The sequence below is a fragment of the Marivivens donghaensis genome (assembly GCF_011806565.1).
Classification (GTDB): Bacteria; Pseudomonadota; Alphaproteobacteria; order Rhodobacterales; family Rhodobacteraceae; genus Marivivens; species Marivivens donghaensis_A.
Map to the genome: position 1 here is coordinate 1 of NZ_JAATOP010000014.1, position 57,671 is coordinate 57,671.

The following is a 57,671-nucleotide window of genomic DNA, read 5'->3' on the forward strand; positions in this document are numbered from 1 at the left end:
TGCTCGCCCCAGAACCCCTCCGGATCCGAAACAGACGCCTCGTACATCGACGCATAAGTGTCGGCGTCAATGTGGGCGGCAGAGCTAAAGGATTCGGCGGGCGGGTATGTTTTGACGGATTCGTCGGTCATGTGGTCCTCCGGTTGCATCAAGCTGCGGCCCGACTCCTCAATCGGATCGCATTTGATGCGAAGGTAGACGAACGAAATGTCAAAAAAGAAGTAACTTGCTACGCTAACAGCATTTTTTTGTAAACGTTTTGACTATGCGTTCTGAAAACATGTAAATCGCTTTTCAGAACGCCGCAAAAATCCCAAGATTTAAACAGCTTCGCCGCACCGCCGCATACGGGAGGGATCGGATGCCTGTGGAAAAACACTTGCGAGAATCCGGAAGTGAAGGCAGTAATATACGGAAAAACGGTAACTAACGCCGAAAACCGTAACAAACGGTCCGCAGTCGAGAGGCACATGAGCAAGGATACAGGCATAAACCTTCGTATCGATGAAGTCGTCGGACAACATGCAGCAATGCTGTCCGAGCGGTTGCAGATGCACCGCGCCCAACTGTATCCGCCCAACGCACGCAAGGAACTTCGCAAGTTCACCAGCGGCGAGGTGGCGGATCTTCTGGGCGTGAAAGACGCCTATCTGCGCAAGATCAGCCTCGAAGGCAAAGGCCCCGAGCCCGAGATCCGCTCCAATGGACGCCGATTCTACAGCCCCGATGATATCGTGGCGCTGCGCGAATATCTCGAAAAAGGCGCCAAGGTCCCCGGCACTTACCTGCCCGGCCGTCAGGGTGACGACCATTTGCAGGTGATCTGCGTGATCAACTTCAAGGGCGGCTCGGGTAAAACGACCACTTCGGCGCACCTTGCGCAGAAGATGGCGCTCGACGGGTACCGCGTTCTGGCTGTGGATATCGACCCGCAGGCCTCTTTCAGTGCGCTGCACGGCTTCCAGCCCGAATTCGACCTTCTGGACGGCGGCACGCTCTATGATGCGATCCGTTATGACGATCCCAAGCCCCTGCGCGAGGTGATCCAGAAGACCTATTTCCGCAATCTCGACATCATTCCGGGCAACCTCGACCTCATGGAGTTCGAGCACGACACCCCCCGTGCGCTGGCACAACGGGACGGTAACCTTTTCTTCACTAGAGTAGGCGACGCGCTTTCCGAAGTGGAAGAGGATTACGACGTGGTGATTGTAGACTGCCCGCCCCAGCTGGGCTTCTTGACGATGAGCGCACTGTCCGCCGCAACAGCGGTTCTGGTGACGGTGCACCCGCAGATGCTCGACGTGATGTCGATGTGTCAGTTCCTGCTGATGACCTCCAACCTCTTGGGCGTTGTGGCCGAAGCGGGCGGGGATATGTCCTACGACTGGCTGCGCTATGTCGTGACCCGCTACGAGCCGGGTGACGGGCCGCAGAACCAGATGGTCAGTTTCATGCGCTCCATGTTCGGAGAGCACGTCCTGAACCACCCGATGCTGAAATCCACCGCGATTTCGGACGCGGGCCTGACGAAACAGACCCTTTGGGAGATCGAGAAAACCCAGTTCACCCGTTCGACCTACGAGCGGGCGATCGAGTCCATCACCAACGTATGCGACGAGATCGAAGCACTGGTGCAGCAAGGATGGGGACGGACCAATGGCGCGTAAGGGCATTCTGAACGGACTGATGGACCAGACCCCTGCCCCGTCGCAGGAATTATCGCGCGTCGATCCCGCAAAACCCCGTTACTCCAAGGGCGCCATCGGTGCCGTGAGCCAGTCGATTGCCGATCTGAAGGCGCGTTCCATCGTGCAGGTCGATCCGCGCATGATCGACGACGCGGGCATGAAGGACCGTCTGGAGCGCAACGACCTCGAAGACCTGATCCGCAGCCTCCAGACCTATGGTCAGCAGGTTCCGGTGCTCTTGCGTCCGAACCCCAACGATCCCGAGCGGTATCAGGTGGTCTACGGCCGTCGCCGTGTGGCGGCGATGAAGCTGCTCCAGATGCCGGTCAGCGCGATGGTCCGCGTTCTCAACGACCGCGAGCTGGTGATTGCGCAGGGTCAGGAAAACTCCACCCGCAAAGAGCTGTCGTTCATCGAACGCGCCAACTTCGCCCGCCAGATGCGGGACGCAGGCTACGAGCGCAAGGTGATCTGCGACGCGCTCAACATGGATAAATCGCTGATCTCGCGGATGCTGACCGTAGCGGACACCATTCCGCTCGATCTGATCGAAGCGATTGGCGCGGCGCCGTCTATCGGGCGTGATCGCTGGCTGTCGCTGGCGGACAAACTGAAGGGCCGCGACATGACGATGGCGGCGCTAGGCGACACCTCGGACGCGCGTTTCGAAGCGGTTTTCACCGCGCTGAACCCGCCGAAGGCCCCTGCCCCGCTTCCCGAAACCGTGAAGTCGGACGGCGCGGAAATCGCGCGGATTTCGCGCAAGCGCAACGCGACTGTCATCACGTTGCCAAAGGACGGTTTTGACGAATGGTTGGCCAGCCATCTGGCCATCATGCACCGTGACTGGAAGAACCAGAACGGTAATTAATCGAGCAGTATCAATAACTTAGGAGGCACGACAACAGCAGGACAAAAACAAAAAGGCCCCCCGAGGCGACACCCCAGAAGGCCAATTTGGTTCTAGCACCTCCAAACTAGGCATTGAGTTGACAGCTGTCAACAGGCGTCGATTTCGGGCGGACGAAAAAGTTTTGCTTCGTGAAACGCGATGACAGTACATGCCACGACGCCTTTCGGGCGGCGACCGGTGACGGCTGGTCTGATTGAACGGGCTTCGCTCCGTCAACAGGCTGCCAGCCTGCCGACCGTCCACAAATGGGAAGTGTTCAATGCCCTCTGCGAGGCCCGCGCCCGCTTCGGGGTGACAGACCGCGATCTTGCGGTCCTGAACGCTCTCCTGACCTTCCACAAACCGACCCAGATCACCGACGGCGACCGCACCGTGGTGTTCCCGTCAAACGCCACCTTGTCACAGCGCGCCCACGGAATGCCGGAAAGCACGCTGCGCCGTCATGTGGCCGCGCTGGTAAACGCCGGTCTGATCCTGCGCAACGACAGTCCGAACGGCAAACGCTACGCAACCCGCACCCGTGGCGGTGACATGGTCCGTGCGTTCGGCTTCGATCTGCGACCCCTCCTCGTCCGCGCCCGCGAAATTCTGGAAGCCGCCGAGGAAGTCCGCGAAGAACGCGAAACGCTCCGCATCGCCCGTGATGACGTGGCGATCCTGCGCCGTGATGCCTCCAAGCTGATCGCCTACGGTGCCGAAGCCCATCCCGACGACCGTTGGGACACGCCCCGCACCGCGCTCGCTGAGTTGGGCAAAATGCTGCGCCGGAAGCTCGACCTCTCCGCGCTCACCGATCTGCGTCAGCGAATGGAAAAGCTGGTGGAAAAACTCCACGGTTTGCTGGGAATGTCTGTGGATTGCGCGACCGAAACGAGCGCCTCTGACAGCCAAAATGAGCGGCACTATACAGAGTCAGATAAAACCTCTTATGAATCTGAACAGCCCGCGAAACCCGAAACCACCGTGCCGCTTGGCCTTGTGCTCAAAGCCTGCCCAGAAGTGCTGATTTACAGCGACAGGCAGGTAAACACTTGGCGGGATCTGGTCGCAGCGATGGCCTATGTGAGGGCGATGATGGGGATCACCAAGGAAACGTGGGATCATGCGATCACCTGTATGGGGGCCGAGAAAGCGGCGATTACATGCGCTGCGATCCTTCAACGCATGAACGAGGTTCAATCACCTGGCGGCTACATGCGGTCCCTTGCGCTCAAAGCGATGGACGGGAGCTATTCCCCTGCCCCGATGGTCATGTCGCTCTTGCGGCGACAGGCTGCGGTGTAACCAGACTTTACTTTGACCCAGTGATATGGCCCTTGGCCCCATGGAAAACCCGTTGATCAAAATCGACCGCGTCACCTGCCGTTTTGGCGAGCGTATCGCGCTGAACAATCTGACTTTCACGACGAGTGAGAAGCGGATCGGCGTCGTGGGTCGCAATGGCTCGGGCAAGTCCACGCTGGCCCGCGTGCTGAGCGGTCTGATTGCGCCGAATGAGGGCAAAGCTGTGATCGCGGGCGTCGATGTTTTGAACGACCGCAAGGACGCGATCGCATCGGTTGGTATCCTGTTTCAGAACCCCGACCACCAGATCATTTTTCCCACAGTGATCGAAGAGCTGTCGTTCGGCCTGCGCCAGATGGGACGCGATGCAAAAACTGCGAACCGTTTGGCCGAAGAGATGCTGGCGAGATTCGACCGTTCTGAGTGGGCGCCGCGTTCCGTTTCGACCCTAAGCCAAGGGCAAAGGCACCTCGTCTGCCTCATAGCTGTTCTGGCCATGGAGCCTAAGGTGATTATTCTCGACGAGCCGTTCAGCGGGCTGGATATTCCGACCGTTCGGGCGCTGGAAAAGTATCTAAACCAGCTCGATCAGACTCTGATCCACATCACCCACGAGCCGCGCCACATCGCCGATTACGACCGCGTTCTATGGATCGAGCGCGGAGAGCTGCGCGGCGACGGCACCCCTGCAAGCCTCATGCCGGAATATATTGCTGCGATGGAGGCCGACGATGCTGACGCTCTGCGTTGAGACCCCTACTCCGCTGCATCGCGTTCCGGCCGGTTTCAAGCTCGGCTTCATGCTTGTTTCGGCGTGGCTGATCTACGCGCTGGACTCGGTCTGGCTGGTTCTCGCCGCGTTTTTCGTCGTGTTGACAGCTGTCAACTTTCTCGGCCCTGTCATCCGCCGCGAGATGGTTCGGGCCATCAAACCGCTCTGGATCATGTTCGTGATCTTCGGTGGCTGGATCGCAATAACGGTTTCGCCGCTGCCCGCGCTGATCCTTGTGTTGCGTCTGGTCACGCTTCTGATGATTGCGAACCTCGTGACGCTGACCACGCCGCTCGACCAGATGATCGACGTGCTGATGACGGTGCTGAGACCGTTCGAAAAGCTTGGTCTGAAAACCGCCCCCATTGCTCTCGCGATTGCCTTGGTGATCCGGTTCGTCCCCGTTCTGGGCGAGCGTACAACGACCCTGCTTCAAGCATGGAAAGCCCGTTCGACCAAGCGTCCGTTCTGGCGCATCGTGGCGCCCCTGACGATCTCTGCCATGGATGACGCGGAGCATGTGTCCGAAGCTCTCAGAGCGCGTGGAGGACTAGCGGGAAAATAAACTTCCTGTTAAATCGCTGCCCAACGGTTGAGGGGCAAAACATGACCAGAGAAAAGAACATCGCGTTCATTGCACTGTTTGCGGCGCTTATCGCTGCATTGGGGCTGATCCCCGCGATCAACATGCCTTGGGGCGTTCCGGTTACGGCGCAGAGCCTCGGCGTCATGCTCGCCGGTGCAGTCCTCGGCGCGAAGCGCGGCTTCCTCTCGGTCCTTCTGTTCGTCGGCCTTGTCGCGCTTGGTCTGCCACTGCTGGCTGGTGGTCGCGGCGGTCTTGGCGTCTTTGCTTCGCCGACCGCTGGCTTCGTGATCGGCTTCCCGATTGCGGCATTCTTCACCGGCCTCGTGATGGAGAAACTCAGCGACATGGACGTGCGACTGTCCGCGGGTATCGGCGCTTTCGCTGGCGGTGTCGTCGCGCTCTACATCTGCGGGATCTTCGGGTTCTGGGCGATCATGAACTTCTCCATGGGCAACGAGCGCAGCATCGCTGACGCGACCTTCGTGATGTCCGTCTACATTCCCGGCGACCTGATCAAAGTCATCGCGACCGCACTGGTCACTCACGCGATCTACCGCGCACGTCCGCACTACGTTCTGACGCGTGCATGAGTATCTTTGCTGAACGTCGGTCGGTTCGGGCCTATCTGGATCGACCCGTTGAGCACGCGCAGGTCGCTGATCTGCTGACCAAGGCACGGATGGCTCCCAGCGGAGCCAACCTGCAACCCGGACGGTTCATCGCTCTGACGGGCGAGCCGTTCCATGCGCTCCAAGGCGCACTGGCCGACGCGATTTCAGCGGGCCGCCCGATGGTTTCAGAGTACAGCTATTTCCCGCAGCCGATGCCCGCAGATCTGAAAGCGCGGCAGCGTGCGGCGGGTTACGCGCTCTATCAGGCGCTCGGCATCGACAAGCGTAATCTGGACGGACGCAAGGCGCAGTTCGACAAGAACTACCGCTTTTTCGATGCGCCGGTCGGGATCGTCGTCACGATGCGCCGCGACTTCGGCAAGGGCTGCTGGATGGATCTGGGCATGGCGCTTCAGACGTTTCTGCTGGCGGCGCACGACGCGGGTCTTGGCGCTTGCGGGATCGGTGCGCTGGCGAACTACGGCGATGTGGTGAGCGAAGCGCTAGAGCTGCCGGAGCACGAGGTCGTTGTTTGCGGGATCGCTCTGGGGCATCCCGATAAGGACGCGCCGGTGAACCAGTTCCGGACCGAGCGTGACGCGCTGGATGTGTTTGCGGAGTTCCGCGGCTTTAGTTGACAGCTGTCAACTTTATCGCCGAGCCGATCCCGCCAGCCGCAGCAATCGCCGCGATGCCCGTTTCCTGATCCTGCAAATCGTGGAACAGCCGCACGGCGAGGATCGTGCCCGACGCGCCGATGGGATGCCCTCGGGCCAATGCGCCGCCATTCGGGTTCACAGCTTCAGGCGCGATCAGCGCACCTTCGACGCAAGCGATGGCTTGGGCGGCGTAGGCTTCCATGATCTCGTAGCGGTCCGCTTGGCCGAGTGCATTGATTGCCGCAATAGGCGCGAGGCCGGGCTGCACGGGATCACCGCCGACCGATTTGTAACCATCGATGCGCAGGGCGCGGGCGGTAGCTTGATTGGTGACAACGACAAAGGCCGCAGCGTCGGCGGTGACGGCTGTGGTCGCAGTGGTGACCGATCCCGTGATGACAGGCGCACGGGCAACGACGCGGGGCGCCAGCTTGCGGGTGAACGGATCGTCTAGGTCGGGGCCGAGCGGAACGACCTCACCACGCAGGTGATCGCGTGCCGCCATCGCTTTGGCGTGGCTGTCGATGGCCCAGACGTCCTGACGCTCGCGGCTGATGCCGAGGCTATCGGCGGCCACGGTCAGGTCGGGATCACGGTCGGCCCACGGCGTGAACGGCGGGCGGTCATAGGGAATCGGCGGGCCCTCACCGTTTTGCGCGTAGCGCAGCGGGCGGCGGGAATGGCTCTCGACACCGCCAGCGATGACAACGCGCGCTTGGCCAGAGTTCACCATTGCAGCCGCAAGGCCGATGGCATCCAGACCGCCCGCACATTGACGGTCGATCGAGAGGCCCGCGATCCGCTCGGGAAGACCGGCGGCGAGCGCGCAAAGGCGGGCAGGGTTACCTCCGCCGCCGATGGCGTTGGAGACGATCACCTCGTCGACGTCATGGCCCGTCAGACCCGCGTCCTCCAGCACCGCGCTGATCACCGGCGCGGCGAGGTCATGGAGCGAGAAGGCCGAGAGGGCGCCACCCTTGGGCGCGACGATGGTGCGGCGGGCGGCTGTGATAAATGCGGTCATGCAAGCGACTGTAGCAGCGCGCGCAGCCGGACGTAATCCGGTTTGCCGGAGGGCAGGGTGGGGAAGCTCTCCAGCCGGAACGCGCGGCGGATATCGAGGTCATCGGGCGAGGCCGTGCCGGAGTAGAGCGCCACGGGAATATTCCCGCGCACTGGATCGGGCAAGGGCAGCACCGCAACGCTTTCCACGCCTTTGGTTGACAGAAGCTTTTCTTCGATCAGTTCGGGATAGACGCTCTGGTCCGCGACCTGAAACATCCGGTCGACGCGCCCGACGATGTGGATGCTGCTGTCGATGATGGTCCCCAGTTCGCCCACGGTCATCCAGTCGCCATCGCGGATCGTGGTCGCGGAGGCACCCTCGGCGTAATCAAGGAACAGGTAAGGGCTTTTGACCCAAACCTCTCCGATCCCGTCCACCACATTGCGCAGTGCGATTTCGGCTTTGGGGTAGGGGCGGCCGACGCTGTGCACGGCGGTCTCGTCATTGCCGATGGTCATGAAGGACGTCTCCGCCGCGCCGTAGAACGGCACCAGCCGAGCGGACGGGGTATGCTTCCAGAACGCGACCTGCGTGCGTTCGTCCAGCTTTCCGCCGCCAACCACCACATTCCGCAAAGAGGGCAGGGGGCGGGTGGAGATCAGGCGCAGCTGGGTGGGTGTCGCATAGAGGTGCGTCGCCTCCATTTTCGCGATGGCGTCCGCCTGACGGTCGGGCCTGACGCCTGTCAACACGTCGACCGCCATACCGAGGACCAGCGCCTCGAACAGCGCGTAGAGCGCGAGGGAGTGTTCCAGCCCGCCGAGGATCACCGTTTTGTCCGCCGAAGTGAGGCCGAATAGCGCGGAATTGACCCGTGCAGAGGCAATCCAGCTGTCGTATGTGCGCCGAATGCGCTTGGGCGCGCCTGAGGAGCCGCTTGTGAGCGTGTGGAGGCGTTGCGGGGCCTCCGCCTCGTCGATAACCGACTCAGCCAAGCAGAAGGGCGCTCCGTCAGCCATGGCTTGCATCACTTCGGCGGGCGTTTTGATGACGCGCAGGCGCGATCCCGGCTCTGACGCGACGGGGAAGGGCACCGGAATGCCGTTTATCGAAAGGCGGGCGTCGGGATGCAGGGTCATGGTGCGCTCATAGCGAATGTGATCTGCCTTGCGAAGCAGAACCGCGTTTGTTAGCTGAAACACATTCTCGGGGCGGGGTGAAATTCCCCACCGGCGGTGAAAGCCCGCGAGCGCCCTTTTGCGAGGGGTCAGCAGAGTCCGGTGTAATTCCGGCGCCGACGGTTAAAGTCCGGATGAAAGAGAATGGACAGGACGGAGGAGACTCCGGCCCCTGTTCAATATCGCCTTGGGGACCATTGGTAATTTAAGGATGGACCCTATGACCAAAACTCTGAACATCGCCTTCATCAAGGCACGTTGGCACGCCGATATCGTCGATCAGACGCTCGTCGGTTTCAACCAGAGCATGGCCGATGCAGGCCGCGACTGTGACGTCAAAACCTTCGACGTTCCGGGCGCTTTCGAAATGCCGCTGCTGGCCAAGAAACTGGGCGAAAGCGGCAAGTTTGACGCGATCGTCTGTGCGGCGCTCGTCGTTGACGGCGGCATCTACCGCCACGACTTCGTTGCGTCGACCGTCGTTGAAAACCTGATGCGCGCGCAGATGGACACCGGCGTTCCGGTGTACTCGGTTTCGCTGACCCCGCACCACTTCCACGGCAACGACGAGCACGTGAAGTTCTACACCGAACACTTTGTGAAAAAAGGCGCCGAGGCTGCGAACGCAGTCCGTATGGTCGCTGATATCGAGATCTGATTTCTCGGAATGTCGCCCTCCCCGCGATAGGGGAGGGCGGTTTGCTCAGGTGTCGATATCGCCTTGCTGCACGAAGTCGCTGAGTTGCAGATCTTCGAGCAGGATCGTGCCGCCTTCGTAGATGAGCAGTAGGCCCGCTTCGGTATCCGCGTAGCCCGTGTGGGTGGTCCACATATCACCGCCTTCGATGATGAGGCGGTCCGCGCCGACCTCGAAATCGGTGATGGTGTCGTTGCCGAACTCTCCCTTGAAAATAAAGCGGTCGTTGCCGCCGCCGCCCGTCAGGATGTCATCGCCTGCGCCGCCGTTGATCTTGTCACGGCCACCGCCGCCGACGAGCGTGTCGTCACCCGCACCGCCGCGAAGCCTGTCGCGGCCCGCGTTGCCGAAGAGAACGTCAGCGCCGCTACCGCCCCAGATGTCATCGTTGTCCTTGCCGCCGAAAATGCGGTCCGCACCCGTGTGACCGCGTAGATCGTCGTCGCCACCGTTGCCGCGTAGGATGTCGTTGCCCGCGAACCCGTAAAGGCGGTCATTCGCGTCCATGCTGACGATGCGGTCGTGGCCGGTGTAGAGCATCTCTACCCCCGAATTATCCATGGCGAGGTTGGGATAGGAGCCGCCGTCACCATCGCCGTATTCGGAGCCGTTCAGGGGTGTAATCTGGATATCGCCGGACTTGGTGTAAACGACGCTATAGGACACCGTGTCGCCGTCATCGAGGTTGATGCTCAGGATGCCGTCGGTGGAGCCATCGTTGTAAAACGCGTAGTTATAGGCCCAGACGTAGGCGTCGCTTTCGGCATTGTTGTCGATGTCATACTCGTCGACTTCAGCCAACAGGATTGGAGTCTTCCCGCTGTATTCGAGGGAAATTTCGATCATGATAAAAACTCACTGGTTACGCGGCTGCCAACACACGGCAGCCCGAAGGATCGTACCTTTCGCAACCATATGGCGACCAGATTTCCCGCCAAGGGGCAAAAGAGGCGAGAACAGCGATACCACCGAAATAGAGTGATAATTCCACATCATGCGAGACGGATTCTCATGGCGAAGGTGTGGAACATTCAGGCAAACGGGTCGTTGTTTCGGCGATACAGCTGGAGATCCCCCATGTCCGAAACCCGCGAAACCGCCGTCCTCTACCGTATGGTCATGCCGAACCACGTCTGTCCCTACGGTCTGAAATCCAAAGCTCTGCTTGGAATGAAGGGTTTCGATGTCGAGGATCACTGGCTGGAAACGCGCGAAGAAACGGACGCTTTCCTTGAAGAGCACAACGTCAAGACCTCTCCGCAGACTTGGATCAACGGGGAGCGTGTCGGGGGATACGATGACCTGCGGGATTACTTTGATATTCCGCTCGATGATCCGGACGAGACAACCTTCCAGCCTGTCATCGCCATTTTCTCGGTCGCGTTACTGATGTCGCTGGCGGTCACGCTGATCGCGAACGGGACGGTGCTGACGCTCGATATCTTCACGCGGTTTATCGCCATCGCGATGGTCTTGTTGGGCATTCAGAAATTGCAGGATGTGGAGCAGTTCAGCACCATGTTCCTCGGCTACGACCTGCTGGCGCGCAAGTGGGTGCCTTACGCCTACATCTACCCGTTTGCCGAGACGCTCGCGGGTCTGTTGATGATCGCGGCGATCCTGCCTTGGCTGTCGGGGCCGATTGCGTTGTTCATCGGCGGGGTAGGGGCCGCGTCGGTGTTCAAGGCGGTCTACATCGACAAGCGCGAGCTCAAATGCGCCTGCGTGGGCGGGGGCAGCAACGTGCCGCTCGGCTTTGTGTCGCTCACCGAAAACGTGATGATGCTGCTGATGGGCATCATCACCATTGCCAGCCTGTTTTAATTCGCCCCTTCGGGTTTCAGCAGCACATCATGTGCAAGGCCGGAACTGCCCGACAGTTTCACCTGCGCATCGGTGTTCACCCGCCAGACATGGCGCGAGCCGTCCGCCGCGCGACCCAGAACCCAGCGCTGTTGCAGGCCCCATCCATCGCGGCTGATCTGCATGGGCTGGAGGTCGAGCCGTGTCGGCATGATCGAAAGCACGGGGTGCGGTAGTTCTTCGTCGAACGTCCGCCTCTCCATCTGGTCGTCCATCTGGATATAGGGGTGCCAGTTGTCCGGCGGCGGGATGCGCACAGCGTATTCGGGCTGCGTGACTGTGCGGTCCTTGCGGATGGCCTGCACGAGATGCCCGCGCCCGTTGTCGTCCTTTTCTATGCGCACCTCGGCCCAAAGGAGGTTGTCCATTTCGTCCGTGCCGAACGCCACAACGTCCGTGGGATCACCCAGCAGCAGCGGCGCGTTTGCCAGCACAGGCATGGCGCGGTTTTCGGTGCCGTCGGTCCACGCGCGGGCGACGCTCCTTTGCGCCTCTTGCGCCTCGACGGTGTTGCCGAAACCGTCGGTCACGGTGATTTTTTCGGGGTAAAGGACACTGTTCGAAGGCACGTCGAACGGCGCGATCCACGCCACGCGGTGCGCTTTGGTAAAGGCCGAGGCGATGACGAGTTGGCCGAGGTCGCTCGGCCCCGCAGGCGCAGCGGTCCAGTCGCGGCCCGCATCCTCCAGCCCCCACCACCTGTTCGGCGCGTCGCCCGCATAAACCAGCCGCGTGGGCACGCAACGTGCGGTGAAATCGGCCATTTCTTCGGGAGTTTCGGACGGCTGGATGTCGTCCCAATGCAACGCAGGACCGCTGGCGTTGTGCACCCGTACAACATCGATCCCGCCGTCGATCTCGGCAGAAGTAGACCCTGTTTCAGCGTGAAACGTGGATGCGGCCTTCACATCGGGGAGGGCGGCGAACCACTCGAAGACCTCGGGCATGACGATGCCTTCGAAGCGGCCGTCGTTTGCCTTGATCGACGCGGCGATGGCGTATCCGTCGATACGTTTCTGCTGTTCGACGCGGCGGAGCGAGGGGGGAATGACCTCCATCGTCAGGGCAAAATTCTCGTGCAGTTTCCTCTGCATCGCTTCCAAGGCTTCGACCACATAGCCATTCGCGCCGCTGGCGTTGTAGCGGGCGATCAAGGTGGTCATCCGGTTATAGAGCTTGATACCGAGCGTCAGCGACCCGCGCCAGTCATCGGACGTCGTGGCCAGAACGGAGGAGGGGATGAACGCGTCCATCCCGCTGGTCCCGCCCGTGAGGCTATCGCGCCGCGCATCGAGTTGCACGGACACAGGCGCGCCGCCGTTGAAGCCCTTCAGCTCGCCCACCCACCATTGCCGCGACAACATCCACGCGGGATCGGCAAGGCGGACGAGAGCGCCGTCAGGAATGGCGCGGGCGTTGCGGGTATCGGGTTCGATCCGGTTACGGCTTGACATGGCGAGGCTCCGGTCCGGGATTGCAGTGGGTGCGGTGAATGCCTGTGTCGGCAGCGCGAAGGCTCAGAAACGGCAGCAGATTGCCGAGGTTATTGTAGCTCTGCGCTCCGTCCGCTGGCAGATCGGTGAGGGTCAGCGACCGCAGCTTGGCGAGGTTTACGGCGGTGCTGACCACCTCGAACACGGTGTCGAGGGTCCATTCGGCATCGGGATCAGGCGGCGATAGCAGAGCGACCTGCGGCGCGCGGGCCGTTGGCGTGGGCGTGTCGATCACCGCGCCGATGGTGGCGGTGTCATCGGGGACGACCTCTTGCCACTGGTCGATCATCAGACCGCAGATCAGGCTGTTTGCGGGCTTGGGACCATTGAAAACAATGCCATTTGTCGCGTGATACACGCCGTCATTCACACGCTTTCCGCCGATCCAGTCGTTTTGTCCGTCCACAATCCCGCCAGGCCATTGGACGGCCCAACTGTCATCGCTGCCGCCCAGCACGAGGTCGGATAGCGGCGCGAGGCGGCTGCGGACGACTTGCGATTCCTCCAGCCATTCTTCCAGCGCATCGTGGTCCTCGAACAGCTTCTTCCACGCATCATTGCCGGGAGGCAGGGTGAAGGCGCGGACCACGGGCATGTCGGGATCGAGCGCCTTGGCCGCGGCCTCTCCTGAGAGGCTGCGGGCGTCCTGAATGCGGGCCTCGATCTTGCGCAGGGCACGTTCTGCCAGCGTTTTGCGGGGTATGCCCTTGGTCGTCTTGATGATGCCGAGGCAGATCAGTTCGACGGCTAGCACCTGCCAGTCGGTATCGGACGGGGTCAGCTGGTGAGTAAACGACTTGAGGCGGTCCATCAGGTTTTCCAACGCCTCGATCCGCGCGTCGATGTGTTTGGTCAGGTAGGAGGGCGATTCAACGACTGACAGCGTGGTGCTCTGCGGGTCGGCGAAGTCGTCCGGTTTGAAGGGGCGCGCCTCGGACAGCAGGCGGTTCACGCGGGCGGCGGCCCAGATGGTTTGCTGCGCTTTGTCGTCGAGCGTCCCCGTGAAATTTGCCGGATCGCGGCCCGTTGACAGGCAGGCCAGTTCGGCCAGCGCGGCGGCAGTATCGCGGTCGGGGGCGGCAAGGCGGACGAGCGCCAGCACGCTGGGGATATTGCCGATGTCATAGCTGCGCAGCGGGGTGAGCGGCTCTCTTTCGATGAGCCTGATCTCTCCGCCAAATTCGCCGACCAGACGTTTTGCGATGTCGTTCAGCGGGTCGTCTTCGTGCCCGGTCACGCCCACGCCGAAGCCAAGCGCAGCGCCGGAGACGCGGGGCTCCAGCACTTCGGGATCGGCGGGTGGAACGGCCCCTGCGCCACGTGTCGCGAGGAGGCCCGATGCGCGGTCGGGGCGGCCTTCGGTCAGCGCCAGCCCGCCTTCGGCCAGCATCACGGCGCCGAGGATGTCGATCCCGTCGCGAACCTCTGCCAGCACGGCGTCCAGTTTCTCGCGGTGATCGCCCACGGTGCGCAGATCGGCGGGCAGGTCGTTGTCGATCAGGGCGAGCGCGTCGAACCGCAGGGGCGACTGGCCCTCTTCTTCGATGTCGGGGAACGTCGCGGCGAGCGTTTCGATCACCCCGCCCGCGCCGCGAGATTGCAAATCTTCGCAGATCACGCGGGTGAGGCCGGCGTCATAGCGGCCCGCGCGGGTCAGTTCGGTCATCAGGCGGCGGGCCATTTTCACACGGGGCGCGGTGAGCGCGGCGTCGAAAATTCCGTCCATCCCTTCGAGCGCGAAGCCTTCCTCGGCCCGTGCTAGAAACCCTGCCAGCCGCGCGAGGCGTTGGGACGGTGCGATCAGATAGGTCGCATCGGGGTCGGGGTGCGTGGTCAGCGGGACGTCCTCGACGTAGCCCCACGCGCCGACGGATGTGCCGTCCGCGTCCTGTTCGAGGCGGATACGCGCCTCGCCTTCGATCCAGATATCGGGGCGGAGCGAGAACCAGTCGATGATATTGGCAACGGTATGATGCAGCAGATCCTGCGGCTGTTTCAGCAGGTATTCGAGATGTCTGATGAGCCGTTTCAGATCGTCGGAGCGGCTTGTCTGCGGGGTATTATCCCGCACGCCGACCGCGTTCCCGCCGGAGTTTTGCAGGAGCGTTTCCATCAGGCGGTGGGCCGTGGTCTCTCCGATCCGGCGGGGATTGTGGAGGATTTGGGCGCGATTGTTGGCGGCACTGGTCGCGTTGGGCTCGTCGATGATCGCCTGCATATCGGCGAGAATATTGCGCATCGCGTCTTCGCACAGAATGCGGAACAACGGCTCGGGGCCTTCGTCGGTCCGGCGGGCGGCTTGGTGATCGAGCAGGTCATCGACGTACCGCCCGTGCAGCATCTCGTCGATCACGGGATCGGCCCAAGTGTGAGTGCTCGTCTCGCCGCCCTCTGCGATCAGCGGGCCGCAGTTGCGGGTGGGAAAGGGGCTACCGGTGAGCTTGCTAAAGGGCAATTCGCGGCTGCCTCGGAAACCGGTGTCGGTCAGCAATTTATCTGCTGATTTTGCGTTCGAGGCCATTTCACTGATCATGTGGCGTTGGTCTGTGCTGTAGCCGTTCGAGCCCGCTGCGATCAGTTTGGCGACTGTCAGCACTTCCCACCGCGCACGGTCGCGCCACAGTTGGCCGAAGGGCATGCGCGCCAGCGTTTGGGCGAGGTCGTCGGCGGGGGCCATTGGAGAACGCAACGTCTCTGCGTGGCGGGCGAGCGGGACCGCCTCGCGGATGCCTTTGGTGATCTTGCCCAGCCACGGGTGTTTGCTGCTCGGCTTGGTCGAGACACCCATAATGCCGATGGGTGTGCGCCCGACGGCGAGGACGGGAATATCCGCGAAATCGGGCAGGGCGCGGGACAACTGGCGGCGCAACTGGTCGAGCGCAGCGGCGTCCGCGCCAAGTCCGCCTTCCTGCCCGAAGATCTTGTCGAAAACAAAGGTCGGGCGGATCGCGGCTTCCCACAGAACGCAGAGCACCGCGTTGGTCAGTGCCTTGCTATCTTTCGTCGTGAGCGTGTCGGGGATACCTTTGGTGCGCAGCAGTTCGTGCAGCGCCTCTTGCTTGCCATCGGGGAGCGAGGCGAGCGGACCGCCGGTGCCCGCATCCTCGCCCTTGGTCGTCTGGCCCGAAAACAGCGAGGTCAGACCCGGCCCTTTCGCAAGGATGTCGAGCGTGCGTTCAACAGGCATATCGCCCGCGCCGATCACCGCGACTTTGGCGGTTTTGGCATCCGGCGGCACGTTGAAGCTCGTAGCCATGCCGACCTCGACCGCCGTATCGAAATCGGCAATCCAGAACAGCGGATCGCCCTTGCGGCTGAGAAGCGCGGTATCGCCGTCCCCCGGACCTGTGGGAAGGTCTTTGGGGATGTCTTTGCCTTCCTGCTCGAACTGCTCGCCGGGGTGGGTGTCGAAGGACACGCAGTAGATCAGGCGCGGAGGCAGAGAGCGGGCGAGGGGACGATCGCCGCTTTCGCCAGCCACAAGGCGGCCCTGTTTGACGGCCTGACGGATGGCGCAACTGCGGGCGGTGCCAGCGGCGGCGTCGAGGTCGGCGGTCGTCATCTCGCCGCGTTCCCAACGATTGCCGTCCGCGACTTCGCTATCCGAAAACCCTGCCGTCGCATCGGCGTGCATCGCGTCGGGGAAGGCGCGGATTTTAAGGGTGGTGCCGTCGCAGAACGTCTCGATCCTGAGCGGCAGCAGCATCAGCGCGGATTTGAGCGGCACGTGGAATTTGTAATCGCCGCTTAGCTGTGGCTGGTCGGATAGGTGCCAGCCCTGTTGGGGGGCGGGATCTTCGCGGTCCTGAAAATCGGCATCACGGATATGGCCCGAGGGGTCGATCTTTTCACGCAGGTTCCGAAACAGCAGCGCCGCCTTGTCCTGCGGCCCGATAACCGAAACCTGACGGCGGCCGACCATCAGACCCTCGACTACGATCAATGCGCGGGTGCCATCGGTGAGGGGGACGCTGACCTTGTCACCCTTGTTGATCCTGCCGCGCACCAGAGCGCCCGTGACAGCGGTCCCGCGGCCTGTAATTGAGAAAATGTCTTCGATTTTAAATAGGATCATGGTGCGAAAGTCGCTTGGAAAAACTGGTTACAAAATATCGCTGAGGTGGATCGCCACGACGACGGGCCGCTCAAGCAGGATGCCCGCCATCCGCGCACCGTCCTTGCCCCACGCCAGCCCCGCCGGCCCTTGGCTGTGGTCAAACGCGTTCGGCGCGATGTCGTCGCCGCTGAGGTCCGACCACGACAGTGCATTCCAACTGCTAAGGTCCGTAGGCGTTTGCGGGGCGTCGCCGGTTGGGGCGTTCAGCCCGAAGGTCAGCCCCTTTTTCGGCTGGACGAAGGTGAGGAAATAGCCCGGATCGCCATCCAATGAAACGCCGCCCAGATCGGGGAAGCCGACGTAGGACAGATCGCGGGAAAGCTTTCCGTACATGATCGGCAAGACCGGCGTCGTCCGCGTCAGGTCGATGGTGCGCTGGCCGTTTTCCATGACCGCCTTGCAGAGCATCACCTGAATATCGGGGAACTTCTCCAGCAGCGGGGTGCGCATGACGGTGACAAAGCCAACTTGCGGCGCTTCGCCATGCTCGCCCAAATCGGTGTCGCCCCAATCGCCGATGGGTTCGATATCGGGGTTCAGCGGGCTCCCGTCCGTCGGCGCGGGAAAGGCGCGGCGGATGGGGGAGGCGTTGTTCGGCACGGGCATCCCGCGCCAGCGCAACTCGCGCAGCAGCTCGTGGTTCGCGCCGACCATCACGGCCTCCATCGCGCGGGGATCGTAGAACACGCCAGTGAGCGAGTTCTCGGGCATCTCGCGCAGGTTGGGGGCGATGAGTTCGGGCGAGTCCTCGAGCAGCATTTCGAACAGCGGATCGGGCCAGACCGGATCGTGGATCAGGCGGAGGGGCAGGCTGTCGCCGTCCAGCTCTCCCGCGCCGCCGATACGCTGCGCGATGCGGGGCGGAACGCTGTTGGCAGGGTCGAGGGCGCGTTTGATGCCATCCGGAATGCGGCCCGCGCGGTCATCGATGTCTTTGAATTTGGGTGCGTCTTTGGGCAGGAAGGACCGGTCGTAAGTGTCCTGCGCCCACGCCTGCATTTCCTCGTCCGCGGGATTGACCTTGGGCCGATCATTCGGATTGCGCTCGAGGAGCTGGCCCAGCAATGCGGCGACCGTCTGCTCCACGTCGATCGAGGAAGAGCCGACGCCTGTCTGGTTGATGAGCGTGTCGACCAGATCGTCGGGCATCGCGGCCCCCGCGACGTGATCGGCGTCGGCAAAGGCATCAGCAGCGTTCTGGGCACCGGTCTGCATATCCTCGGGCGTAAGGCCGCGCCTGCCCGCCTGCCGCGCCACGGCGGAGGACAGCGCCACGTCGAGAACGGTTCCTTCGACGCGCTTTTTCAGCGAGGTTTTTCTGCCGTCATTGTCCATGATGCGGGTCCGCGCAGCGGCGGGACCGGCAAAGCCGACGAGCGATGTGATCGACGCGCTCCCCAGCGTACGGGTCGTTTGAGCGTTGAGCTGGCGGGCCGCGTGAGCGCGGGAGATGATGGCGTTCGCGTCTTTCATCGCGCCTGCGTCCTCACCGATGAAGGCGACCATTTCTTCCTGTCGTTTGCGCACGATATTGGTGCCCGCCCCCGCGAGCCTGCGCAGACCGAAATCGCGGTTGACGCTCTGGAACCACTCTGTCGAAGCTGACGAATGCGCGTCGTCTTCGTCCGCATAGGCGCGGCCATAGGACGGGATCGGCATCTCTGATGAAAAGTGCGGTGATAGGGCGCCGTCGAGCGCTTCGTTAAAGATGTCCACGGGCATTTCGTCGGGGTTACGCTGCGCAAACGGGTCGTGGATAGGGATGAACAGCGTGCGGTCGACGACCATCTGCTGATCCAGTTCCTTGATCGGTGACAGGAACTTGGCGGACATCGGGAACTCTGCCGGATCGTCATCCAGATCGAACGCGGTCAGATCGCGCAGCATGTCCTCCGCGCCGCGACCCGCGCCTGTGGTGAAGGTCCAGTGATGATAGACGGGCATGGTCAGCGCATCGTCGCCGCGCTGCCACGCATAAAGCGTCTGGCCCGTCGGTTCCTGCCCCAATCCGGCGAGGCGCCCGTCCTCGAATAGCGGCACGACGCAGGCGGTGTACTTGGTGCGCGGCTTGAGTTGTTGCAGGCTGACGAGGCGGGCGATAGCTCGCTCACCTGGTTCGGTGTCGAGCGATTTGCCGTCGGGATCGTGGATATGCGCGCCCATCTGGACGTGGTTGGGCTCTGGCAGCAAGGCGCCGCCCGACACAGAGGCCGTCGCCAGCCCCGCCGCGCTGACGGTCACGCGGGTGTCGCCGATACTGACGCTGCACAGGTCGGACGGGAAACACAGCAACGCCATCCAAGGGTCGATGCCCATGTCGTTGTTCCAGCCGTGCGGGCTCAGCACCCACGGCAACATCGGGTCGGTGAATTCGACATACGGCAGGCCGCCCGCGCGCATATCGACGCTGCCCGCGACGGGGTAGTTTTTGCCGATCGCAGTGGGCTGGAGGGCGGAAACATTACCCGGACCGGCCAGTGACAGGTCGATCTCCACGGTTTCGGTGGAGCCGCCCTTTTTCACATCGAGCGTAAAGGACACCGCATCGCGGTCACCGCCAAGTGTGCGCATGCCGCGGCGGGCGTAGGCGTAGAAACGGCCGCTCATGCGCTGACCTCCGTCGTGCGGACCGCACCTTTGCCGAGGATGGCGCGGGGTGCGGGCTTGGTTGTCGAAATGGTCAGCGTGCTGTCGGTCATCACGTAGGTTTCGTCGCTGATGGTGATCTTGCGCTTTGGTTTGGCCTTGGGCGCGGGGCCGATGTTGCGCGCCAGCGACGCGGTCCCCACGGGACGGATGCGGCGAGCGGGGGCAAAGTCGGCGCCGGATGGTTCGGGCGCGTCGATGATGATGAGGTCTTCGCTGTCATCCACGACCACCGAGTCCGCCATCGGGAAATCGACGGTGGTGGTAAAGACCGCGCCGGACTCCATTTCCTCGAACGACGGAGAGGACAGTTTTTCGTTATCTGTCAATGTCTTGAAGTTACCAGGCGCAAAGCGGGCGATGTTCCTGGTGGCGGGGTTGTGGACGGCGTTGTCCTCGTCCTTGATCCGCAGCACATCGAATATGTCGTCGCCCGTGACCGCCGCGCCGCCGAAGTGGTCGAGCTTCAGACCCAGCGGTACGCAGTCTTGCGACAGCGACACGGGCGCGTCGGGCATGACGCGGTCGGTGCAGTTCGTCAGCACGAAGTGCGTCGTCTCGGTTTTGCCAGCGCCCCACGATTGCGGCATCCGTAGCCGTTCGAGCAGATGGTCCGCCCAGACGTTTTCGGGGGGCAGGGTGCTTTGCTGGGTGTCGCCGAAGGACTTGTCGAAATGCACCTCGACATCCCAGAACAGCACCTTGATCCCCGCGTTGCCTTTGGCCCGCCACGGTCCCGGACCGCTGAGCTGACCGCTCAGCCAGACGGAGCAGAGCGTATCGCGCCCCCGCTTGATCGTTGCGCTCGCGTGGACATCGGCCTGAAGGTAGAGCGGGCTGAAGATGATCAGCACGTCAAAACCGAGGTCTGCCAGAACAGTGAAGCCTTTGAGTTTCGCGTTCAGGTCCAGCCCCGCGCCGAACTGGAGGCTGTTGCTGGTCAGCGCGAAATAGCCCGTCGCGATCAGTTTGAAATTGCTGGAGTTGGCGACGACGAGCGTCAGTCGGTCGATGCTCGGGAAACCTTCGGGCGGCTCGAAATCGGGATGGAACCCGCCGATAGAGGCCGCGAATTCCGCCCTAGTTCCCCAGCACGACCGGATTGCAAAACCGCCCGACAGGGACATGCCTGCGATGACGGAATCGTGGATCGAGCCCTCCATATCGAAGCGCTGCGCGGTCAGGTCGAGCACGCCCGCGACGTCGATATTGATGCTGGCAATCGGCTCTTCGGGCTTGGGCAGGTTCATCCCGATGCTGCCGATGAGGATGATGCGCAGCGGCTCGGGCAGGGTGACGGCCAGCGCGATATCGGCGGTGATGATCGTCGGCGCGCCCCAGCTGAGCTTGACCGTCGGGCCAAGCACGTACTGCCCGCGGGTGACGGGAAAAATGGCCGAGGCGTCTTGGAGTAGCTGCGGCCCGTCCTCTGCGGGGTTTTCGGGCGACAGCAGATCACCCGCACGCCCCGCGCGGACCACATCGAACAGCGCGTCGGTGTCTACATCGCGGTTGATCCCCACGAGGCCGCCCACGCCGAGCAGATTGAACCCGAACCCGAGCGCAATGGGGGGGAACTGCCCCGACATAAACAGGATCAGCGACCAGCCGTCCTCGCCATCCGGCATCTGGGTGTCGAGGATGCCGAAGGCGGTGATGCCGATCGCTTCGACCTGCAAACTCAGCACGCCCTGATAGCGGCCGATGTCGGGCAGGCATTCGATGAAACCGCCCCCCGACACGGGGCCCGCATCGACCGAAACGCCCATGCCTGTGGGCGGCACGAATTTTACGCCAGCAAAGCTGGGGCCCTCGGACAGCACAAGGTCAAAGCCCGTTTCGACACCGATCCCCGTGATCGCGCCGGATACAGGGCCGATGCTCATGGAGGCGTCCAGCGTGGCGCGGATACGCACGCCAAAGCCGCCGCCTGGCGCGGGGTCGGCGGGCAGGACAGAGATCGTGATCGCCTCGATCCGCAGCGCGTCCCCGAACCCGAGGTCCGTGGGGTATCGCGCGGTAAAGCCCGTCGCGCCCATCGACAGATAGAACCCGTCCTTCGTCGACCAGCCCGCCATCGGTTTGAAGCCGGTCGTGATGCCTTCGGGCGGCAGCAGGCTGGCAATGAACCCGTCCGCGTCAGCCGCCGACAGGGTGAAATCGAGCGTGTCCAGCTTCGCCTCGGTCCGCAGGTCGAAATTGCCGGGATCGAGTTTGACCTTCACCCCCGCGCGGTAATTCGCGGCGTGCATCGACAGCGGCCCGAACTTGTAGGTTTCGTCATAGCCGTCGCCTTGCAGCTCCACGCCTAGATCAACGGGCGGAGCCGCCGCGCCGGTCGTGATGCCGTCCGGCGTGATCGTCATCTGCATCATGTCGACGGCATCGGTCGCGGCAGAGAAAATAAGGTCGGTGTTGTTGCCCAGATCGACCGAGGTCTGCCCCTCGCCGTTAATGCTCAGCAGCGCCTTGAGCGACCGGTTCTGGATGTCGCCTTGCAACGTCAACTTGGCCGCCGCAGCGGGATTGATAGATTGGAAGATCGTCCAGATCAGCAGGAGGTCGTCGGGGTTCGCCTCGACATTGGCGGGCAGATTGGCGTTCGCCGCCTCCATGATCTGCGCCCGCAGTCCCATCGCGCCGAGCAGGAACGCCACCGCCGCAACGAGCTGCGCGGCATCGAAATCCTGCTCGCCAAAGCCGACGGTCTCCTGCACCGCGTCTAGCGGATCGCCGATCACCTCCGCGATCCGCGCAAAATCGAACTGGCGAGTGGTCCCCGCAATCAACGCCGCGTCATTCCCGACCCCGATAAAACAAAGCACCTGCCAGACGGCGGGATAGTAGCGCGACAGGTAGACAGCGATGAGATGCTCGGTGACCAGCTTGGCCACTTCGTCCGGAGACGGGAGGGAGGCGATTGCGTCCGGCAGTTCGTCCCGCAGATCTTGGACGGCGGCGACGAACGTCCTCACCGCTTCGATGGCTTCGATCAACTGCTCCACGTCTGCCATGTCGAAGTTCGGATCGTCGAACTGGCTCTTAGCCGTCGCAATTGTCGTGCGAAGACCTGACACGGCGGTCGCGAAAGTTTCTGCAACGGCTTCGGTCGGAAGTTCGGGCAATTCAATGCCGCAATCAGTGACGAATTCGCGAAGCTCTTCGGCGCGTTCGTTCAGGGATACGGTCGTCGTGCTGTCGATGGTGAAGTCGTAGACGATGCGATTCTGCGACGGCAGCGACAAGAACGAAAGTGGCTCCAGCAGGCGCTCGATTTCACGGATGAGAATGGCGGGTACAGCTTGGGTCATCGGTAGGCCACCACTTTGCGGTTTGCGACGAGGCGGCGTCCGAGGTGATCGGGCGGCGATTTGAACTTGAACTCACAGTATTTGTAGTCGTTGGGAAATCCGACGTCGGACCCCGCCTGAAGCGTCGCAAGGGATTGGCTGGGCGGGAGATATGCGCCGCCGCCAGTGGTTCTGAAATGATCGCTGTTATCTGCGAAATTCGGCAATGAAGCCGTCGCGCCGGTGTCATTGATGACCGAAATCGAGATCGTCCAATTTGGATAGTCATCCATCGCGGGTTTGCCGTTGGTCCCGCCGCCATGCGCTCGGTCAGGCATCGTGTGTTGGATCATGACGGAAGCTTGGTTGGTCGTCAGATTAAACGCGATTGGCGAAATCGAGGTCTTGAGCGCGACCATCTGGTTGCCAAGATCGTTGTTGGAATATTCTGCTGCGCTGGTTGAGGGGCCGAACTGATAGTGCGCGTCGGTCACCGTGGTGGAGGTCGACGGCTGTTTGCCGAAGAAACTGATGTTCACGAGACCTGCGAACGGGTGGTTGGCGGTGAAGCCGATCAGGTAGGCGCCAACCAGTCCGATCGCGATCAACGCGATGGCGATCAGACCGATCGGGCCGGCTGCAGTGCCGATGCCGAGCGCAGGCCCCATCAATTGAAGCAGCGGCAAAACCGCGAGGCCGGCAGCGCTCGCTCCGGACAGAAGGTGCCCCATAGCGACCGAGGTGTCGTTCATCATGTCTGCTTGGGCGTAGCCTGTAGCCGCGCCGTAGATTTCAAAGATGGCGACAACCGTCCCCAGCACGAGGACGCCGGTCTTCGCGACCTTGAGCGCTGTGGCTCCGGCGAATTCTTCGATAACGCCTGCCGATTTGTATGCGGCTTGGGTGGTTTCGAGAGACCAAGTTGCGACCTCTGCAACCTTTCCCGACAGAGAGAAAAGCGACTTGAGTGTGTCTGCCTTGTTGGTCGATGTCGCCAGTGACTTGAGCTCTGCAAACAGGCCGATCACATGGGGAAGGTTGTCGAAGATGTAGTTGGCGTTCCGCGTCAGCGCCTTGAGCGCCTTGGTCATGGGATGGGCGTCGTTCGCCATCGTCGCATTGAACGCATTGGTCAGCGCGCGGACATCGTCGAACATCTGCACGAAGTCCGCACCTGCGTTATAGACCTTCAGCAGTTTGTTGAGATGCTGCTCGGGGACACTCGATTTGACGATAATCATTTGTCCCGCAACTTGCGTGTAGGACAGATAGACCTTCATTACGAAGTCACCGATCTGCGCATTGGTCGGCGGCGCGGCAGAAGCAGATACGTTGCAAAGAATGTCGGCTCGTTGGGTGCTGTTCGCTATGGCGCTGTAGGCGTTGCCGGAAATTTCAATCGGTAGATCTTCGGCAACTTTGGTCAGGCGCTCGACTGTGAACAGGCCCGTCGCGCTTGTGCTGGGGAGATCATCGAGCAGAGAGCCAGCTGACAGGTTGCGCACTTCCTCAAGGCTATGGAGTTCCGGCGCATGGGCGCGAATGGCAGAGAGGCCCGCGAACAGTTCGGTGAGGAATAGCATCCGCTCAACGGCAGGCGCGGCGTCAAAGACATCCAGCAGGTTGTCGGTCGACAGCAGCAACCGCTGAAACGAAACAGGTAGCCAACCACCAGCTGCCCAGACTTTGTCTTTCAGTCCGGATGTGTTGCCGCGGTAGAATTCAGTAAGAGCGCCACTGAAGCAGCACATGAATTTTTCATCGAGCTCGTAGTGGGTTCTAATGACCTCAAAGCTTTCGTGCAGATTGCCTTGTATCTGTGCGCCAAGTGTCTTGGAATCCTGCGCGCTGCTCTGCTTGAGGTGCTCCATGGTTGAATTGATGAGGCGCCAGAGTTCGATAGCTTTCTGGGCATCGTCGGTCTTGCGCCCGACCTCTTTGAGTTTGCCTTGGAGCTTTGCGTGCCACGCAGGGTCGACTCGCTTTTTCGCGATTGCATCGACCTCGTACATATAGCTGCGAAGCGGCGCGAGCCAGGGCATCAATTTGCCAGCAGGGTTCACCATAACAAACTCGTAAAAATCGGACCTGAAACACGTTCAGGGTCCGGAGGGGGGCGAGTTCGGTCAAGAAAATTATTTCAGTAGTTGCGCGCGCCGGTCGCCGGAATTTCTCGTAAAGGGCGATCTGCAAACGAAAAAACGCTGGCTCCTTGGTGGGCGGAGCGTTGCCGTGTCACCTAGGGTAGTGGGGTATTCCCCCAAAATGCGGGGGAGGGCGGTTTGTGAGAACGTTTATCTTCACCAGACGAATCAACGTTCCAGAAATGCAAACGGCGGCCCAAGAGCCGCCGTCTTAGCCCCGCGCGTACGGAGAGAGAAAGAGTGCACGCGCGAGGGATATCGTGGACCGATCCTTAGAGGATGGTCTGGCCGGTTGCTGCCCAGTCCTTCGAGAACTGCTCCAGACCTTTGTCGGTCAGGACGTGCTTGGCGAGGCCCTTGATGACGCTCGGCGGGATGGTGGCAACGTCGGCGCCGGCCAGAGCCGACTCTTTGACGTGGTTCGGGGTACGGATCGACGCTGCGAGGATCTCGGTCTCGAAGCCGTAGTTGTCGTAGATCTCGCGGATTTCGCGGATCAGTTCCATACCGTCGATGTTGATGTCATCGAGACGACCGATGAACGGCGAGATGTAGGTCGCGCCTGCTTTGGCAGCCAGCAGAGCCTGGTTAGCCGAGAAGCAGAGGGTGACGTTGGTCTTGATGCCGTTGTTGGTGAAGTGGCGGCATGCCTTCAGACCGTCGAGGGTCAGCGGCAGCTTGATGACGACGTTGTCGGCGATCTTGGCGAGGTGCTCGCCTTCGGCGACCATACCGTCGTAATCCATCGCAGCGACTTCGGCCGAAACCGGACCGTCAACGAACGAGCAAATTTCAGCGATGACTTCTTTGAAGTCACGGCCCGACTTTGCGATCAGCGACGGGTTGGTGGTCACACCATCCAGCAGGCCGTAATCGTTCAGTTCCTTGATGTCTTCGACAACTGCGGTATCGACAAAAAATTTCATGTCTTCTCTCCTTATTTACCCATGAGCGCCTTGGCGCGGGCGATAATGGCGTCTTTCGTGATGCCGAACTCTTCGTAAAGGCGTTCAGCCGGAGCCGAAGCACCGAAGCCGGGCATTCCGATGACGTCATTCTCGGATGCGACGTAGCGTGTCCAGCCAAATTTGCCCGCAGCTTCGATTGCAATGCGCGGCGCGTTGCCCAGAACGTCGGCTTTATAGGCTTCCGGCTGGTCTTCGAAAAGCTCCCAGCTCGGCATGGAAACAACAGCAACACCGAAACCTTCGGCGGCGAGCGCTTCGGCAGCCTCGACGGCCAGCGACACTTCGGTGCCGGTGGCGATCAGGGTCACGTCGCGGCCTTCGCCGAACGAACGGATGACGTAGGCGCCCTTGGCCGTCAGGTTCTCACCTTCATCGGCCGAACGCAACTGGGGCACACCCTGACGTGAAAGCGCCATGAGCGACGGCTTGTTGGTGGTGCGGATCGCGATGTCCCACGCTTCGAGCGTTTCGACCGCATCGGCGGGGCGGAACACCAGAAGGTTCGGGATCGAGCGGAGCGATGCCATGTGCTCGACCGGCTGGTGGGTCGGACCGTCTTCGCCCAGACCGATGGAGTCGTGGGTCATGACGTGGATGGTCTGGATACCCATGAGCGCCGACAGACGGATCGCATTGCGCGAGTAGTCCGAGAACACGAGGAATGTGCCGCCGTAGGGGATGAAACCGCCGTGCAGGGCGAGGCCGTTCATCGCAGCCGCCATGCCGAATTCGCGCACGCCGTAGCCGATGTAGCGGCCAGGAGTTTCGCGGGTGTACTGGGTGTCGACAGCCTTCACGCGGGTCAGGTTCGAGCCGGTGAGGTCAGCCGAGCCGCCGACCATAGCCGGAACGGCGGGGGTCAGCGCTTCGAGCGCCATCTGGCTGGCTTTGCGGGTCGCGACCTTGGCCGGTTCCGCGGCGAGTTTCGCCAGAGCGTCCTTGAAGGCCGCGTCATAACCTGCGGGCAGCTTGCCCGACATACGGTCGATGAAGGCCTGCTTCTGCGGGTGGGCGTCGAGCTTGGCTTCCCATTCCTTGCGGGCGTCAGCGCCGCGCGAGCCGATGGCGTGCCATTCCAGTGCCAGTTCTGCCGGAATTTCGAACGGAGCCGCGTCCCAACCCAGCGCAGCCTTGGCAGCCGCGCCTTCGTCGTCGCCGAGCGGCGAGCCGTGAACGCCAGAAGTGCCTGCCTTGTTGGGCGAGCCGAAGCCGATGATCGTCTTCATCGCGATGAGCGACGGCTTGGCGGTTTCTGCCTTGGCAGCGGTCAGTGCAGCGTCGAGTTCCTCTGCATCGTGGCCGTCGCAGGACTGGACGTGCCAGCCGCAAGCGGCAAAGCGGGCAGGGATGTCTTCGGAGAACGACACCGAGGTCGGGCCGTCGATGGTGATGCTGTTGTCATCGTAGAGAACAACCAGCTTACCAAGGCCGAGGTGACCGGCGAGGCTGATGGCTTCCTGACCGATGCCTTCCTGAAGGCAGCCGTCGCCCAGCATGACATAGGTGTGGTGATCGACGAGGCCGTCGAACTCCGACGCGGCGAGCTTTTCAGCCATCGCCATGCCGACAGCGGTCGCGATGCCCTGACCCAGCGGGCCGGTGGTGGTCTCGATGCCTTTGGCGTGACCGTATTCGGGGTGACCTGCGGTGATCGCGCCCCACTGACGGAAGTTTTTGACCTGCTCGATCGTCATGTCTTCGTAACCGGTCAGGTGCAGAAGCGAATAGAGCAGCATCGACGCGTGGCCGTTCGACAGAACAAAGCGGTCGCGGTCCGCCCAATCGGGGTTCGACGCGTCAAACTTCAGGTGCTTGCGGAACAGAACGGTGGCTGCGTCGGCCATACCCATCGGCGCACCGGGGTGGCCCGAGTTCGCGGCATTCACGGCGTCGATCGACAGCGCGCGGATGCAGTTGGCGAGAGCAAAATTGAGGGGATCGGCAGCCGACTTGGCTGCGATGAACGAATCTTTGGGCATGAAAAGTCCTCCTGTTGCGCCATTGCTTAGAAGAAGATGTGAAAAATCACAATCAAAAATAACAAAATCACAAAACACGATTGATTTTGTGATTTGCTCTGTTATTTTCCACATCAAGGGCCGATGGTGCGTTACCGCCTGTCGGAGAGGAGACGTCATGAAGCTAGAAGATCGCCGCCAGAACATTCTGGACCTGCTGGTGCAGGCCGGTTCTGTCACGCTCGACGATCTGTCGGCGCGGTTCGGCGTGTCGAAAATGACGATCCACCGCGATCTGGACGAGCTTGAAGCGGCGGGCCTTCTGCGCAAGGTGCGCGGCGGTGCCTCGATCGAGACGTCTACGCAGTTCGAAGCCGATTACCGTTACCGCGCGCTGCAAAACACCGATGCCAAACGCGGTGTGGCCGCCAAGGCGGCGGAGCTGGTCGAGCCCGGTATGACCGTGCTGATTAACGACGGCACGACCGCTGGAATCATGGCCGAAATGCTGGCGCAGATCCGCCCGCTGACGGTGATTACGAACAACCTCGCCGCCATTCAGGTACTGACCGAAGTGCAGGGCATCACGCTCATCGCACTGGGCGGTATATATAGTCGCAAATTCAACGGCTTCTTCGGCCTCGTGACCGAACAGTCGCTGTCGCGCCTCAAGGCGGACATCGCGTTCCTGTCCTCCCCCGCGATTTCGGGCGGGATGGCCTATCACATGGATGAAAGCGTCACGCGCTGTAAGCAGGCGATGATCAAGGCAGGCGCGCAGCGCGTTCTGCTGGCCGACGCCAAGAAATTCGGGCGCACCGCGCTGCACCAGCTCGCGGACCTGAGCGAATTCGACACCATCGTAACCGACAGACTGTCCCCCGACGTGGCCGACCCGCTGCGCGATCAGGGGATCAAGATTATGAATGTAAAGGAATGACCCATGGCTGATTTCTGGATTGGTACCAGCTGGAAGATGAACAAGACCCTCGCCGAAGCGAAAGAGTTCGCCGAAGGTCTGGCCGCTGCCGATGCCGCCCGTGACGACCGCATCCAGCGTTTCGTCATTCCGCCCTTCACCGCGGTGCGCGAAGTGAAGCAGATGCTGGCCGACACCTCGGTCAAGGTCGGCGCGCAGAACATGCACTGGGACGACGCGGGTGCGTGGACCGGTGAGGTGTCGCCGCTGATGCTCAAAGACTGCAACCTCGACATCGTGGAACTGGGTCACTCGGAACGCCGCGAGTTTTTCGGCGAAACCGACGAGACTGTTGGCCTCAAGACCGAAGCTGCCGTACGTCATGGAATGATCCCGCTGATCTGTCTGGGCGAGACGCTCGAACAGCGCGAAAGCGGACGTGCTGCCGAGGTGCTGGCCGAAGAAGTGCGCGGCGCGCTCGGCAAGCTGTCGGACGAACAGAAGTCGGCCGAGATCCTGCTCGCCTACGAGCCTGTCTGGGCCATCGGCGTCAACGGCATTCCGGCGTCGAGCGAATACGCCGACGCCCGTCAGGCAGAGATCATCGCGGTCGCCGAAGAAGTGCTCGGCCGCAAGGTGCCGTGCCTCTATGGCGGCTCGGTCAATCCGGAGAACTGCGAGGAACTGATCCAGTGCCCGCACATCGACGGTCTATTCATCGGTCGTTCCGCGTGGAACGTGAACGGCTACCTCGACATCCTGGCCAAGTGTTCGGCCGCAATCTAACGAACGGAGAGATCCATGAAACTCGCAGTAGCAGGCGATAGCGCAGGTGCAGGTCTGGCCAAGGTTCTGGCCGACTACCTTTCGGACAAGCACGAGGTCACCTTCCTCGACATGGCGGAAGTGAACGCAGAGTTCTACGCCAACCTGTCGGACACCGTTGCATCGGGCGTCGCTGGCGGCACCTATGAAAAGGCCATTCTGGTCTGCGGCACCGGCATCGGTGTCTGTATCGCCGCCAACAAGGTTCCGGGCATCCGCGCCGCGCTGACCCACGACACCTATTCGGCTGGCAAGGCCGCAACTTCGAACAACGCGCAGATCATCACCATGGGTGCGCGCGTGATCGGTGCCGAAGTCGCCAAGACCATCGCCGACGAGTTCCTGTCGAAGTCCTTTGACGACGCAGGCGCCTCCGCCAGCAACGTTCAAGCGATTAACGACGTTGACGCCAAGTACAACAAGTAAGCCGGTCCTTCGGGATTGGCCGCGGCTCGTGCGTTCCCCGACGTGCGGGCCGCTTTTTATGTACTGGGAGCTTTGTTAGACTAAATTCTCAATTGTGGCGGAACTATGAAGCGGTTTCTAATTCCATTAGTGAGAACGTGCCTTATTTCTACCATAGGTAGGAATGTGAGTTCCCGGATTGGAAAGAAAATGGGCGCACGCGTCGGATAAAATAACCCGAAGCGTACGCCCTCAATCAACGAATCCGTTGGTCGCCACACGCGCTAAATAGCTGAAGGTACACACAAAAGGGCCAATGGGGTGTCCCGCAATACGGACAATCCCAGTAACTCACTCACAAACCATTCAACAAACAACCAGCTACCATGCTGTGTGTGAGGCCAACCTATCCGAAAGGCTACTTTCCCGCAAGTGGCGAACTCCTTACCTAGCGTCATTGTGGCGAAATTAAGGCAGAGCTGTTTTGCCAAACAAAACAAGGGGCTTGGCTGTCAATAACCGACTTTGGTCGTAGTCCGTCGGCGGGTCGCAACCGGCATTCTGTGCACTCGTGTGCAACTTTGCCCGATTTTCAACGTAAGCGATTGAATCGCGCACCCTTCGGTCTAGCTGACATAAGCCAATGCCTCTTCAGGTATGAGTGTCGTTAATAAAAACGTCATAAATTGCCCTAAAGCAGCTTGATCAGGCGGCATCTGAGTGAAAAAAGACGCTCGCAACGCGGATTTTAAGGGGGAACGCCGTGCTCGACTTGACCAACATTCGTGAAGAGCTGGCCCAGCATTACGACCTCGCGCCGAACCCCGAGCTGGCAGAGGCGATGTCGGACACGTTTGCCAAGATGGACCGCGTGGTCAATCCGATCGACTGGGCCCGTTACGCGCCCTACGTCGCCGCGATCAACAAGCTCAAGAAAGAGAAGAACGCGGTCATTCTCGCGCACAACTACATGACGCCGCAGATCTATCACGGCGTTGCGGATGTGGTGGGTGACAGCCTCCAGCTTGCGATCGAGGCCACCCGCGTCGAAGCCGACATTATCGTTCAGTGCGGCGTTCACTTCATGGCCGAGACGTCGAAAATCCTGAACCCCGCCAAAATCGTTCTGATGCCCGACATGGACGCAGGCTGTTCGCTGGCCGATGCGATCACCGCCGCCGATATCGAAGAGATGCGCCGCCAGTACCCCGGCGCGCCGGTCGTCACCTATGTGAACACCACCGCCGAAGTGAAGGCTGCCTCGGACATCTGCTGCACCTCGTCGAACGCCGCGCAGATCGTTGCCGCGCTGGACGGTGACACGATCATCATGACGCCGGACCAGTACCTTGCGCAGAACGTGGCAAAGATGGTCCCGCAAAAGCGCGTCGTCTGGTACAACGGCTCGTGCATCGTGCACGAACAGTACACCGCGCAGGACATCCGTGAATTCCGCGAATGGAACCCCGGCACCCGTATCATCACGCACCCCGAGTGCCCGCCCGAAGTGGTGGCCGAAGCCGATTACTCGGGCTCGACCAGCGGCATCATCAAGTATGTGAACGACGAAAAGCCCGAGCGCGCGATGCTGGTCACCGAATGCTCGATGGCGTCGAACATCGCGGACTCGCTGCCCGAAGTCGATTTCGTCGGCCCGTGCAACATGTGCCCCTACATGAAGATGATCACGCTGGAGAAAGTCCTGTGGACGCTGCACACCGGCCAGACCCCCGTCGAGGTGGACGAAGCTGTTGCAGGCAAGGCCCGCCAAGCGGTCGAGCGTATGATCGACATGAGCAAGCAGCTCGGTCTCTGAGGATACAAATGTGACCCACACCATCGAAACCGGCCGGATTGTCATCGTCGGCGCAGGATTGGGCGCGCTCTATGCGGCCCTCGAACTTGCGCCGCGTCCCGTATTGATGATCTCGCCGGAGACGTTGGGGCAGGGTGCATCCTCGGCTTGGGCGCAGGGCGGCGTTGCGGCCGCCATGTCGGCAGACGACAGCGCAGCGGCTCACGCCCGCGACACCGTTCTGGCCGGCGCAGGCACAGTCGACATCGAAATCGCGGAGATGGTGACCTCCCACGCGCGCGAACACATTCTGAACCTCACGGACAAGGGCACACCCTTCGATCGCGGCCCCGAAGGCGGCTACGTGCTGAGCCTTGAGGCAGCCCACTCCAAACCCCGCGTCGTGCGGGTGAAGGGCGATCAGGCGGGCGCGAAAATCATGGAAACGCTGATCGAGGTCGTGCGCGAAACGCCTTCGGTTCAGGTTTGCACCAACACGCTGGCGACGGGCCTCGAGGTCGAAGACGGCGTGGTCAAAGGCGTCTACGTCAAAGCCTCCGACCGCGAGACCGAAGCGGTTCTGATCCGTTGCCCTGCCGTGCTGCTCGCCGGTGGCGGGTCGGGCGGTCTGTTTTCGGTGACGACGAACCCGCCGCGCATCCGTGGTCAGGTCGTCGGCCTTGCCGCCCGCGCTGGCGCTCTCGTCGGTGATCCCGAGTTCGTGCAGTTCCACCCGACCGCGATGGACGTGGGCGAAGACCCCGCGCCGCTCGCGACCGAGGCGCTGCGCGGTGAAGGGGCCAAACTGATTAACGCGGATGGCGAACGGTTCATGCTGGCGATTGACCCGCGGGCCGAGCTTGCGCCGCGCGATATCGTGGCGCGCGGTATCTTTGCCGAAACCCAAGCGGGCCGCCGTCCGTGCCTCGATACCCGCGAGGTTCTGGGCGCTGAAATCCTGACGAAATTCCCCGTGGTCGCCAACGCCTGCGCGCGCAACGGCATTGACCCCGTGACCGAAGCGATCCCCGTCGCCTGCGCCGCACATTATCATATGGGCGGTATCGACGCGGACGATCAGGGCCGCACTAGCATGGCGTCGCTCTGGGTTTGCGGCGAGGCTGCCTCGACCGGTTTGCACGGTGCGAACCGTCTGGCGTCGAACGGCCTGCTGGAGGCTCTCGTGTTCGCCCGCCAATGCGCGCAGGACATCACGGCTCAGGTGCCTCTAGTCGATGCGGCAGAGGTCGAACTGGAGTTCACGGACGGCGGCACCGACGCCTTTGCACCCGAAAGCATGGTCGCGCTGCGCAAAACGATGACCGACAATGTGGGCGTTTTGCGCAATGCTGCGGGGCTGCAAACCGCGCTGGCCGAGATCGCCCGTCTGGAAAAGCTGGAAGCGCAATCGCGCACTTTCGGCAACATGACCGCGACCGCGACGCTGATTACCGCGGCGGCGCTGCTGCGCGAGGAATCCCGCGGCGGCCATTTCCGCACCGATTTCCCCGAGGCCGATCCCGAACAGGCCCACCGCACTGAAATTACGCTGGCCGAGGCGCTCGAAATCCGCGCCCGCTACGCCAAGGAGTGACCCCCATGACCTACGCCGCGCTGCCCGATCTGGTGCTTGAGCCGCTCGTTCGCAATGCCCTGACCGAGGACATGGGCACCTTCGGCGACATCACGACCCGCGCCGTGATCCCCGCCGGCGTGACCTATCAGGCCAAGCTCAATGCCCGCGACGAAGGCGTCGTGTCGGGTATGCAGATCGCCCGTATCGCGTTCCACCTCGTTGATCCGTCGCTGAAAATCGACACGCTGGTGGGTGACGGTTCTGCCGTGACCAAGGGCCAGACGCTGATGACGATCGAAGGCGCGGCCTCGTCGATCCTGATGGGCGAGCGCGTTGCGCTGAACTTTGCGGGTCGTCTGTCGGGCATCGCCTCGCTGACTGCGCAATTTGTCGCCCAGACCGCCGGCACGAAAACGCGCATCACCTGCACACGCAAAACCACTCCCGGTCTGCGGACCGTTGAGAAGCTGGCCGTGCTTCATGGCGGCGGTTTCAACCATCGTTTCAGCCTCTCGGACGCGATCCTGATCAAGGACAACCACATCGCCGCTGCGGGCGGTATCCGCGCCGTGCTGGACGCGACCAAAGCCGTCGCGAGCCATATGGTGAAGGTCGAAATCGAGGTCGATACGCTGGAGCAACTGGCCGAAGTGCTTGAGGTCGACGGCGCTGATAACGTGCTGCTTGACAACATGGACACGCCGACGCTGATCGAGGCGGTGAAGATGACCGAGGGCCGCGTTGTGCTCGAAGCGTCGGGCAATATGAAGCTGGACCGCATTGCCGAAGTGTCCGCCACGGGCGTCGATTACATCTCTTCGGGTGCGCTGACGCATTCGGCGATGACGCTGGATCTCGGTCTCGATTTCTGACGTTGCGGGGCGGATAGTGCGGGGCTAGAACGGAGGACCAACCGTTCAGGAGTTCCCGTTTTGGATACAGCCGTCCGCATCAACCGCACGATTGCCACCGACATTTCCGCCCGTCCCGAACAGGTCGAGGCTGCGGTCAGACTGCTGGATGAAGGCGCGACCGTTCCGTTCGTGGCCCGCTACCGTAAGGAAGTCACGGGCGGTCTGGACGACACCCAACTGCGCACGCTATCGGATCGCCTGACCTATCTGCGCGAGATGGAAGCCCGCCGCGCGGCCATCGTCAATTCGATCACCGAGCAGGGCAAAATGACCGACGATTTGTCGGTCTCGCTCGCCCGCGCCAGCACCAAAGCAGAGCTCGAAGACATCTACCTGCCCTACAAACCCAAGCGCCGCACCAAAGCGATGATTGCGCGGGAAAACGGGCTGGGGCCGCTGGTGGAGGCGATCCTCGATAACCGCGCCGCCGATCCCGAACAGCTTGCCGCCGGTTTCGTGACCGAGGCCGTGCCGACCACCAAAGACGCGCTGAACGGTGCGCGTGACATCGTGGCCGAAAGCCTTGCCGAGAACGCGGGTCTGTTGGGTGAGCTGCGCCAGTTCATGCAGAAGGACGGTATCGTCACTGCCAAGGTCATCGCGGGCAAAGAAGCAGAGGGCGCGAAGTTCGCCGACTACTTCGACCACAGTGAGGCGTGGGCGACGATCCCGTCCCACCGCGCGCTGGCGCTGCTGCGCGCCGCGAACGAAGGCATCGTGACGCTCGACATTGCGCCCGATCCCGAAACGGGGGCCGAGCGTGCAACGAATATGATCGCGGCGCAGCTTGGCACGCGGACCGATGGCGCGGCGGACAAATGGCTGCGCACCGTCGCGGGCTGGACGTGGCGTGTGAAGCTGTCGATGACCATGATGCTCGACCTTCTGGGCGATATGCGGGCCAAGGCGCATGACGACGCGATCAACGTGTTTGCCCGTAACCTCAAGGACTTGCTGCTGGCCGCGCCTGCGGGCGACCGCGCGACGCTCGGCCTCGATCCAGGTATTCGGACGGGCGTGAAGGTCGCTGTGGTGGACTCGACGGGCAAGGTTGTCGACACCGCGACGATCTATCCGTTCCAGCCGAAGAACGACATCAACGGCGCGACCGAAACGCTGATGCGCCTGATCGGCAAGCACAACGTCGACCTCATCGCCATCGGCAACGGCACGGCTAGCCGCGAGACAGAACGCCTCGCCGCCGATGTGATCAAGCTGCTGCCGCAGGGCTTCAAAGCGCCGACCAAGGTGGTCGTCAGCGAAGCGGGCGCGTCGGTCTATTCCGCCTCCGAGCTTGCGGCGCGCGAATTCCCCGACCTCGACGTGTCGCTGCGCGGCGCGGTGTCCATTGCACGCCGCCTGCAAGACCCGCTGGCCGAACTGGTGAAGATCGAACCCAAGAGCATCGGCGTGGGCCAGTACCAGCATGACGTTGACCAATCCAAGCTTGCAAAATCGCTGAGCGCCGTGGTCGAAGACGCCGTGAACGCGGTGGGTGTGGATTTGAACACGGCATCGGCTCCGCTGCTGGCGCGTGTGTCGGGCCTCGGTCCCGTGCTGGCGGAATCCATTGTGGCGCACCGCGATGCCAATGGTGCGTTCCGGTCGCGCAAAGAACTGCTGAAGGTCGCCCGCCTTGGCCCGAAAGCCTTCGAACAGTGTGCGGGCTTCCTGCGGATCCGCGAAGGCGACGAGCCGCTGGACGCGTCCTCGGTTCACCCCGAAGCCTACGGCGTGGCACGCAAGATCGTGGCCGCTTGCGGTCGCGACGTGCGCTCGCTGATGGGGGATGCCGCCAGCCTGCGCGGTCTGCGGGCAGAGCAGTTCGTGGACGACACCTTCGGTCTGCCGACCGTTCGCGACATTCTGCTGGAACTCGAAAAGCCGGGCCGTGACCCGCGTCCGACCTTCAAGACCGCGACCTTCACCGATGGTGTCGAGGATATCAAAGACCTCAAACCCGGCATGTCGCTGGAAGGCACGGTGACCAACGTCGCTGCATTTGGCGCGTTCGTGGATATCGGGGTGCATCAGGACGGTCTGGTCCACGTCAGCCAACTGGCCGACCGTTTCGTCAAAGACCCGCACGAGATCGTCAAAGCGGGCGATGTCGTCCGCGTTCGCGTGACCGAGGTCGACGTGCCGCGCAAGCGCATCGGTCTGACCATGCGCAAGGACGGCGGAGCGTCCGCGAAAGAGGACCGCAATGCGCGTGGTCCGGCCAAAGGTCCGCGCGGCGGCGGCAATAAGGGTCCGATGAAGGCATCCCCGCAAAAGGGACGTCAGGCGGACACCGGCTCGTTCGGCGCGGCGCTCATGGATGCGATGAAAAAGAAATAACCCTCTGCACCGGCGCTGGTGGCAAAGTCCACCAGCGTGTCTGATCGTCCTAGCGATCGGGTCATGTCAGAGGATGTGGCTCGTATTCTTTTGCCAGGCAGGGTGTTCACCACCAAACAGCCGCCCTTTTATGGCAGGGGTGAAACTGACCGTCAGTTGGTTTGACGGGCAGCTTCTTTGGCGACTTGAGCGATCATCGAGCGGTGAATGCCGATATCGGCCAGCTCGCGGTCGTTCAGTGCGTTCAGTTCCATCAGGGTGCGGTTGTAAACGGAGCGGCGGGCTTCGAAGCCGCGGACTGCGCTGACGAGACCGGCAAACATGCCCGAACGGTTCTGCATCTCGGTGTTGTACGTGGTAGCCATCGAAATTCCTTTCAGTGTTGGCGCTATCATTACGTCATTGATATGAGATGCTGCGGTGCAGAAAGTACCCCCAAAACCCTCAAACGCGCTATGCACGCAGTGAATACCACTCTCGGCTAGGGAATATGCGTTCAACCCGTAGGGATATTGACTTTATCCGTTCGGATAGTAGAACCGAAATTTGTGAAAAGCTTCAACGCTAGGTTCGTCATGCCCGATACCGGTTACAAGAATATCAGCGGAAATGGTCTCGTTCACGGCTCGTCCGAGATGGATATCATGTTCGGCGGGATCGGCGACGATACGCTGTGCGGGCTCGATAATGACGATGTGATCACCGCGGGCGCGGGCCATGATCTGCTCGAAGGCGGCAACGGCGACGACCTGCTTCTGGCCATCAATGACGATACCGAGGGCGACACGCTCTGCGGCGGTGCGGGCAATGACTACCTGACGATTTCGAGCGGCAGCGGCGGCGCGCGCAATCTCGCGCTGGCTACTCATGTGCTCAAAGGTGACGACGGCGACGATACGTTCGAAGGCACCGGTTTCCACCAGTACTTCGGCGACGCGGGCAACGACTCATTCGAAGTCGAAGGTGCCGAGCTGGTCGATGGCGGCGCAGGCGACGACTACATCGAAGGATGGTTTTCGGAGTTCGTCTACGGCGGCGATGGGATCGACATGATCTACGCCTCCGACGGAAAAATCGCCGATGGCGGTCTGGATGCGGACTCGATCGACGCTTCTCACGTCGAAAAGGTCTATGGCGGTGGCGGCAATGACAACGTTTTTGCGATCGACGCCAAGCTGGTCGACGGCGGTGACGGCGACGACTCGCTCAGCGGCTTTGACGTCAAGAACATCATCGGCGGCAGTGGCAACGACCATATTACCGCAGACAATGTCAGCCGTGCTGTCGGCGGCGAGGGCGACGACGCGTTGTTTGCCAGCAATGTCAAAGTGGTTCTGGGCGGCAGCGGCAACGACGAGATCGACGCCGACTATGTGCGCAAGGTCAACGGCGGGAGCGGCAACGATAAGATTGCCGCCAATAACGTGACAAAGGTCATGGGCGGTAGCGGCAAGGACGAGATTCAAGTCTACAACGTCGGCAAGGTCATGGGCGGCGCTGGTGCGGATACGTTTATTTTCCAAGGCAACACCTCGAAAACCGTGATCAACGGCGGCGGCGGTGTCGATACGGTGGACCTGATGCCGTTCGACCTGAGCTTCGGCACCGACGTCAAGGTCAAAGAAGTCGGCAATGCCGTCCGTGTGTCGGACGATCACTACACGGTGGTGCTCAAGGGCGTGGAGATGGTCGAAACCGGCTCCGGTACCATCACGCTCGACGATCTGGTCGACCTTTTCGGCTAATACACGAAACAGTTGCATCGTGTTCGGCGCCGCTCCAGTCTGGACGGCGGAGGACTCATCATGCTCAGACCCAATGCCAAAACCCGCCGCCTGCGGGATGACCTCATTTGTGAGTTGGTCATCATCGATAGTGACAGCGGCGAGACGGAAATCCTGTACGACAGCACCGCGCTGATCGAGGCACCGAATTGGTCGCCCTGCGGGAAGTGGATCGTCTACAACGCCGACGGCAGGCTTTGGCGGATGGCGGCTGACGGGTCGCAGGGACCGCTTCGCATCGACACGGGCGACGTGCAGGACTGGAACAACGATCACGTCATTTCGGTCGATGGCAGAACGATCTACGGGTCGGTGAATGACGGCCACATCTACGCCGTTCCGTTCGAAGGCGGCGCGCCCCGCCGCGTGACCGAGGATCGCGGCTGGAACTATTACCTGCACGGCGTCGGTGCGGACGAAAATCTGGCCTATGTGGCGCTGGAGTTCTCACCGCCCGTGACGCGGGTCCATCTGCTGGGTGCCGAGGACGTTCAGCTCACCGATGGAGCCTATCCCGTCGACGGTCCAGAATTCTCACCGGATGGTAAGCATGTTTGGTACAACGGCGAAGCGCCCGAACGGGTCGCCGGACATGCCCAGATCTACCGCATGGACCGCGACGGCGGGAACGTCGTGCAGATGACCGGTGGGGAGCGGGTGAACTGGTTTCCGCACGTCTCGCCCGATGGCACGAAGGTCAGCTATATCAGCTATCCGGCGGGCACGCTCGGGCACCCTGCGGACAAGGACGTGCAGATCAGGTTGATGGATATCGACGGCACGAACGACCGTTTGCTCGACAGCTTCAACGGCGGGCAGGGGACGATCAACGTCAATAGCTGGGCCCCTGACAGCCGCCGTTTCGCCTACGTGCGTTACCCTTCGGCGGTCGGAAGCGCGCCCTGAGCTTTGGCGAGCGCGGTGACGAAGGCTGATTTGAAGGTCTGCACGGCGGCGGGTTTCGCGGTGAATTCGGCGTAGGGATAGCGCTCCATCAGGTCCGCGCGTTCGGCGTGGCCGCTGTGGAACACGATCGCGGTGTTTGTCTTGCGCAGGTCCGGCACGAGTACCGTGGACTCGCCGTCCGGAAGGTTGAGGTCCAGCACGGCGATGTCGAATGTCTGCTGCGCGAGCGCTTCGCGGGCCTGTTCGATGTCAAAGGCGCAGACCACCGACTTGGCGCCGCAGGACGAAATCAGCAACTCGAGGTCAAAGCTGATGAGCGCCTCGTCCTCGAGGATCAGAACATCCAGGTCGCGCGAAAAATTGGGCATGATCAGTCCCTTATAGTGATCGTGAGTCTGATATTTAGCCCGTCTGGCTTCCAGTCAAATTCTATATCACCACCGAGCTGACGAAGGCTCTGCGTGATGAGCCGCGAGCCGAAGCCCGACTTGTCCGGCTCGCCGTCGACCTTGGCGCCGTGCTCGGACCAGTTGAGGGTCAGAAGCTTGCCTTCGCGCGAGTAGTCGATCTCCAGATAGCCGTGGGGCTGGGCCAGAGAGCCGTACTTGATCGCATTGGTCAGCAGTTCGTGCAGGATCAGACCAAGCGGCGTCAGCGTGGCAGTCGGCAGCGGCAGGTCGCTGTCGGGCAGGATGACGTTGTTGTCCGTCGTGACGGGACGGAACATGTTCACCAGAAGGCTGCGCAGGCTCACCATCCGCAGATCGCGGTTGTTCTGCGTCAGCTCGTAAGCACGGCCAAGCCCCGCGATGCGTTCTTTCAGCGTAGAGACAAGCTCCGGCTTCGTCTCGCTTTCCATGTCGGTGATCGTCGTCAGGGCAGAGATCACAGCGAACAGGTTCTTCACGCGGTGGTTCATCTCGCGCACCAGCAGGTCCTGACGGATCGAGGCTTCCTGCTGGGCCGTGATGTCGTAGTTCACACCGATCAGGCGCGGGCCTTCTTCGCTGTCGAAGCGTCGGCCAAGGCCCTTGATCCAGCGCGTTTCCCCGCGCTGTGTCCGGACGCGGAACTGGTGTTCGAACGGCAGTCCGGCGGTCACGGTCTTTTCGAACTTCGACCGGAGTTCAGCAAGGTCCTCGGTCAGAACCTTGTCGAAGAACGCTTCCATGTCGTGCGAGTCCGACAGCTGGACGTCGAACAGATCGAGCAGACGTTCGTCCGAGATGAATTCCTGAGTCTCGGGCGCATATTCCCAAACACCGATCTTCGCGCCCGACAGCGCAAAGGCAAGGCGTTCGGACTTCAGCCCGAGCGAGGCTTCGAGCAGTTTCAGTTCGGAAACGTCGTTCAGAACGATCACAGCGCCGCCGCTGTCGAGGTGGCTGGTGCTCTTGTAGGGCAGGCAGCGCATCATGAAATAGCGCGCCTCGTTTTCGAGCCGGACGATCTGGACGTAGGACTTTTTCTCGTTGATGGCGCGGTCGATGACGCTCTTGATATCGACCTTGTCGATCAGCGAACGCACATCGGTCAGCTGGCGGCCCACGTCGCCGGCTTGCAGGCGGAAAGCGGCGGTGGCGGCGTTGGTGAACACGCGCACGCGGGCGTCCTGATCCAACACCACGATACCAAGCTGGGTGGAGCGCAGGATGTTGTCGAGGTCGTCATTCGCGATGGCGATTTCGTCGAGCTTCGTCTTCAGCTCTTCGTTAGCGGTCTCCAGTTCCTCGTTCGCGGACTGGAGTTCCTCGTTCATCGACATCATTTCTTCGTTGGAGCTTTTCAGCTCCTCGTTCGCGGTCTCTAGCTCTTCGACCGTGATGCGCAGTTCGTACCGCAGCTTGCTCAGATCGTTTTCAAGACGGGCAGAGCGGCTGTCCTCGGGGGTGCGCTGCACGAATTTGCTGGAGTATTGCGCCTTGAACTGGCCGTCGTCGATGAACACCAGCGCAACGTTATGATCGGCGGTCATGCGCGAATAGAGCGTGATCTTCTGGACACCAAAGGGCGATGTGACCTCGATCCCCTCCATCGCGATGCCTTCGCCGCGGGCGATGGTGGTTTCGATCACCTCGCCGACGACCTCGGCCAGACCGGGGCGGGCGAGGATGCCGATCAGCTGCTTGCTCTCGCCGTGGACGGATTGCAGGTAGACCGACAATTCGCCGGAGCTTTCGTGAATGTGCCCGTCCTTGTCCACGATGACAAACGGGGGCGCAAAGGCTTCGCGGATCGCGGTGAGGTTCGGGCTGTCGAAATGCTCGAAACGGCCGGCGTTGCGCTGTGCCTTGTCCTTCTTCGCCTCGCGGCTCGTCGCAGAGAAAAGCGTCAGCGGGACGCCACTGCTCAGCGGAGAGTTGTGGCCGACCCGTTTGAAGATGCGCGCCTTCTGGTTCAACGCGCGGAACAGCTCGGTCTTTTTGGAGATGCCTTCGGACGGCCCGAGGAACAGATAGCCGTCGGGGCGAAGCGCATAGTGGAATAGCGGGATGACCTTATCCTGCAAGTCGCTTTCCATATAAATCAGCAGGTTACGGCAGCTGATCAGGTCGAGCTTGCTGAACGGCGGGTCCTTGATCAGCGAATGCACGGAGAACCGGACCATATCGCGGATACGCGGCGCGATCTGGAAAGAGCCCGTATTCCCGATGATGAAACTGTCGCGGAACCGTTCAGGCAGATCACCGATGGCGGCGGCACTGTAGCGGCCTTCGCGGGCAATTTCGATCATCGCGCGGTCGATGTCGGTGGCGAACACCTGAATGCGGCCACGGTATTTGTATTCCCGCGCGGCCTCGTTCAGCAGCATCGCGATGGTGTAGGGTTCCTGACCGCTCGAACATCCGGGGACCCAGACGCGGATTTCGTTCTGGGAAGCGGGATCCTTGACCATCGGTTCGATGACCTCGGTCCGCAGCTTCTCGAAATACTCGGGGTCGCGGAAAAACGCGGTCACGTTGATCAGCAGTTCTTCGATGAGGGCTTCCGCTTCGTCGTCTACTTGGCGCAAACGGTCCACGTAGTCTTCAACTTTGCTCAGGTGAAGGATTTGCATTCGGCGGGCGATACGGCGCAGAAGTGTCGGGGACTTGTAACCCGTAAAATCGAGGCCGGTCTTTTCGTTGATCAGCTCGCAGATGATCGGCAGGCGATTATAAAGCTCGCGCGATTGGCCGATGATCCAGCGATCTTTGCTCTGTGTGAAGAAGCGCGAGATTTCCGGCAGCATACGGTCGGGCGGCAGGATCAGGTCAAGCTGACCCGTGGAAATCGCCGCATTCGGCATCCCGTCATATTTCGCGGTGGAGGGGTCCTGCGCGATGCACAGCCCGCCCGTAGATCGGATCGTGCGCAGACCCAGCGAGCCATCGGTGCCCGTGCCCGACAGGATCACGCCGCAGCCCATTTCGCCCTGCGCCTGCGCCAGCGAGCGCATGAATTCGTCGATGGGGCGGCGCACGCCGCGCGGTTCTTCCAATGGGACAAGGTGCAGGCGTCCGTCGCGAAGTTCGATCATGAACCCCGGTGGGGCGATGTAGACATTGTCGCGCTCGACCAGATCGCCCTCTTCGATCTGCTGGACGGGCAGGTCGGTGACGCGGCTCAGAAGCTCGGTCAGTAATGATTTGTGATGGGGATCGAGGTGCTGGATGACGACATAGGCCATGCCTGCGTCCGCCTCTGCGGTGGCAAAGACTGTCGACATCGCTTCCAGCCCGCCTGCGGAGGCGCCGACCCCGACAATTGGGAAGTCGAACATCGGTTGGACGATCTGATCTGGATCACCTTTTCTGTCGTGGTCCACGATACCCTCACACACTGATCGTCATTGCGTTGTCACTGAACCTTGGAGCCAGCACTAAAGAAAGTCAAACGCCCGCTCCACAACCTATGAGGTCGCGGCGCAGGGCCGAATGCGGATGTTCAGAGAGCCGACTTTGGAAGCGTCATGCGGAAAAGCATCCCGTTGCCTTGCAGATCGCTTTCGTAACTGCCGCCAAGCTGGCGCGCGATCATCAGGTCGAGGAACTGCGAGCCGAAGCCGTCCTGCCCGCGCGGATCGACAGGCTCGGCACACGTCTCGTGCCATTCAATGATCGCCTTGTCGTCGTCGGACATGCGGGCGCTGACATGCAGCTTGCCGCCCGGCGAGCTGAAGGCACCGTACTTCATCGCGTTAGTGCAGAGCTCGTGGAAGATCAGCGGCAGCGAGGTCAGCGAACCCGGCGATAGCGGGATTTCGTCCACGGTGAATGTGATCTCGAAATCGGCGGTATCGCGGTAGGGCTTGCACATCGCGTCCAGCAGCAGCTGCATCGACATGTGCGAGGTGGCTTGCAGTTCTTTCGAGCGCATCCCGATGTCGACCATATCGTGCGCTGCTGCGAGCGCATTGATCCGGCCGCGCAGCACTTTGACGAACTCGTCCTTGTCGTCGATCCCGCGGGAGGTCATCGCGATCATGCCGCTGGTCAGCGCAAAGAGGTTCTTGATCCGGTGGTTCAGCTCGTGGAGCAGCGCCTCGCGGGTTTCCGTCTTGATGTGCTCGGCGCTGACATCGCGCATCACGAGGATCGCAGAGCCGCCGCTCTTGAACACGCGCACTTCGTAGAAACTGTTCTGGCTGGTTTCCGACACGAGCACGGACGGCTCACCGGTTATGCGGGCCGCTGCGATGGCTTGGCGCAGGTCGTTGCGGAACGCCTCGGTCGAGTAATCGAGCATGTCGACGAAGTTCTTGCCCGTGAAGTACGAGATCGCATCGTCGATGTCGCAGGTCAGCTTCGCGCTTTTCTGGAAGGCGGAGTTGAAGAAGACGATGTCGCCGTTCTCATCCAGCTCGACAATCGCGTCCGATACCGAGTGCAGAATGCGTTCGAGCTTCGTCTCCAGCGAGTTGATGGTCTGCTTCTGGCGCAGCGCGTCGGTCACGTCGACACCGGCGGCAATCGCCAGCGTGTCCGAACAGATGCGGCGCGACCATGTGTCGATCACCCGCTCTTCGCCTTCGGCATCGACGAGCTTGAACATCATCGAGTCCACCGGCTGTTTCAGCAGCGCCGCTTTGTAGAGCGGGTAATCCTCGGACTTGGCAGGGGTGCCGTCCATGTGCAGGGCCTTGAGCTGCTCGAGGCTGTTGACCGTGCCCAGCTTGGTGGTCTGGGCGTTGACCAGCTTGTCGATTGCGTCGTTCGAATAGAGGATGCGGCCGGTTTCGTTCTCGGCAATCAGGATGCCGACGGGAACGGTGCGGATGATCTCGCGCAGCGACTTTTCAACAGCGTCGGCGCGTGACCGCTCCAGACGGCGGCGCACCTCGGCCTCGACCCCGCGCGCAACGAGCGCAACGGTTTCCAGATCGTCGTCGGTCCAATTGCGCGGCTGGCTGTCGATCACGCAGAAGCTGCCCAGCACCGCGCCGCCTTCGTTGCGGATCGGATAGCCGAGGTAGGAGATTACGTTCAGATCGACGATAGCGCCGTTGTTCTTGACCAGTTCATGTTCGCGCGCGTCGTTGACGATCAGCGGCGCGTTCATGTCCACGACGTGCTTGCAGAACGAATGACTCAGCGGGGTTTCGCGGGTTTCATGGTAGGGCGCAGCAAGGCCGGTCTGCGCTTTGAAAAACTGACGGTCGGCGTCGACCATCGACACGAGGCTGACCGGCACGCCCAGAAGGCGCGCGCACAGCTTTACAGCATCGTCAAATACGGTCTCGTCGATACGCGACAACATACCTGCGTCGCGCATGTCCGACAGACGCATACGGTTCGCGAGTTCGCGCTCTGTGATGAACTTGATGAGGTTCACGTCGGGCATGGGTGGGTCCTTGCGTAAGGGCGCCGCCAAAGAGGGACGAACGAGCAATGTTATTCAATAGCAGTGGAGATTATACGTTCGTATCGTTCGCAAAAGCAAACCGACAGGTACTGAAATTGCGCACAAAGCCTCATTTTGCACCCCTTGTGAGAAGTCATCTTCATAATGAGACATCGTGGTTGAGTGAAATGCGTCAAACCGTTCTACTTAAACGGTAAAATGGCGATTCGATCATAAAAACGGCCGGAGGATTCGTCCTCCGGCCGTCTATTTGGCATCAAGGTATTCTTATACTGCAGGTACTTATTCAGCCGGTTCTTGCGGAAGGATTGTGATCGTGTCGACACCGGCGCGGGCGCGCAGGCCGTCGCGGTAGATCGCCTTGAACAACGCGATACACATCAGCATCATCACGACAGAGAACGGCAGCGCACCGATCACCATCGCGGTCTGGATCGCCGACAGGCCACCGACGATGAGCAGTGCGCCAACGATGACGGCGAGAATGACACCCCAGAAGATGATGTGCGGACGGGCCTTCGGACCTTCGTCACCGGCGGCGTTGATGGTGTTCACGATCAGAACAGCCGAGTCAGCCGAGGTCACGAGGTAGGTCATGAGCAGGATGACGATGATCACAGCCATGCCCCAACCCAGCACGTCGCCGAGGATGATGTTGGTCATGGTGAAGATCTTGCCACCGTCGCTCGATGCATAGATCGCGCCTTCGGCAACGCCCGAAAGCTCCATGTCGATCGCGGTGCCGCCACCGTAGGAGAACCAGACGAAGCACATGATCGACGGAACGATCATCGCGCCCAGCACGAATTCACGGATGGTACGACCACGCGAAATACGGGCGAGGAACAGACCGACGAACGGTGCGAAAGCGACCCACCATGCCCAGTAGAACACGGTCCAGCCACCCTGCCAGCTCGCCAGAGCCGCCGAGGTTTCGGTGCCGTTGTCGTGGTAGACGGTGAATAGCATTCCCGGCAGCGCGATGATGTATTCCCACATGCCGACGAACAGCGCTTGGGTGCCGAACCATGTCGAGCCGAAGATCATCAGGAACGCCAAAAGGAAGATGCTGAGACCCATGTTGATGTTCGACAGCCACTTGATGCCTTTGCCGACGCCCGAAAGAGCCGACATGGTCGATGCGCCCATAATGATGACCAGCGCGACGACGATGCCAGCGGTGGACGGCGCGCCTTCGCCATTGAGCATCCACGAGCCGAGGCCGATCTGGTTCATGCCTGCGATGAACTGCTCCACGCCAAAGCCAAGGGTCTGCGCAACGCCGAGGATGGTCGCGATCACCGCAACGATGTCGATGATGTGGCCCAGCCAGCCCGACAGCGCGTTACCGAACAGCGGCGTCAGCGACGAACGGATGGTCAGCGGCAGGCCGCGGCGGTAGGCGAAGAACGCCAGCGCGAGGCCGGTCACAGCATAGGACGACCACGCCGAGAAACCCCAGTGAAGGTAGGAGTATTTGTAGGCATTGATGAAGTTGTCCATGTTTTCGCCGTTGGCGAGGCCCTGAATGACTTCGGGGTTGTTCTTGAAGTGGTAGAGCGGCTCGGCAACAGCCCAAGTGAGCATACCGACACCGATGCCGGCACCGAACATCATCGAGAACCACGAGAAGTTCGAGAATTCCGGACGTTCGTTGTCGTGACCCAGACGCAGACGGCCAGCAGCAGGCCAGATCGCGAGGACGAGGCAGACGATCACGAAGAGCGCCATGACCCAGACGTACCACGTCGCGAAGTTGGTCAGGATGAACGAGTTGAAGCCGCTGAGGATCCCGCCGGCTTGCTCGGGAAACACGACGGCCCAGAGAATGAGAAGGCCGACGAGGAGTTTGGAGGTGATGGTGACGTCTTTGCTGAAGCCGTGATAAAAACCGCCTTCGGCAGTTTTGATCGGCAGATCAGATAGTGGAGGTTCAATCTTTGACATGAAAAACAGTGTCCCCTGTTCGCTGGGCGCAAGTCACCCCGCGAGCAGTGCCCATGAACACGCGGGTTGCTCTTATCTTTAGCAAGGCTTGTTGAAGCCGCCTTTTCGCTATCAAATGTCGGATGAGGGCATGCACGGACCGTTCTCGCGGCCGCTAATGACCGCTAAGCAAGAAGTCCTGATGTATGCTCAACCGAGCGGATAAGAGTCCGGCAGAAGCTAGACGACTTTTTCGTGAATGAATGCGGAACCTGCTAATGACTGGTATCGGCAATCCTTATGCCACCTTTGCGCGATACAGCGCCGACTTGTGCCTGTTCGTCATGGTGGCGGAGTGCGGTCAGCTCTCCAAAGCGGCCGAACTCGCGGGGCTGTCGCAGCCGCGTCTGAGCCAGCGGATGAAGTCGCTCGAAGACAGTATCGGGCGCCAGTTGCTGCTTCGCAAACGTCGCGGCGTGGTGCTGACGCAAGCGGGGTTGGACCTGCGGGACGCGATTGCGCCGCATCTCAATGAGACCGTAAGTTCCTTTGTCCGCTACCAAAATGCGCGAAAACGCCGCACGATCGTCATCCAGACGGACCTCGCCTTTGCCAGCTTCCGACTGCTGCAGGTGTTCCCCTCGCTCTGCGCTGCGTTCCCGTCGGTCGGTATTTCCCTGATGACCACGCAGATGCCCGATCTCTCGCCCGGATCGGAGGTCGATATCCTCGTACGGATGGAGGCGCAGCACGAAACGTCCGCGAACGAAACGCTGCTTTTCGGCGAAGAGGTATTCACCGTCTGTAGCCCTGCTTTCAAAGAGCGCCACTCGCCGATGGGTGAGATTGACGACATCGCGAACCTGCCCCTGATCGATCTGACCAGCGGAATCGGTGCGCCGTGGTTCTCGTGGAAATCGTGGCTTGCGGCGCAAGGCGCGCCGATGATGAGCGGTGATCGCCTCGCGTTCGACAGTTACGATCTGGTGATCCAAGCGGCGGAGCAGGGGCTCGGCATCGCGCTTGGCTGGAAGGGGCTGGTGGATAACCGTCTGGAGACCGGAACGCTGGTCGAGGCTTTGCCCCACCGCGCGTCGAGCCATCAGGGCTACTATGTCAAGGTCGTCAACCCGAACGCGCCCGCCGATGTGCGTGCTGTCTATGACTGGCTGACGGACAAATTCTCGCTGGTATAAAAAAGCCGCGGACCCGAAGGCCCGCGGCGTGTGCGCTTAGTCGTCAAGTGCGGGATAGTCGGTGTAGCCGTGCTCGTCGCCGCCGTAGAACGTCGACTGGTCCGGCTCGTTCAGCTCCGCACCGAGGCGGAAACGTTCCGGCAGGTCGGGGTTGGCGATGAACTTCTTGCCGAAGGTCACGGCATCGACCTTGCCATCCGCGATCCGCTGCGACGCCTTGGCGGCATCGTATCCGCCGTTCCCGAAGAAGGCGCCCGAGAAGCGCGAGGCAAGACGTTCCAGCATCTGCTGCTGTTCGTCGGTGGCCTTGCCCGAGAAATCCTCGACGAAGTGCAGATAGGCCAGACCGCGCGGGTCCAGCATGTCGATCACCGCGCCAAAGATGTTCTCCGGATCGCTGTCGTGGATGTCGTTGGCCTGACCCAGCGGCGAAAGGCGGATGCCGACGCGCGATGCAGGGATGACCTCGGTCACGCGATCCAGAACTTCGGTCAGAAAACGCATACGGTTCTCAACGCTGCCGCCGTATTCGTCAGCGCGCTCGTTCGACCCGTCCTGAAGGAACTGGTCGAGCAGATAGCCGTTGGCCGCGTGGACCTCGACACCGTCGAAACCGGCTTTGACGGCGAACTCTGCCGCGCGGCCATAATCCTCGACCGTTTCCGCAATCTGGTCCTTGGTCATCGCGACGGGCTGCGAGGTCGGCTCGAAACCGTTCGCGGTGTAGGTCTGCGATTCAGCGGTGATCGCCGAGGGCGCGTGCGGCGATGCGCCGTTCGGCAGCAGCGACGTGTGGCTGATGCGGCCCACGTGCCAAAGCTGGAGGAAAATACGGCCGCCATTGGCGTGGACTGCATCCACGATCTTGGCCCATTCCTCGGCGTGCTTTTCGGTGTGGATACCGGGCGTGTCGAGGTAGCCCTTGCCCATTTCGGAAATCTGGGTCGCCTCGGTGATGATGAGACCGGCGCTCGCACGCTGTCCATAGTAGGTCTGCGCCCATTCCTTGGGCGTGCCGTCCGAATGCGAACGGTTGCGGGTCAGCGGAGCCATGAGCACGCGGTTAGGCAGCTCGATCTCGTTGATTTTCAATGGCTCGAAGAGGTTTGCGTATTTCGTGCCGGACACATTGGTGTCGTCTCGCATGGGAATATCTCCATTTGAATTCGCTGGTAAACGCACGAAACGAGAAAGCGTTGCGTGTGTGTTCGATGCGCCCCGTGAATTGACGCACAAGCTGCCTATATGAGGTGAAAGAACTGACGGAGACCTCGATGGGCTTGTTCAAAACCGGATTGCTGATGGCCGCGATGACGGCCTTGTTCATGGGTGTCGGCTATCTGCTGGGCGGCACAGGCGGTATGGTCATCGCGCTGGTGATTGCGGCTGCGATGAACGTGCTGTCGTGGTGGAATTCGGACAAGATGGTCCTGCGGATGCACAACGCAAAGCCGATCCCGCCGAACGACCGCATGGGCCTGCATGACATGGTGGCCGAGCTTTCGCGCAACGCCGATCTGCCAATGCCTGCGGTGTATCTGATCGAGACCGCGCAGCCGAACGCCTTTGCCACGGGACGGAACCCCGAAAACGCTGCGGTTGCGGTGACGGCGGGCCTGCTGCAATCGCTCAGCCGCGAAGAGCTGGCGGGCGTCATCGCGCACGAGCTCGCGCACATTAAAAACCGCGACACGCTGACGATGACGATCACCGCGACCTTTGCCGGTGCGATCACCACGCTCGCGAACTTTGCGCTGTTCTTCAACATGGGGCGCAGCGACGAAAACCGCATGGGCCTGATCGGGACGCTGGCGATGATGTTCCTTGCGCCTATGGCCGCGATGCTGGTGCAGATGGCGATCAGCCGGACCCGCGAATACGAGGCCGACCGCATGGGGGCAGAGATTTGCGGCAACCCGATGTGGCTCGCCTCCGCGCTGGAGCGTATCCAGCAGGGCGCGTCGCGGATCGACAACAATCGGGCCGAGGCGAACCCTGCCTCCGCGCATATGTTCATCATTAACCCGCTGCACGCCCACAAGCGTGACAACCTGTTCGCCACGCACCCCGCGACCGAGAACCGCGTCGCAGCGCTGCGCGAAATGGTAGGCGAGATCAGCGCGCCGCGTGCGCCGACCATGCGTTCGTCGCGTATCCCCAAGGTCAGCCGCAACCAGCGCAAAGGGCCTTGGACTTAATCCTCGTCCTCGTCGGTGCCCATGTTGCGCTCGTGGTGTGCAATCGCCTCTTCGACGTCGTCGTAATAGGTGAGCGTGCCTTGCTCCAGAACGGCTCCGGCGGTGCAAAGCTGCCGGATCTGCTTCATCGAGTGGGTGACCACAATTGCGCCCGCGTTCTTCATCCGCTTCTGGAAAACGGCGGCTGACTTGGCCTTGAAGCTGGCGTCACCGACCGATGTCACCTCGTCCACCAGATAGGTGTCGAAGGGAATGCCGATCGACACGCCGAACGCGAGGCGGCTTTTCATGCCCGAAGAATACTTGTTGATCGGCGCGTAGAACTGGTCGCCAAGCTCCGCGAAATCCTCCACGAAACCAATGAGTTCTTCGGTGTCCACGCCGTAAATCCGCGCCACGAACCGTGTGTTCTGCGCGCCCGTCATCGTTTTCTGGAACGAGCCGGCAAAACCGACGGGGAATGACACGGTGCCCGTTTTCACAATGCGGCCCGAGTCCGGCATGAGGCGTCCGCCGATCATGTCCATCATCGTCGATTTGCCCGCGCCGTTACGGCCCAAAAGGCCGACCGAAACGCCCGTCGGGAACTCCACATTGACGTCCCGCGCGATCCATTTGCGGCCGCGCGGCGTGCGGAAGCTTTTGCTGATATTCTCCAGCCGGATCATGTCAGCGGCGGTCTCTCACGGCGTAGAACACGAGGCTCGAAATCGCCCAGATCAGGAAAGCGAACAGCGCCACGATGCCGACGATCAGCTCGCGCTGCGGATACTCGGCCTTTTCGGCCAGCGTCGGGCGCACATAGGCGGCGAGGTAACGGCTTTGCCGCTGCGCTTCGGCCAGTGCGGCGTCATAAGCGGTGCGCGCGGCAACGTAGGTCCGTTCCGCAAATTCGCGGTCGGCTGTCAGACGTTCGAAGTCGGCAATCGTGTCCGCATAGCTGCTTCCGCCCGGACCCTGACCCTGCGCACCGAACTTCTCGCGCTCCGCATCGATGCGTTCCTGAATGACGTCGATACGGCGCTGCGCTTGGGTCAGACGCGGGTCGTTGGTCTGCGTGTTCAGCGATACGAGGTCAAATTCGATCAGCGCCTCGGCCAGCTGGTTTTGCAGGTTCGTCAGAAGGCCCATCTGCGACTGGATGTCGGCGGACGGATCGACGATCTGGTTGGACAGACGGAACGTGGTCAGGTTCTCGCGCGCGTTGCGCACTGCATCCTCGGCGCGGGTCAGATCCTCGCGGGCATACGATGTGGCGTCCTCGCGCGCCTGCTGCGACAGCTCGTTAATCATGGCCGAGCTTTGTGCGAAAACCTCTTCGGCGATGACCTTCGCGTCGTCTGCGTTGAACGCTTTCACCCGCAGCTGCATCAGGCCCGAGCCCGCATCGAAATGCACGCGCACCATCCGTGCCCAGAAATCGGTGAGGTCTTCGATCGTGCCGTCGGGATCAAAGGTCATCAGCGGGTCGGAGCTGTGCTCGACGCTCCACTTCGCCCGCAGGTCCACAGCTTCGTCCACCAGCTTCACGATTTCCTGGCTGCGGACGTATTCATAGAGGATTTCGGCGTCGTTGCTACCGCCGCCTCCCAGAACCGAGCCGATGCCACCCAACAGATCGGTGGCCGACGCGGTTTCTTCGGCGCGAACGGTGAAGCCCACGGTGGACGCATATTGGTCCTGCGCGATGGTATAAAGATAGAATGCCGCTGCCGCGACGGGCCCGAGAACGATAATCACGAACCAGAGAAGAATACCGCGGTGACGCTTTTGCGGACGGGCAGGGGTCGCCATCGGGCGAACGGTGACGCGGGGCAATTGCTTGCCGCCTTTACCGCCCTTGTTATTACCGCCGCCGCCGTTCTTCTTTCCGCCCATATTGCGGAGGCCGCGCTTCTGCTGCGGCTCTTCGGACTGCTGGTCGTTTGTTTCGTCGTTCATTCTTGTGTCCGTTCTGCTCGGCCGTAGCGTACTGCCTTGCCGGTCATTTCGCCAAATCCAAATCGGGGACTAGCCGGAATTCTAAAGGGTCATCGCTCAGTTCTCCATGGTTTCGGTGTAGTACCGGCCAAGGAAAAACAGCGAGATCGCAAAGATCGTCAGCGGCACCGCCAGCGCATAGGCGAGCGAGACGTAGCTGGCTTCGTACATCGGATAGAAGCCCTTACGTACCAGCCCCGTGGCATGGATCAACGGGTTCCACCACAGGATCTGCTGCGCGAGCCGTGGCAGGTCGTCCATGATGAACAGCACGCCCGACGCGATGAAAAGCGGCCTGTTGATGATCGACCAGATGTTCTGCCAGAGCGGATAGAGACCGCTCAGCAAACAGTTCGTCGTTCCGATCGCGAGGCCCGAAATGATGGCCACGAGCAGCCCTTCGACGATGTGCACGACGTCCAGCTCCACGCTTTCGTCGATCAACATGATGATCGAGGTCATCAGAATGCAGAACACGGTGATGCTGGTGATGATCGACAGCACGCCCCGCGCGGCCAGCGCGTCGATCCACGTCACCCGCGGATAGGCGAGCAGCGATTTGGAATAGCGCATGGATTGCGTGAGTTTCGATGTCAGATCCTGATAGAGCTGGAACGGCACAACGCCCGTTGCATAGAACAGGATAAAGCTCGTTCCCAGCGACGGCGCACGCACAACGAGCGAAAAGGCCAAGGACAGAAACAGAATGCCCGCGACCGGCTCGAGAATGGCCCAAGCGTAACCACCCGGCGATTTGCCGTAGGTCGATCCCATCTCGCGCATCACCAGCGCGGTGATGACGCGCGCCGTGATAAATCTGGGCAGAGGCAGTGCAGCCATGTGTTCCGTCTCGATCGTTCCGTTCAGACTCTTATGCCTGTCTTCCGCCCGCGTCCATCCGATTACAATTCGCGCGCGGTGCTATCAGTGCAGCCTAACTCCTAATATCCATTTAATCATTTCCAAATAGAATTATGATCCTATTGTGAGCCAAGGCACCTTTTGATGTGTTCACCAAATTTGAATAGCAAGCGTTATCACATGTCCATTTCGCAGTCCGACCCGCAAAATCTGGTCATTCTCGGTGTTGCCGACAAAGACCTTCTGAAACGGAGAATGGAGGCGAACGGGCGCAGCTATGCTCGCACGCTGATCGTCGATCCCGAGTGCGAAAGCGTCGCGCATTTCTTCGCTGGCGCGGAGTGTATCGAGGCGGTTGCCGGGGCTGCCGATGGGCCCAAGCGGATGCAGTGGTTCAACATGCCGGGCCTTCGCAGTACGCGCGATGTTGCGCCCGCGTTGAAGCGCCTCTTTCCAGGTTTGACCGTCACGAAAATAGCAGAAGTGCAAAGTATTCAGGTCTCTACTGTGCTTGGCAAACTGGGTGAGGCGGAATTCGACCTCTGGATTGACTTGCCGGGGGACGAAGCTGATGTGCTGGCCGCCGTGCTGGCCGATGCATCCTCCAAACGTATCGCGTCACTGAAAATCCGCACTGAAATCGAAGAGTATTTCGAGGGCAGCGCCCCGCAGCAGGCCGTGCAGGACACGTTGGTGAGCCACCACTTCACTGTAGGCTCCACTGGTCTGTCGGACCCCGACTGGCCCGATCTGAGTGTCGAGCCCGACGCGCTCGTCCGCGAGGTCGAAGAGCTGCGCACCCAGCTCGCCGAGGCCGAAACGATGGCCTACCGGATCAATGAGCTGACGGAGTCCGAAAAGGCACTGAAGCAGAAGCTGGAAGCCACCGAGAAGCGGCTGTCAGAGGCAGAAAAAAAGTCCTCTCTGGTCGATCAATTGGTGACGGCGAAGGAAGAACTGCAATCGCGCAACCTTGAGCTTGGGGCGCAGATCGAACAGCTGCGGGCCGAGGCAAAACGCGCTGCCGACCTCGAACAGAAGGCCGAGGCGCTGCAAGGTCAGCTCGATGGCGCGAACTCCGCCGTAAACGTCGCCCGCGCTGCGACCGAGGCGAAGGCAAAGGAACTGGACGAGGCCGCCGGTCAGATCGAGGACCTGAAAAAGCAGGTTTACGAGAAGGCCAACACCCTCGATGACTACAAGGACCTCGTCGCCAAGAACGCCGAACTGACCAAGCAACTCGACGCCGAGAAAAAGGCTCATAATGCGGTGAAAACCGCACGCCAGAACGAGCGCGTGGCTGTCGCCGAAGCGCATGAAAAGGCGGCGCGCCTTGAACAGAACTACCGCGCCGCGCGGCAGGATCTATCGACCGCCCTCCAGCAGCAGACGATGACGCAGGCGAACTTCGCCGACCTTCAGCAGCGCTATAACAAATTGGCCGATGACAATCGGAAGTTTGCCGAATTGCTTGGCCAGTTGCAGCCGCGTCTGGTGGAGGCGGCGCAGCAGCTTCGGAGCACGGACAAACGCCTCGATGCGCCGAAGCCCAAGCGCGCGAAGCCTTCGAAAAAGACGAAGGTGTGATGTGACCGACAAACCCGACAGCGCCGCTGACCTGTTCGATCAAGCCTCCTCGATGATCGAGGAGATGCAGCGCGAAACCGCGACAACTCTGCCCGCGCTGCCCCTGCCGAGCCTGCTGGAACGCTGCACCGAGCTGCTGTTCTCGGACGCCGTACCGGTTCTGCACGCGGTCCATGTCTTGGCGGGTCTCCCGCTCGCAAAGCCGGAGTGGTGGGAAAAGCGCACCGTCAATCTGTCATGCGTTTCAGTCGGTGACATGATGGCCGAGCTGCGCCGCACTGGCCTCGGCGATACCGAAATCAGCGAACTGATCGCGGATCATATCGGCGGGCTTCGTGCCGCTTTGCAAGCGCGAGGGAAGGACTTGCTGGTCCTGATCCCGACCGGTTTCGCGCAGTCGCCAGTGCTGATCGAAGGCGCCCAGAACCACGTGATCGTGGCGCACCCCGCAACGCTTTGGACAACTGCCAAACTGGGCGAATACACCCGCCCGTTCGAGCCGACCGCAGTTCACCGGATCGAGGATTTCGCCGACTGTATCTTTGGCGATCACCGCTCCTTGTTCAGGGCGCTTCAGGTGCGGGCGTTCGATTTCGTGCTGCCACAGGACGGCGAGGTGCAGGTCAAAGAGGTCGCCGTCAGCACCGAAGGCAAGCCGTTCGAGAAGCTCTGCAACAAGCTCGGTTATAGTCCCGCCAAGTTCGACAAACTCACGATCAAAGCGTCCGCCGCCCCCGCCGTTCATAGGTCTGACGTCGGGGAGACCGTTGCTCTGATCTCCGGCTTCATGCGCCGCGTGACCGAGATCGCGGACTATTTCGACATCGCGCCCGACATCGACTGGACCCACATCTACAAAACGCTCGACGGCGCGCTGGCGAACCAAGGCGCGGACTTCTTCGAACTGGTCGAAAATGGCGTAACGGGCCGTAGCGATTTTGACCGTATCATGATGTACCTCGCCGCTTCTGCGCATTTCCATCAGGCAGGTCTGCGGCTCCATGCGCTCGATTTTGCTGGCCGCGCCGAGCAGCTGATCCAGCCGAGTGACCGCTGGCTGCGGGTCCTTGTCGCGACGCTGAAGGTCGACCTGAACGCCCAAAATGACGCGGTGTGGTACCTCGCCAGTGATGCGGTCGAGGCGGTGCAAGGGAACCTCCGCAAGACACTCGATACCGTCCTCACCACCATCGCGCCGAAGCCTGCCGCTGCCGAACACGGCCACGCGCTGCTCATGACCCACTGGCAAACCAACCCGCCCGCTGACATCGGGCGAAAGCGCAAGCTGATCGAAATCGGCACCACGCGCGAGGAAGTGCCGGGGCAGGGGTCGACCCGCAAGCTGGCGGAGGTCTGCAAGAACCTCGGGCTGGACTTTGTCACCGTCGACATGGACCCGCGCAATGGCCGTGAGGCGCAGCAGATGTTCGATCGCATGGGCTATGATTTCAAAGCGGTCACCAGCAAGGGCGAGGATTTCCTTGCCGCTTATGACGGCGAGATCGATTTCGTGTTTCTAGACGCTTACGATTTCGACCACGGGATGCACAGCGAGATCCGCCAGAGCCGCTACGAGAAGTTCCTCGGCGCGCGCATCGACGAAGAGGCCTGCCACAAGATGCACCTCGATTGCGCGGAGTCGCTGATCACCAAGCTCGCGCCCGACGGGTTGATCTGCTTTGACGATACATGGCAGGACGAGAATGGAAACTGGACGGCCAAGGGCACCACGGCGATGCCGTTCCTGCTCGCCAATGGCTTCGAGGTGATCCGCAAGGAAAACAAAGCGGCGCTGCTCAAGCGCGTTTAAGCGGGCTGCGCGGCGATGAATGATAACGATAGTTCTGGCGGCCTTCTGACGGTCGATTGGGAGCTCGCCACAGAGCTGGAACGGGCGCTTTGGGAGCGGCCCGAGAAAGGCTCGACCGAGCTCGATATGCTCGACCCTTATCCGTTCCTGATGGGCGGAGAGCCGTTGGCGCACCATCCGGCGCACATCAAAGCGGCGCTTGACCGGTCGCTGCCGCTATTCCGTCAGTTCGTGTCCGAACGCACGTTGGACACGGCGGTCCTCGTGGGCAATGGACCGTCGCTTCTGAAAACCGACCTGTCCGCGCTCGAAGGGCAGGACGTCTACATCACCAACTATGCGGTGAAGAACGCGGACCTCGCGACACACGCCAAGGCTGTCGCAGTGTCCAATTACCTCGTCGCCGAGCAGGACCCAGCCGCGTTTCGCGATCTGAACGTCTGGAAGGTCTTCCCCGTCTGGCTGTCTCACATCCTGCCGCCCGACCCGAAGACGATTTACCTTAACGCCCAAGGCGGCGAATTAAGGTTTTCGACCGACGTGACCAGCCATGTGTTCTGGCACTCCACGGTGAGCTTTTTCTGGCTGCAAATCCTGTATTCGGCGGGCTACCGGAAGGTCTGCATGATCGGGTTCGACAACACCTACCAGCAGCCGAAGGACCTGCGCGAAGGGGACATTGTCGAGCAGACGGCCGACGACGCCAACCACTTCGACGCCAGCTATTTCAAGGGGAAGAAATGGCAGGCGGCGGACACGGGGAAAATGGCCGAAACTTATGACATTTCACGCAAAATCTACGAGGCCGACGGCCGCGAGATCGTCAATTGCACAGTCGGCGGCGCGCTCGAGGTCTTTCGCCGTGGCGATCTGGCGGAGGAGCTTTCTCCGGCTGTGCCGTTGCCAAAGCCGGAGCGTTTGCGGACCAA

42 protein-coding genes and 1 riboswitch (1 of these 43 running past the window's edge) are annotated in these 57,671 nt (G+C 61.3%); of the genes, 23 read left to right on the forward strand and 19 right to left on the reverse strand.

Annotated features, from left to right (window positions below; genetic code table 11):
* Nucleotides 1-470 precede the first annotated feature (470 nt).
* From repA to HCZ30_RS15360, 7 genes are all read left to right on the forward strand, one after another.
* Complete coding sequence (repA, locus tag HCZ30_RS15330) at nucleotides 471-1,670, forward strand: plasmid partitioning protein RepA (protein WP_167639188.1); 1,200 nt, start codon at nucleotides 471-473, stop codon at nucleotides 1,668-1,670.
* Entirely contained in the window at nucleotides 1,660-2,562 is a 903-nt protein-coding gene (gene repB, locus HCZ30_RS15335; protein WP_167639189.1) for a plasmid partitioning protein RepB, read from the forward strand. Before repA ends, repB begins: the two co-directional genes overlap by 11 nt.
* 180 nt (nucleotides 2,563-2,742) lie before the next feature.
* Nucleotides 2,743-3,888: a plasmid replication protein RepC gene (repC, locus tag HCZ30_RS15340; RefSeq protein WP_246212877.1), complete on the forward strand. Its 1,146-nt coding sequence runs from the start codon at nucleotides 2,743-2,745 to the stop codon at nucleotides 3,886-3,888.
* 52 nt (nucleotides 3,889-3,940) lie between these two features.
* Nucleotides 3,941-4,639, forward strand: coding sequence for an energy-coupling factor ABC transporter ATP-binding protein (locus tag HCZ30_RS15345; RefSeq protein ID WP_246212879.1), 699 nt, complete (start codon nucleotides 3,941-3,943; stop codon nucleotides 4,637-4,639).
* On the forward strand, nucleotides 4,620-5,225 hold the full coding sequence (locus tag HCZ30_RS15350; RefSeq protein ID WP_167639192.1) for an energy-coupling factor transporter transmembrane component T family protein: 606 nt from the start codon (nucleotides 4,620-4,622) through the stop codon (nucleotides 5,223-5,225). The genes HCZ30_RS15345 and HCZ30_RS15350 overlap by 20 nt, the downstream gene beginning before the upstream one ends.
* A 41-nt stretch (nucleotides 5,226-5,266) precedes the next feature.
* Nucleotides 5,267-5,836: a biotin transporter BioY gene (locus HCZ30_RS15355; RefSeq protein WP_167639193.1), complete on the forward strand. Its 570-nt coding sequence runs from the start codon at nucleotides 5,267-5,269 to the stop codon at nucleotides 5,834-5,836.
* Nucleotides 5,833-6,495, forward strand: coding sequence for a nitroreductase (locus HCZ30_RS15360; protein ID WP_167639194.1), 663 nt, complete (start codon nucleotides 5,833-5,835; stop codon nucleotides 6,493-6,495). Before HCZ30_RS15355 ends, HCZ30_RS15360 begins: the two co-directional genes overlap by 4 nt.
* On the opposite strand, the gene HCZ30_RS15365 is transcribed toward HCZ30_RS15360, so the two are convergent.
* On the reverse strand, nucleotides 6,488-7,540 hold the full coding sequence (locus HCZ30_RS15365; RefSeq protein WP_167639195.1) for a thiolase family protein: 1,053 nt from the start codon (nucleotides 7,538-7,540) through the stop codon (nucleotides 6,488-6,490). The genes HCZ30_RS15360 and HCZ30_RS15365 overlap by 8 nt on opposite strands.
* On the reverse strand, nucleotides 7,537-8,661 hold the full coding sequence (locus tag HCZ30_RS15370; RefSeq protein ID WP_167639196.1) for an AMP-binding protein: 1,125 nt from the start codon (nucleotides 8,659-8,661) through the stop codon (nucleotides 7,537-7,539). The genes HCZ30_RS15365 and HCZ30_RS15370 overlap by 4 nt, the downstream gene beginning before the upstream one ends.
* Nucleotides 8,662-8,720: 59 nt before the next feature.
* A riboswitch (FMN riboswitch) is annotated at nucleotides 8,721-8,850 on the forward strand.
* 70 nt (nucleotides 8,851-8,920) lie between these two features.
* Between HCZ30_RS15370 and HCZ30_RS15375 the strand changes: the two genes are divergently transcribed.
* Complete coding sequence (locus tag HCZ30_RS15375; protein ID WP_167639197.1) at nucleotides 8,921-9,358, forward strand: 6,7-dimethyl-8-ribityllumazine synthase; 438 nt, start codon at nucleotides 8,921-8,923, stop codon at nucleotides 9,356-9,358.
* Between the two features lie 45 nt (nucleotides 9,359-9,403).
* Here HCZ30_RS15375 and HCZ30_RS15380 read toward each other — a convergent pair whose 3' ends face one another.
* Entirely contained in the window at nucleotides 9,404-10,243 is an 840-nt protein-coding gene (locus tag HCZ30_RS15380; RefSeq protein WP_167639198.1) for a calcium-binding protein, read from the reverse strand.
* A gap of 231 nt (nucleotides 10,244-10,474) precedes the next feature.
* On the opposite strand from HCZ30_RS15380, the gene HCZ30_RS15385 reads away from it, so the two are divergent.
* Complete coding sequence (locus HCZ30_RS15385) at nucleotides 10,475-11,221, forward strand: MauE/DoxX family redox-associated membrane protein (RefSeq protein WP_167639199.1); 747 nt, start codon at nucleotides 10,475-10,477, stop codon at nucleotides 11,219-11,221.
* Here HCZ30_RS15385 and HCZ30_RS15390 read toward each other — a convergent pair.
* From HCZ30_RS15390 to tkt, 7 genes are all read right to left on the reverse strand, one after another.
* Nucleotides 11,218-12,714: a hypothetical protein gene (locus tag HCZ30_RS15390; RefSeq protein ID WP_167639200.1), complete on the reverse strand. Its 1,497-nt coding sequence runs from the start codon at nucleotides 12,712-12,714 to the stop codon at nucleotides 11,218-11,220. The genes HCZ30_RS15385 and HCZ30_RS15390 overlap by 4 nt on opposite strands.
* The gene (locus HCZ30_RS15395; protein WP_167639201.1) at nucleotides 12,701-16,828 is read right to left on the reverse strand and encodes a hypothetical protein; all 4,128 of its coding nucleotides are present in this window, start codon (nucleotides 16,826-16,828) and stop codon (nucleotides 12,701-12,703) included. The genes HCZ30_RS15390 and HCZ30_RS15395 overlap by 14 nt, the downstream gene beginning before the upstream one ends.
* 27 nt (nucleotides 16,829-16,855) lie before the next feature.
* A complete protein-coding gene (locus HCZ30_RS15400; protein ID WP_167639202.1) occupies nucleotides 16,856-19,477 on the reverse strand; it encodes a hypothetical protein in 2,622 nt (873 codons plus the stop codon).
* Nucleotides 19,474-22,827, reverse strand: coding sequence for a DUF6603 domain-containing protein (locus tag HCZ30_RS15405; RefSeq protein ID WP_167639203.1), 3,354 nt, complete (start codon nucleotides 22,825-22,827; stop codon nucleotides 19,474-19,476). The genes HCZ30_RS15400 and HCZ30_RS15405 overlap by 4 nt, the downstream gene beginning before the upstream one ends.
* Nucleotides 22,824-24,848 carry a hypothetical protein gene (locus tag HCZ30_RS15410; RefSeq protein WP_167639204.1) on the reverse strand — a complete coding sequence of 675 codons (2,025 nt, stop codon included), beginning with the start codon at nucleotides 24,846-24,848 and terminating at the stop codon, nucleotides 22,824-22,826. The genes HCZ30_RS15405 and HCZ30_RS15410 overlap by 4 nt, the downstream gene beginning before the upstream one ends.
* Before the next feature lie 374 nt (nucleotides 24,849-25,222).
* Nucleotides 25,223-25,876 (reverse strand): fructose-6-phosphate aldolase, encoded by a 654-nt coding sequence (gene fsa, locus HCZ30_RS15415; RefSeq protein ID WP_167639205.1) that lies wholly within the window; start codon nucleotides 25,874-25,876, stop codon nucleotides 25,223-25,225.
* An 11-nt stretch (nucleotides 25,877-25,887) separates the two neighbouring features.
* On the reverse strand, nucleotides 25,888-27,897 hold the full coding sequence (tkt, locus tag HCZ30_RS15420; RefSeq protein WP_167639206.1) for a transketolase: 2,010 nt from the start codon (nucleotides 27,895-27,897) through the stop codon (nucleotides 25,888-25,890).
* A gap of 157 nt (nucleotides 27,898-28,054) precedes the next feature.
* On the opposite strand from tkt, the gene HCZ30_RS15425 reads away from it, so the two are divergent.
* The 7 genes from HCZ30_RS15425 (at nucleotide 28,055) to HCZ30_RS15455 (ending at nucleotide 36,650) form a co-directional block, all read left to right on the forward strand.
* Nucleotides 28,055-28,816: a DeoR/GlpR family DNA-binding transcription regulator gene (locus HCZ30_RS15425; RefSeq protein ID WP_167639207.1), complete on the forward strand. Its 762-nt coding sequence runs from the start codon at nucleotides 28,055-28,057 to the stop codon at nucleotides 28,814-28,816.
* Between the two features lie 3 nt (nucleotides 28,817-28,819).
* Nucleotides 28,820-29,581, forward strand: a complete 762-nt coding sequence (locus HCZ30_RS15430; protein ID WP_167639208.1) for a triose-phosphate isomerase — start codon at nucleotides 28,820-28,822, stop codon at nucleotides 29,579-29,581.
* Nucleotides 29,582-29,596: 15 nt separating this feature from the next.
* On the forward strand, nucleotides 29,597-30,046 hold the full coding sequence (locus HCZ30_RS15435) for an RpiB/LacA/LacB family sugar-phosphate isomerase (protein ID WP_167639209.1): 450 nt from the start codon (nucleotides 29,597-29,599) through the stop codon (nucleotides 30,044-30,046).
* Nucleotides 30,047-30,788: 742 nt separating this feature from the next.
* Nucleotides 30,789-31,841, forward strand: a complete 1,053-nt coding sequence (nadA, locus tag HCZ30_RS15440; RefSeq protein WP_167639210.1) for a quinolinate synthase NadA — start codon at nucleotides 30,789-30,791, stop codon at nucleotides 31,839-31,841.
* Between the two features lie 10 nt (nucleotides 31,842-31,851).
* Nucleotides 31,852-33,414 carry an L-aspartate oxidase gene (locus HCZ30_RS15445; protein ID WP_348640406.1) on the forward strand — a complete coding sequence of 521 codons (1,563 nt, stop codon included), beginning with the start codon at nucleotides 31,852-31,854 and terminating at the stop codon, nucleotides 33,412-33,414.
* A gap of 5 nt (nucleotides 33,415-33,419) precedes the next feature.
* Entirely contained in the window at nucleotides 33,420-34,268 is an 849-nt protein-coding gene (nadC, locus tag HCZ30_RS15450) for a carboxylating nicotinate-nucleotide diphosphorylase (RefSeq protein ID WP_175581062.1), read from the forward strand.
* 60 nt (nucleotides 34,269-34,328) lie between these two features.
* Nucleotides 34,329-36,650 carry a Tex family protein gene (locus tag HCZ30_RS15455; RefSeq protein ID WP_167639212.1) on the forward strand — a complete coding sequence of 774 codons (2,322 nt, stop codon included), beginning with the start codon at nucleotides 34,329-34,331 and terminating at the stop codon, nucleotides 36,648-36,650.
* A 152-nt stretch (nucleotides 36,651-36,802) separates the two neighbouring features.
* On the opposite strand, the gene HCZ30_RS15460 is transcribed toward HCZ30_RS15455, so the two are convergent.
* Complete coding sequence (locus HCZ30_RS15460) at nucleotides 36,803-37,015, reverse strand: DUF1127 domain-containing protein (RefSeq protein WP_167639213.1); 213 nt, start codon at nucleotides 37,013-37,015, stop codon at nucleotides 36,803-36,805.
* A 210-nt stretch (nucleotides 37,016-37,225) separates the two neighbouring features.
* Here HCZ30_RS15460 and HCZ30_RS15465 point away from each other — a divergent pair, with 210 nt between their 5' ends.
* Both HCZ30_RS15465 and HCZ30_RS15470 read left to right on the forward strand, forming a co-directional pair.
* The gene (locus HCZ30_RS15465; protein ID WP_167639214.1) at nucleotides 37,226-38,395 is read left to right on the forward strand and encodes a calcium-binding protein; all 1,170 of its coding nucleotides are present in this window, start codon (nucleotides 37,226-37,228) and stop codon (nucleotides 38,393-38,395) included.
* 60 nt (nucleotides 38,396-38,455) lie between these two features.
* Nucleotides 38,456-39,340: a TolB family protein gene (locus HCZ30_RS15470; protein WP_167639215.1), complete on the forward strand. Its 885-nt coding sequence runs from the start codon at nucleotides 38,456-38,458 to the stop codon at nucleotides 39,338-39,340.
* Here HCZ30_RS15470 and HCZ30_RS15475 read toward each other — a convergent pair.
* From HCZ30_RS15475 to HCZ30_RS15490, 4 genes are all read right to left on the reverse strand, one after another.
* Entirely contained in the window at nucleotides 39,310-39,708 is a 399-nt protein-coding gene (locus HCZ30_RS15475; RefSeq protein ID WP_167639216.1) for a response regulator, read from the reverse strand. The genes HCZ30_RS15470 and HCZ30_RS15475 overlap by 31 nt on opposite strands.
* 2 nt (nucleotides 39,709-39,710) lie before the next feature.
* Nucleotides 39,711-43,148, reverse strand: a complete 3,438-nt coding sequence (locus HCZ30_RS15480) for a CheR family methyltransferase (protein WP_167639217.1) — start codon at nucleotides 43,146-43,148, stop codon at nucleotides 39,711-39,713.
* A 119-nt stretch (nucleotides 43,149-43,267) separates the two neighbouring features.
* On the reverse strand, nucleotides 43,268-45,163 hold the full coding sequence (locus tag HCZ30_RS15485; RefSeq protein ID WP_167639218.1) for an HWE histidine kinase domain-containing protein: 1,896 nt from the start codon (nucleotides 45,161-45,163) through the stop codon (nucleotides 43,268-43,270).
* Between the two features lie 303 nt (nucleotides 45,164-45,466).
* A complete protein-coding gene (locus tag HCZ30_RS15490) occupies nucleotides 45,467-47,131 on the reverse strand; it encodes a BCCT family transporter (protein ID WP_167639219.1) in 1,665 nt (554 codons plus the stop codon).
* Nucleotides 47,132-47,388: 257 nt separating this feature from the next.
* On the opposite strand from HCZ30_RS15490, the gene HCZ30_RS15495 reads away from it, so the two are divergent.
* Complete coding sequence (locus HCZ30_RS15495) at nucleotides 47,389-48,306, forward strand: LysR substrate-binding domain-containing protein (protein ID WP_167639220.1); 918 nt, start codon at nucleotides 47,389-47,391, stop codon at nucleotides 48,304-48,306.
* 36 nt (nucleotides 48,307-48,342) lie between these two features.
* Here HCZ30_RS15495 and HCZ30_RS15500 read toward each other — a convergent pair whose 3' ends face one another.
* Nucleotides 48,343-49,452: an alkene reductase gene (locus tag HCZ30_RS15500; RefSeq protein WP_175581063.1), complete on the reverse strand. Its 1,110-nt coding sequence runs from the start codon at nucleotides 49,450-49,452 to the stop codon at nucleotides 48,343-48,345.
* A gap of 128 nt (nucleotides 49,453-49,580) precedes the next feature.
* On the opposite strand from HCZ30_RS15500, the gene htpX reads away from it, so the two are divergent.
* The gene (gene htpX, locus HCZ30_RS15505) at nucleotides 49,581-50,504 is read left to right on the forward strand and encodes a zinc metalloprotease HtpX (protein WP_167639221.1); all 924 of its coding nucleotides are present in this window, start codon (nucleotides 49,581-49,583) and stop codon (nucleotides 50,502-50,504) included.
* Here the strand turns inward: htpX and HCZ30_RS15510 are convergent.
* The 3 genes from HCZ30_RS15510 to HCZ30_RS15520 form a co-directional block, all read right to left on the reverse strand.
* The gene (locus HCZ30_RS15510) at nucleotides 50,501-51,172 is read right to left on the reverse strand and encodes an ABC transporter ATP-binding protein (protein ID WP_167639222.1); all 672 of its coding nucleotides are present in this window, start codon (nucleotides 51,170-51,172) and stop codon (nucleotides 50,501-50,503) included. The two genes, htpX and HCZ30_RS15510, sit on opposite strands and share 4 nt — an antisense overlap.
* A 1-nt stretch (nucleotide 51,173) precedes the next feature.
* Nucleotides 51,174-52,445, reverse strand: coding sequence for a sugar transporter (locus HCZ30_RS15515; RefSeq protein WP_228069550.1), 1,272 nt, complete (start codon nucleotides 52,443-52,445; stop codon nucleotides 51,174-51,176).
* A 96-nt stretch (nucleotides 52,446-52,541) separates the two neighbouring features.
* Nucleotides 52,542-53,324, reverse strand: coding sequence for an ABC transporter permease (locus HCZ30_RS15520; RefSeq protein WP_167639223.1), 783 nt, complete (start codon nucleotides 53,322-53,324; stop codon nucleotides 52,542-52,544).
* A 201-nt stretch (nucleotides 53,325-53,525) separates the two neighbouring features.
* Between HCZ30_RS15520 and HCZ30_RS15525 the strand changes: the two genes are divergently transcribed.
* The 3 genes in view from HCZ30_RS15525 to HCZ30_RS15535 are tightly spaced (at most 15 nt apart) and all read left to right on the forward strand, a layout consistent with a single transcriptional unit that may run on beyond the window.
* Nucleotides 53,526-54,932 (forward strand): hypothetical protein, encoded by a 1,407-nt coding sequence (locus HCZ30_RS15525; protein ID WP_167639224.1) that lies wholly within the window; start codon nucleotides 53,526-53,528, stop codon nucleotides 54,930-54,932.
* Between the two features lies 1 nt (nucleotide 54,933).
* Nucleotides 54,934-56,742: a hypothetical protein gene (locus tag HCZ30_RS15530; protein WP_167639225.1), complete on the forward strand. Its 1,809-nt coding sequence runs from the start codon at nucleotides 54,934-54,936 to the stop codon at nucleotides 56,740-56,742.
* Between the two features lie 15 nt (nucleotides 56,743-56,757).
* On the forward strand, nucleotides 56,758-57,671 hold the 5' portion of the coding sequence (locus tag HCZ30_RS15535) for a hypothetical protein (protein ID WP_167639226.1). The gene runs 361 nt beyond the window's last position; the window shows 914 of its 1,275 coding nt (coding positions 1-914); it begins with the start codon at nucleotides 56,758-56,760; its stop codon lies beyond the right edge, outside the window.

Bases quoted from the DNA above. Each gene is read 5' to 3' on its own strand.
- HCZ30_RS15500 (WP_175581063.1), bottom strand. From the start codon at position 49,452: ATGCGAGACGACACCAATGTGTCCGGCACGAAATACGCAAACCTCTTC.
- HCZ30_RS15365 (WP_167639195.1), bottom strand. From the start codon at position 7,540: ATGACCGCATTTATCACAGCCGCCCGCCGCACCATCGTCGCGCCCAAG.
- HCZ30_RS15390 (WP_167639200.1), bottom strand. From the start codon at position 12,714: ATGTCAAGCCGTAACCGGATCGAACCCGATACCCGCAACGCCCGCGCC.
- repA (WP_167639188.1), top strand. From the start codon at position 471: ATGAGCAAGGATACAGGCATAAACCTTCGTATCGATGAAGTCGTCGGA.
- HCZ30_RS15375 (WP_167639197.1), top strand. From the start codon at position 8,921: ATGACCAAAACTCTGAACATCGCCTTCATCAAGGCACGTTGGCACGCC.
- HCZ30_RS15370 (WP_167639196.1), bottom strand. From the start codon at position 8,661: ATGACCCTGCATCCCGACGCCCGCCTTTCGATAAACGGCATTCCGGTG.
- HCZ30_RS15360 (WP_167639194.1), top strand. From the start codon at position 5,833: ATGAGTATCTTTGCTGAACGTCGGTCGGTTCGGGCCTATCTGGATCGA.
- HCZ30_RS15510 (WP_167639222.1), bottom strand. From the start codon at position 51,172: ATGATCCGGCTGGAGAATATCAGCAAAAGCTTCCGCACGCCGCGCGGC.
- HCZ30_RS15485 (WP_167639218.1), bottom strand. From the start codon at position 45,163: ATGCCCGACGTGAACCTCATCAAGTTCATCACAGAGCGCGAACTCGCG.
- repB (WP_167639189.1), top strand. From the start codon at position 1,660: ATGGCGCGTAAGGGCATTCTGAACGGACTGATGGACCAGACCCCTGCC.
- HCZ30_RS15380 (WP_167639198.1), bottom strand. From the start codon at position 10,243: ATGATCGAAATTTCCCTCGAATACAGCGGGAAGACTCCAATCCTGTTG.
- HCZ30_RS15475 (WP_167639216.1), bottom strand. From the start codon at position 39,708: ATGCCCAATTTTTCGCGCGACCTGGATGTTCTGATCCTCGAGGACGAG.
- HCZ30_RS15515 (WP_228069550.1), bottom strand. From the start codon at position 52,445: ATGAACGACGAAACAAACGACCAGCAGTCCGAAGAGCCGCAGCAGAAG.
- fsa (WP_167639205.1), bottom strand. From the start codon at position 25,876: ATGAAATTTTTTGTCGATACCGCAGTTGTCGAAGACATCAAGGAACTG.
- HCZ30_RS15405 (WP_167639203.1), bottom strand. From the start codon at position 22,827: ATGACCCAAGCTGTACCCGCCATTCTCATCCGTGAAATCGAGCGCCTG.
- HCZ30_RS15395 (WP_167639201.1), bottom strand. From the start codon at position 16,828: ATGATCCTATTTAAAATCGAAGACATTTTCTCAATTACAGGCCGCGGG.
- htpX (WP_167639221.1), top strand. From the start codon at position 49,581: ATGGGCTTGTTCAAAACCGGATTGCTGATGGCCGCGATGACGGCCTTG.
- tkt (WP_167639206.1), bottom strand. From the start codon at position 27,897: ATGCCCAAAGATTCGTTCATCGCAGCCAAGTCGGCTGCCGATCCCCTC.
- HCZ30_RS15460 (WP_167639213.1), bottom strand. From the start codon at position 37,015: ATGGCTACCACGTACAACACCGAGATGCAGAACCGTTCGGGCATGTTT.
- repC (WP_246212877.1), top strand. From the start codon at position 2,743: ATGACAGTACATGCCACGACGCCTTTCGGGCGGCGACCGGTGACGGCT.
- HCZ30_RS15425 (WP_167639207.1), top strand. From the start codon at position 28,055: ATGAAGCTAGAAGATCGCCGCCAGAACATTCTGGACCTGCTGGTGCAG.
- HCZ30_RS15525 (WP_167639224.1), top strand. From the start codon at position 53,526: ATGTCCATTTCGCAGTCCGACCCGCAAAATCTGGTCATTCTCGGTGTT.
- HCZ30_RS15470 (WP_167639215.1), top strand. From the start codon at position 38,456: ATGCTCAGACCCAATGCCAAAACCCGCCGCCTGCGGGATGACCTCATT.
- HCZ30_RS15495 (WP_167639220.1), top strand. From the start codon at position 47,389: ATGACTGGTATCGGCAATCCTTATGCCACCTTTGCGCGATACAGCGCC.
- HCZ30_RS15355 (WP_167639193.1), top strand. From the start codon at position 5,267: ATGACCAGAGAAAAGAACATCGCGTTCATTGCACTGTTTGCGGCGCTT.
- HCZ30_RS15410 (WP_167639204.1), bottom strand. From the start codon at position 24,848: ATGCCCTGGCTCGCGCCGCTTCGCAGCTATATGTACGAGGTCGATGCA.
- HCZ30_RS15430 (WP_167639208.1), top strand. From the start codon at position 28,820: ATGGCTGATTTCTGGATTGGTACCAGCTGGAAGATGAACAAGACCCTC.
- HCZ30_RS15435 (WP_167639209.1), top strand. From the start codon at position 29,597: ATGAAACTCGCAGTAGCAGGCGATAGCGCAGGTGCAGGTCTGGCCAAG.
- nadC (WP_175581062.1), top strand. From the start codon at position 33,420: ATGACCTACGCCGCGCTGCCCGATCTGGTGCTTGAGCCGCTCGTTCGC.
- HCZ30_RS15465 (WP_167639214.1), top strand. From the start codon at position 37,226: ATGCCCGATACCGGTTACAAGAATATCAGCGGAAATGGTCTCGTTCAC.
- HCZ30_RS15490 (WP_167639219.1), bottom strand. From the start codon at position 47,131: ATGTCAAAGATTGAACCTCCACTATCTGATCTGCCGATCAAAACTGCC.
- HCZ30_RS15385 (WP_167639199.1), top strand. From the start codon at position 10,475: ATGTCCGAAACCCGCGAAACCGCCGTCCTCTACCGTATGGTCATGCCG.
- HCZ30_RS15400 (WP_167639202.1), bottom strand. From the start codon at position 19,477: ATGAGCGGCCGTTTCTACGCCTACGCCCGCCGCGGCATGCGCACACTT.
- HCZ30_RS15350 (WP_167639192.1), top strand. From the start codon at position 4,620: ATGCTGACGCTCTGCGTTGAGACCCCTACTCCGCTGCATCGCGTTCCG.
- HCZ30_RS15520 (WP_167639223.1), bottom strand. From the start codon at position 53,324: ATGGCTGCACTGCCTCTGCCCAGATTTATCACGGCGCGCGTCATCACC.